The organism is Pseudoalteromonas sp. Ps84H-4, from assembly GCF_024124645.1.
GTDB classification, from domain to species: Bacteria; Pseudomonadota; Gammaproteobacteria; order Enterobacterales; family Alteromonadaceae; genus Pseudoalteromonas; species Pseudoalteromonas lipolytica_C.
Map to the genome: position 1 here is coordinate 1 of NZ_JAMXSK010000009.1, position 57671 is coordinate 57671.

At 40.3% G+C, this 57671-nt stretch carries 54 protein-coding genes (1 of these 54 running past the window's edge); 21 read left to right on the forward strand and 33 right to left on the reverse strand.

Features of this window, described 5'->3' with window-relative positions; all coding sequences use genetic code 11:
• Window positions 1-285: 285 nt before the first annotated feature.
• Window positions 286-1887, reverse strand: a complete 1602-nt coding sequence (locus tag NH454_RS09670; protein WP_199526123.1) for an isocitrate lyase — start codon at window positions 1885-1887, stop codon at window positions 286-288.
• A 226-nt stretch (window positions 1888-2113) separates the two neighbouring features.
• On the opposite strand from NH454_RS09670, the gene NH454_RS09675 reads away from it, so the two are divergent.
• The gene (locus NH454_RS09675; protein WP_253038990.1) at window positions 2114-4291 is read left to right on the forward strand and encodes a malate synthase G; all 2178 of its coding nucleotides are present in this window, start codon (window positions 2114-2116) and stop codon (window positions 4289-4291) included.
• A gap of 359 nt (window positions 4292-4650) precedes the next feature.
• Here NH454_RS09675 and NH454_RS09680 read toward each other — a convergent pair whose 3' ends face one another.
• The 4 genes from NH454_RS09680 to NH454_RS09695 form a co-directional block, all read right to left on the reverse strand.
• The gene (locus NH454_RS09680) at window positions 4651-5376 is read right to left on the reverse strand and encodes a YebC/PmpR family DNA-binding transcriptional regulator (protein ID WP_105180590.1); all 726 of its coding nucleotides are present in this window, start codon (window positions 5374-5376) and stop codon (window positions 4651-4653) included.
• A gap of 132 nt (window positions 5377-5508) precedes the next feature.
• Window positions 5509-6126, reverse strand: coding sequence for an HAD family hydrolase (locus NH454_RS09685; protein WP_135926674.1), 618 nt, complete (start codon window positions 6124-6126; stop codon window positions 5509-5511).
• A gap of 126 nt (window positions 6127-6252) precedes the next feature.
• Complete coding sequence (locus tag NH454_RS09690) at window positions 6253-6753, reverse strand: DUF6702 family protein (protein WP_199526124.1); 501 nt, start codon at window positions 6751-6753, stop codon at window positions 6253-6255.
• Window positions 6753-9191: a M1 family metallopeptidase gene (locus NH454_RS09695; RefSeq protein WP_253038880.1), complete on the reverse strand. Its 2439-nt coding sequence runs from the start codon at window positions 9189-9191 to the stop codon at window positions 6753-6755. The genes NH454_RS09690 and NH454_RS09695 overlap by 1 nt, the downstream gene beginning before the upstream one ends.
• Before the next feature lie 363 nt (window positions 9192-9554).
• Between NH454_RS09695 and NH454_RS09700 the strand changes: the two genes are divergently transcribed.
• The 5 genes from NH454_RS09700 (at window position 9555) to NH454_RS09720 (ending at window position 15786) form a co-directional block, all read left to right on the forward strand.
• Complete coding sequence (locus tag NH454_RS09700; RefSeq protein ID WP_135926671.1) at window positions 9555-9791, forward strand: hypothetical protein; 237 nt, start codon at window positions 9555-9557, stop codon at window positions 9789-9791.
• Window positions 9792-9925: 134 nt separating this feature from the next.
• Window positions 9926-10162, forward strand: a complete 237-nt coding sequence (locus NH454_RS09705) for a hypothetical protein (RefSeq protein ID WP_135926670.1) — start codon at window positions 9926-9928, stop codon at window positions 10160-10162.
• A gap of 69 nt (window positions 10163-10231) precedes the next feature.
• Window positions 10232-11464 carry an exonuclease SbcCD subunit D C-terminal domain-containing protein gene (locus NH454_RS09710; protein ID WP_253038881.1) on the forward strand — a complete coding sequence of 411 codons (1233 nt, stop codon included), beginning with the start codon at window positions 10232-10234 and terminating at the stop codon, window positions 11462-11464.
• On the forward strand, window positions 11461-15114 hold the full coding sequence (locus NH454_RS09715) for an SbcC/MukB-like Walker B domain-containing protein (protein ID WP_253038883.1): 3654 nt from the start codon (window positions 11461-11463) through the stop codon (window positions 15112-15114). Before NH454_RS09710 ends, NH454_RS09715 begins: the two co-directional genes overlap by 4 nt.
• A 9-nt stretch (window positions 15115-15123) precedes the next feature.
• On the forward strand, window positions 15124-15786 hold the full coding sequence (locus NH454_RS09720) for a class I SAM-dependent methyltransferase (RefSeq protein ID WP_253038885.1): 663 nt from the start codon (window positions 15124-15126) through the stop codon (window positions 15784-15786).
• 300 nt (window positions 15787-16086) lie between these two features.
• Here NH454_RS09720 and NH454_RS09725 read toward each other — a convergent pair whose 3' ends face one another.
• The 7 genes from NH454_RS09725 to NH454_RS09755 form a co-directional block, all read right to left on the reverse strand.
• Window positions 16087-16836: an NYN domain-containing protein gene (locus NH454_RS09725; protein ID WP_253038887.1), complete on the reverse strand. Its 750-nt coding sequence runs from the start codon at window positions 16834-16836 to the stop codon at window positions 16087-16089.
• Between the two features lie 752 nt (window positions 16837-17588).
• Complete coding sequence (locus NH454_RS09730; RefSeq protein WP_253038889.1) at window positions 17589-18431, reverse strand: AbiJ-NTD4 domain-containing protein; 843 nt, start codon at window positions 18429-18431, stop codon at window positions 17589-17591.
• 352 nt (window positions 18432-18783) lie between these two features.
• Complete coding sequence (ggt, locus tag NH454_RS09735; RefSeq protein ID WP_253038891.1) at window positions 18784-20481, reverse strand: gamma-glutamyltransferase; 1698 nt, start codon at window positions 20479-20481, stop codon at window positions 18784-18786.
• Between the two features lie 136 nt (window positions 20482-20617).
• The gene (locus NH454_RS09740) at window positions 20618-21430 is read right to left on the reverse strand and encodes a transporter substrate-binding domain-containing protein (RefSeq protein WP_253038892.1); all 813 of its coding nucleotides are present in this window, start codon (window positions 21428-21430) and stop codon (window positions 20618-20620) included.
• A gap of 13 nt (window positions 21431-21443) precedes the next feature.
• Window positions 21444-21812 carry a response regulator gene (locus NH454_RS09745; protein WP_135926663.1) on the reverse strand — a complete coding sequence of 123 codons (369 nt, stop codon included), beginning with the start codon at window positions 21810-21812 and terminating at the stop codon, window positions 21444-21446.
• A gap of 69 nt (window positions 21813-21881) precedes the next feature.
• Window positions 21882-22424, reverse strand: a complete 543-nt coding sequence (locus NH454_RS09750) for a hypothetical protein (protein WP_253038893.1) — start codon at window positions 22422-22424, stop codon at window positions 21882-21884.
• Window positions 22421-22870 (reverse strand): YaiI/YqxD family protein, encoded by a 450-nt coding sequence (locus NH454_RS09755; protein WP_253038895.1) that lies wholly within the window; start codon window positions 22868-22870, stop codon window positions 22421-22423. The genes NH454_RS09750 and NH454_RS09755 overlap by 4 nt, the downstream gene beginning before the upstream one ends.
• A 102-nt stretch (window positions 22871-22972) precedes the next feature.
• Here NH454_RS09755 and NH454_RS09760 point away from each other — a divergent pair, with 102 nt between their 5' ends.
• On the forward strand, window positions 22973-23506 hold the full coding sequence (locus tag NH454_RS09760) for a lipocalin family protein (RefSeq protein WP_135926660.1): 534 nt from the start codon (window positions 22973-22975) through the stop codon (window positions 23504-23506).
• Between the two features lie 213 nt (window positions 23507-23719).
• Here the strand turns inward: NH454_RS09760 and NH454_RS09765 are convergent, their stop codons facing one another.
• The 3 genes from NH454_RS09765 to NH454_RS09775 are packed head-to-tail and all read right to left on the reverse strand — an operon-like array spanning window position 23720 to window position 25994.
• The gene (locus NH454_RS09765) at window positions 23720-24055 is read right to left on the reverse strand and encodes a DUF3325 domain-containing protein (RefSeq protein WP_135926659.1); all 336 of its coding nucleotides are present in this window, start codon (window positions 24053-24055) and stop codon (window positions 23720-23722) included.
• Window positions 24052-25653 carry a PepSY-associated TM helix domain-containing protein gene (locus NH454_RS09770; RefSeq protein ID WP_253038897.1) on the reverse strand — a complete coding sequence of 534 codons (1602 nt, stop codon included), beginning with the start codon at window positions 25651-25653 and terminating at the stop codon, window positions 24052-24054. Before NH454_RS09770 ends, NH454_RS09765 begins: the two co-directional genes overlap by 4 nt.
• Window positions 25650-25994, reverse strand: a complete 345-nt coding sequence (locus tag NH454_RS09775; RefSeq protein ID WP_235382006.1) for a hypothetical protein — start codon at window positions 25992-25994, stop codon at window positions 25650-25652. Before NH454_RS09775 ends, NH454_RS09770 begins: the two co-directional genes overlap by 4 nt.
• Before the next feature lie 201 nt (window positions 25995-26195).
• On the opposite strand from NH454_RS09775, the gene NH454_RS09780 reads away from it, so the two are divergent.
• Genes NH454_RS09780 through NH454_RS09800 form a run of 5 tightly spaced genes read left to right on the forward strand, consistent with a single transcriptional unit; the run spans window position 26196 to window position 28599 of the window.
• Window positions 26196-26888, forward strand: coding sequence for an aspartate/glutamate racemase family protein (locus NH454_RS09780; protein WP_253038899.1), 693 nt, complete (start codon window positions 26196-26198; stop codon window positions 26886-26888).
• Window positions 26889-26897: 9 nt separating this feature from the next.
• Window positions 26898-27260 (forward strand): VOC family protein, encoded by a 363-nt coding sequence (locus NH454_RS09785; RefSeq protein ID WP_138556515.1) that lies wholly within the window; start codon window positions 26898-26900, stop codon window positions 27258-27260.
• Window positions 27261-27279: 19 nt separating this feature from the next.
• Window positions 27280-27861 carry a uracil-DNA glycosylase family protein gene (locus NH454_RS09790; RefSeq protein ID WP_138556516.1) on the forward strand — a complete coding sequence of 194 codons (582 nt, stop codon included), beginning with the start codon at window positions 27280-27282 and terminating at the stop codon, window positions 27859-27861.
• A 3-nt stretch (window positions 27862-27864) separates the two neighbouring features.
• On the forward strand, window positions 27865-28101 hold the full coding sequence (locus NH454_RS09795) for a hypothetical protein (protein WP_253038901.1): 237 nt from the start codon (window positions 27865-27867) through the stop codon (window positions 28099-28101).
• A 36-nt stretch (window positions 28102-28137) separates the two neighbouring features.
• The gene (locus NH454_RS09800) at window positions 28138-28599 is read left to right on the forward strand and encodes a phytanoyl-CoA dioxygenase family protein (RefSeq protein WP_253038903.1); all 462 of its coding nucleotides are present in this window, start codon (window positions 28138-28140) and stop codon (window positions 28597-28599) included.
• Between the two features lie 47 nt (window positions 28600-28646).
• Here NH454_RS09800 and NH454_RS09805 read toward each other — a convergent pair whose 3' ends face one another.
• Window positions 28647-29195 carry a short-chain dehydrogenase gene (locus NH454_RS09805; RefSeq protein WP_253038905.1) on the reverse strand — a complete coding sequence of 183 codons (549 nt, stop codon included), beginning with the start codon at window positions 29193-29195 and terminating at the stop codon, window positions 28647-28649.
• Between the two features lie 111 nt (window positions 29196-29306).
• On the opposite strand from NH454_RS09805, the gene arfB reads away from it, so the two are divergent.
• Both arfB and NH454_RS09815 read left to right on the forward strand, forming a co-directional pair.
• Window positions 29307-29720: an alternative ribosome rescue aminoacyl-tRNA hydrolase ArfB gene (arfB, locus tag NH454_RS09810; protein ID WP_135926652.1), complete on the forward strand. Its 414-nt coding sequence runs from the start codon at window positions 29307-29309 to the stop codon at window positions 29718-29720.
• Between the two features lie 135 nt (window positions 29721-29855).
• Window positions 29856-30173, forward strand: coding sequence for a hypothetical protein (locus NH454_RS09815; protein ID WP_135926651.1), 318 nt, complete (start codon window positions 29856-29858; stop codon window positions 30171-30173).
• Between the two features lie 20 nt (window positions 30174-30193).
• Here the strand turns inward: NH454_RS09815 and NH454_RS09820 are convergent, their stop codons facing one another.
• The 6 genes from NH454_RS09820 to NH454_RS09845 all read right to left on the reverse strand — a co-directional run bounded on the left by NH454_RS09820 (window position 30194) and on the right by NH454_RS09845 (window position 34894).
• Entirely contained in the window at window positions 30194-31228 is a 1035-nt protein-coding gene (locus NH454_RS09820) for a DUF2955 domain-containing protein (protein WP_253038907.1), read from the reverse strand.
• A gap of 13 nt (window positions 31229-31241) precedes the next feature.
• Window positions 31242-32303, reverse strand: coding sequence for an HlyD family secretion protein (locus NH454_RS09825; protein WP_135926649.1), 1062 nt, complete (start codon window positions 32301-32303; stop codon window positions 31242-31244).
• A 4-nt stretch (window positions 32304-32307) separates the two neighbouring features.
• Window positions 32308-32784: a MarR family transcriptional regulator gene (locus NH454_RS09830; RefSeq protein ID WP_135926648.1), complete on the reverse strand. Its 477-nt coding sequence runs from the start codon at window positions 32782-32784 to the stop codon at window positions 32308-32310.
• A 135-nt stretch (window positions 32785-32919) separates the two neighbouring features.
• Window positions 32920-33396 carry a TlpA disulfide reductase family protein gene (locus NH454_RS09835; protein WP_199526137.1) on the reverse strand — a complete coding sequence of 159 codons (477 nt, stop codon included), beginning with the start codon at window positions 33394-33396 and terminating at the stop codon, window positions 32920-32922.
• Window positions 33393-34283 (reverse strand): fused MFS/spermidine synthase, encoded by an 891-nt coding sequence (locus NH454_RS09840; RefSeq protein WP_253038909.1) that lies wholly within the window; start codon window positions 34281-34283, stop codon window positions 33393-33395. Before NH454_RS09840 ends, NH454_RS09835 begins: the two co-directional genes overlap by 4 nt.
• The gene (locus NH454_RS09845) at window positions 34268-34894 is read right to left on the reverse strand and encodes a fused MFS/spermidine synthase (RefSeq protein WP_135926645.1); all 627 of its coding nucleotides are present in this window, start codon (window positions 34892-34894) and stop codon (window positions 34268-34270) included. Before NH454_RS09845 ends, NH454_RS09840 begins: the two co-directional genes overlap by 16 nt.
• A gap of 190 nt (window positions 34895-35084) precedes the next feature.
• On the opposite strand from NH454_RS09845, the gene NH454_RS09850 reads away from it, so the two are divergent.
• On the forward strand, window positions 35085-35543 hold the full coding sequence (locus tag NH454_RS09850) for a GyrI-like domain-containing protein (protein WP_135926644.1): 459 nt from the start codon (window positions 35085-35087) through the stop codon (window positions 35541-35543).
• Window positions 35544-35613: 70 nt separating this feature from the next.
• Here the strand turns inward: NH454_RS09850 and NH454_RS09855 are convergent, their stop codons facing one another.
• Window positions 35614-36276 carry an NAD(P)H-dependent oxidoreductase gene (locus NH454_RS09855; protein ID WP_253038915.1) on the reverse strand — a complete coding sequence of 221 codons (663 nt, stop codon included), beginning with the start codon at window positions 36274-36276 and terminating at the stop codon, window positions 35614-35616.
• Window positions 36277-36395: 119 nt separating this feature from the next.
• On the opposite strand from NH454_RS09855, the gene NH454_RS09860 reads away from it, so the two are divergent.
• On the forward strand, window positions 36396-37244 hold the full coding sequence (locus NH454_RS09860; RefSeq protein WP_253038916.1) for a LysR family transcriptional regulator: 849 nt from the start codon (window positions 36396-36398) through the stop codon (window positions 37242-37244).
• Between the two features lie 70 nt (window positions 37245-37314).
• On the forward strand, window positions 37315-38325 hold the full coding sequence (locus NH454_RS09865; RefSeq protein ID WP_253038917.1) for a prolyl oligopeptidase family serine peptidase: 1011 nt from the start codon (window positions 37315-37317) through the stop codon (window positions 38323-38325).
• A 46-nt stretch (window positions 38326-38371) separates the two neighbouring features.
• Here the strand turns inward: NH454_RS09865 and NH454_RS09870 are convergent, their stop codons facing one another.
• The 4 genes from NH454_RS09870 to tmpT all read right to left on the reverse strand — a co-directional run bounded on the left by NH454_RS09870 (window position 38372) and on the right by tmpT (window position 43522).
• On the reverse strand, window positions 38372-39253 hold the full coding sequence (locus tag NH454_RS09870; protein WP_138556523.1) for an alpha/beta hydrolase-fold protein: 882 nt from the start codon (window positions 39251-39253) through the stop codon (window positions 38372-38374).
• A 298-nt stretch (window positions 39254-39551) separates the two neighbouring features.
• On the reverse strand, window positions 39552-41882 hold the full coding sequence (locus tag NH454_RS09875; protein ID WP_253038918.1) for a DPP IV N-terminal domain-containing protein: 2331 nt from the start codon (window positions 41880-41882) through the stop codon (window positions 39552-39554).
• 94 nt (window positions 41883-41976) lie between these two features.
• Window positions 41977-42777, reverse strand: coding sequence for a class III extradiol ring-cleavage dioxygenase (locus tag NH454_RS09880; RefSeq protein WP_253038920.1), 801 nt, complete (start codon window positions 42775-42777; stop codon window positions 41977-41979).
• 112 nt (window positions 42778-42889) lie between these two features.
• Window positions 42890-43522, reverse strand: coding sequence for a thiopurine S-methyltransferase (gene tmpT, locus NH454_RS09885; protein WP_135926638.1), 633 nt, complete (start codon window positions 43520-43522; stop codon window positions 42890-42892).
• Between the two features lie 97 nt (window positions 43523-43619).
• On the opposite strand from tmpT, the gene NH454_RS09890 reads away from it, so the two are divergent.
• Window positions 43620-44501, forward strand: coding sequence for a LysR family transcriptional regulator (locus NH454_RS09890; RefSeq protein ID WP_135926637.1), 882 nt, complete (start codon window positions 43620-43622; stop codon window positions 44499-44501).
• Here the strand turns inward: NH454_RS09890 and NH454_RS09895 are convergent.
• On the reverse strand, window positions 44496-45071 hold the full coding sequence (locus NH454_RS09895) for a DJ-1/PfpI family protein (RefSeq protein WP_253038922.1): 576 nt from the start codon (window positions 45069-45071) through the stop codon (window positions 44496-44498). The genes NH454_RS09890 and NH454_RS09895 overlap by 6 nt on opposite strands.
• 126 nt (window positions 45072-45197) lie before the next feature.
• On the opposite strand from NH454_RS09895, the gene NH454_RS09900 reads away from it, so the two are divergent.
• Complete coding sequence (locus NH454_RS09900) at window positions 45198-45902, forward strand: hypothetical protein (RefSeq protein ID WP_135926635.1); 705 nt, start codon at window positions 45198-45200, stop codon at window positions 45900-45902.
• A 72-nt stretch (window positions 45903-45974) separates the two neighbouring features.
• Here the strand turns inward: NH454_RS09900 and rmuC are convergent, their stop codons facing one another.
• From rmuC to NH454_RS09920, 4 genes are all read right to left on the reverse strand, one after another.
• A complete protein-coding gene (gene rmuC / locus NH454_RS09905) occupies window positions 45975-47441 on the reverse strand; it encodes a DNA recombination protein RmuC (protein WP_135926634.1) in 1467 nt (488 codons plus the stop codon).
• A 228-nt stretch (window positions 47442-47669) separates the two neighbouring features.
• On the reverse strand, window positions 47670-50813 hold the full coding sequence (locus NH454_RS09910; protein ID WP_253038924.1) for a DEAD/DEAH box helicase: 3144 nt from the start codon (window positions 50811-50813) through the stop codon (window positions 47670-47672).
• Between the two features lie 415 nt (window positions 50814-51228).
• Complete coding sequence (locus tag NH454_RS09915; RefSeq protein ID WP_199526148.1) at window positions 51229-52191, reverse strand: transcriptional regulator; 963 nt, start codon at window positions 52189-52191, stop codon at window positions 51229-51231.
• 14 nt (window positions 52192-52205) lie between these two features.
• A complete protein-coding gene (locus NH454_RS09920; protein ID WP_135926631.1) occupies window positions 52206-53444 on the reverse strand; it encodes an AAA family ATPase in 1239 nt (412 codons plus the stop codon).
• Between the two features lie 770 nt (window positions 53445-54214).
• Between NH454_RS09920 and NH454_RS09925 the strand changes: the two genes are divergently transcribed.
• Window positions 54215-55429 carry a hypothetical protein gene (locus tag NH454_RS09925; RefSeq protein ID WP_063703764.1) on the forward strand — a complete coding sequence of 405 codons (1215 nt, stop codon included), beginning with the start codon at window positions 54215-54217 and terminating at the stop codon, window positions 55427-55429.
• Window positions 55430-55487: 58 nt separating this feature from the next.
• Here the strand turns inward: NH454_RS09925 and NH454_RS09930 are convergent, their stop codons facing one another.
• On the reverse strand, window positions 55488-56363 hold the full coding sequence (locus NH454_RS09930) for a DNA replication terminus site-binding protein (RefSeq protein WP_253038926.1): 876 nt from the start codon (window positions 56361-56363) through the stop codon (window positions 55488-55490).
• Window positions 56364-56799: 436 nt separating this feature from the next.
• Here NH454_RS09930 and NH454_RS09935 point away from each other — a divergent pair, with 436 nt between their 5' ends.
• Window positions 56800-57671: the 5' portion of a class II 3-deoxy-7-phosphoheptulonate synthase gene (locus NH454_RS09935; protein WP_135926629.1), read on the forward strand. Its footprint extends 478 nt past the window's final position; the window shows 872 of its 1350 coding nt (coding positions 1-872); the start codon lies at window positions 56800-56802; the stop codon falls past the right edge of the window.

Here is a 57671-nt window from a genome sequence, read left to right on the forward strand (position 1 = left end):
TAAGAAGAAGAAATTTATAACATCAGTTACTGGAAAAAGCAGGAGTATTGAATTATTGATTGAAAAAGATCAGTTACCTGAATTTAAGTAGGGGCAACTGATCAAAATATATGTGAAAGAGTACTAGAACCTAGGGCCTAGCGCCTGATGACGCGGGGTAAACCCGCTGCTACAAATAGGTGTGAAACGAGTCTGACGGCTGAAAGCTGACGGCTAAAATGTGAAAAAGGGCCCGAAGGCCCCTAACAACATTATTGAATAGCTATAAAGGAAATTACAACTTGGTTAGAACTGGTTCATAGTATTTGCTTCACCACCGGCTTTAAGCGCATTTTCACCAGAGAAGTACTCTTTATGAGTATCACCAATGTTAGAACCTGCTAGGTCTTGGTGTTTCACTGATGCTTGCTCACGGCGAATTTCTTGACGTTGTACGTCGCGAACATACGCTAGCATGCCTAGGTCGCCGAAATAGCCTTCTGATAGAATATCAGTGCTTAGCGCCGCTGTATGGTAAGTTGGTAGCGTGATTAAGTGGTGGAAGATACCCGCTTCACGTGCACCATCTTTTTGGAAGTTTTGCACAAGTACGTCTGCTGCCGCCGCAAGCTCTGTGTCATCCATTTCTGGTGCCATTAATGCCTTATTGTCATCGATGCTTGGGTAAGCTGATAAGTCTTTACCTTGCTCTTGCCACTCAGCATATACTTGCTCACGGAATTTAAGTGTCCAGTTGAACGACGGAGAGTTGTTGTATACCAGCTTAGCATTAGGTACTTGCTCTTTAACGCGGTTAACAAGCTCAGCGATTTGTTTAACGTTTGGTTTTTCTGTTTCAATCCACAGTAAGTCAGCGCCTGATTGTAAGCTAGTTACACAGTCTAGAACTACGCGGTCTTTCTCTGTGCCTTCACGGAACTGGTATAAACCATTATCTAAACGTGTTGGTTTGCAAAGCTGGCCATTAAGCTTCATTGCTGTGTCGCCCTCGTTTAAGTCATCAACACTGTTTACTGGTGTTGTTTCAAGGAACGACGTGTATTGGCTAGCAAGGTCGCCAGGTGTTTTAGATACTGGCACTTTTTGAGTAAGGCTTGCACCTAATGAGTCTGTACGAGCAACGATAATGCCGTTATCAATACCCAGCTCTAAGAATGCGTAACGCACTGCGTTAATTTTTGCTAAGAAATCTTCATGCGGTACAGTTACTTTACCTGCTTGGTGACCACATTGTTTTGCGTCAGATACTTGGTTCTCGATTTGGATAGCACATGCACCCGCTTCAATCATCTTTTTAGCCAGTAGGTAAGTTGCTTCTTCGTTACCGAAACCCGCATCGATATCAGCAATAATTGGCACAACATGGCTTTCGAAGTTATCAATTTTATCTAGCACAGCTTGAACGTCACCGCCGTTTGCTTTCGCTTGGTCTAGGTCTTTGTAAAGGTGGTCAAGCTCACGTGCATCTGCTTGCTTTAAGAAGGTATAGATTTCTTCGATTAGCGCTGGAACAGACGTTTTTTCATGCATACTTTGGTCAGGTAATGGACCAAACTCAGAGCGAAGTGCCGCAACCATCCAGCCACTTAGGTATACATAGCTACGTTTAGTTGTTTTGTTATGACGTTTAATTGCCATCATCATTTGCTGTGCAGTGAAACCATGCCAACAACCTAATGATTGTGTGTATTGGCTGTGGTCAGCATCGTAGGCTGCCATGTCTGCACGCATAATGTCTGCAGTGTATTGAGCAATGTCTAGACCCGTACGAAAACGGTTTTGTAAGCGCATACGGCTTGCGTATTCAGGGTTGATTGACTGCCACGTTTTGCCTTGTGTTTGACATAAAGTAGCTAGGTTATCGGTTTCGCGTTGATATGTTGTCATAATAAAAGTCCTTCGAACGGGTTATCTATTTTTTGTTAGTGAGAGTGGCTACTGGCGTTTGCTTCGTAGCGCTTAATTCAACATTAGGCGGATTTTTTGGATTTAGTAAATTTATAGTTGTTATTGCCACTATATTTTTAGTGAATGGTAAATAGCCTGCTTATTAGCCTTTTTTACGATATGGTTGAACCATGAATGATCAAATTACGCTCGTTTAAAGGACATTATTATGACCACTCTCTCACTTAACGGTTTAAGCGTTGATCAACAACTTGCACAGTTTGTTGAACAGCAACTTCTACCAGGAACAGGCATTAGCACAGATACTTTTTGGCAAGGTTTTGCTGATATCGTCAATGAATTAACGCCAATCAATCGCGCGCTTTTAGAAAAACGCGAACAACTACAAGCCAAGATTGATGACTATCACAAGCAGCAACCGGTATGGGATGCAGCTAACTATCAAGCATTTCTTGAAGATATTGGCTATCTCGTTCCTGAGCCAGCTAGTTTCAGCATCGAAACCGAGCAGGTTGAGCCTGAAATCGCCAGCACCGCGGGGCCGCAGCTTGTTGTGCCAGTAAGCAATGCACGCTTTGCTCTAAACGCAGCGAATGCTCGCTGGGGCTCGTTGTATGATGCGCTGTACGGCACTGATGTTTTAAGTGAAGATGACGGCGCCGAAAAAGGCTCTACATACAACCCAGTACGCGGTTTTAAAGTAATGGCTTATGCCCGCCAGTTCCTCGATAAAGCATTGCCTTTAGCAAATGGCTCACACATCGAAAGTACCAGCTATGCAGTGGTAAATAATGAGCTTTTAATCACATTACGTGACAGCAGTCAGGTTCGCCTAGCTAACCCTGAACAACTTATTGGTTACCAAGGTGAAGCGCAAAATCCAAGCGCTATCTTATTGAAAAATAATGGCTTACATATAGAGCTGCAAATCGACCATCATCATCCAATAGGCCAAGCAGATAAAGCAGGCCTTAAAGATGTACTACTAGAAGCAGCCCTTACAACGATTATGGACTGTGAAGATTCCGTTGCTGCCGTTGATGCTGAAGACAAAGTAAACGTATATCAAAACTGGCTTGGTTTAATGCAAGGAAATCTTGTAGAAGCATTTAACAAAGGCGGTGAAACCATTGAGCGCCGTTTAGCACAAGACCGCCAATATCAAGGTGTAAATGGGGAAACAATCACGCTAAAAGGCCGTAGCATGATGTTTGTGCGTAATGTTGGCCACTTAATGACTAACCCTGCAATCCAAGATAGTGAAGGCAATGACGTGTTTGAAGGCATTATGGATGCCATTATCACCAGCACTGCAGCGCTTCATGATTTAAAAGGCACAAGCACCCTCAAAAATTCAACGGCTAATAGCATTAACATTGTCAAACCAAAAATGCATGGCCCAGAAGAAGTGGCATTCACTAATACCCTATTTACCCGCGTTGAGCAGCTGCTAGGCTTACCAGCAAACACCATTAAAATGGGTATTATGGATGAAGAACGTCGTACTTCAGCTAACTTAAAAGCCTGTATTTTCGAGGCTAAAAACCGTGTTGTATTCATCAATACCGGTTTCTTAGACCGTACTGGTGACGAAATTCATACTTCAATGCAAGCAGGTGTAGTATTGCCAAAAGGCGCTATTAAACTTGAGCCTTGGATCAGCGCATACGAAGACCGCAACGTTGATATTGGCTTAGCTACAGGTCTCAGTGGTAAAGCACAAATTGGTAAAGGTATGTGGCCAATGCCAGATAAAATGGCGTTAATGATGGAACAAAAAAGTGGTCATCCGAAAAGTGGTGCAAATACCGCGTGGGTGCCCTCTCCTACCGCTGCAACTCTGCATGCAATGCATTATCACGATATTGATGTATTTGCTTGCCAAAAAGCGCTTATGGACCGTAAAGAAGCAAGCCTTACCAGCTTACTCACTCCACCGCTTATGAAAGATGCCAGCAGCTTAAGCAAAGAAGATATTCAAGCCGAACTTGATAACAATGCACAGGGTATTTTAGGTTATGTTGTGCGTTGGATTGACCAAGGTATTGGCTGCTCAAAAGTACCAGACATCAACCATGTTGGCTTAATGGAAGACCGTGCCACACTGCGTATTTCAAGCCAACACATGGCCAACTGGCTGTATCATGGTGTTTGTTCTGAAGAGCAAATTAGAAAAACCATGGCACGCATGGCGAAAGTCGTTGATGGCCAAAATGAAGGTGATCCTGCTTACAAAAATATGGCTGATTCAGCCGAAACCTTAGCGCAAAGCGTTGCTTATCAAGCAGCGTTAGCCCTTGTTTTAGAGGGAGTTAAACAACCTAGTGGTTATACTGAACCATTATTGCATGCGTTCCGTATAAAATATAAGTCGTTAAATTAGCCACTACACAACTCTCCTTCGAGTTTCATGTGTCGTTCATAGCAGCCTAAGGGCTGCTTTTTTTTGACTAATATCAATTGATACCAATCCGCAATAATACTTAATTATTTTGAGGGATTAAACCTGTCGCTACCTGCGTTAAAAATTTCTGATTTAGAACAACTAAATAACGAAATTTTTGCCTTGTTATCAACGAGGTTTTATTGCCTCAAAATAGACCACTAAATTAAGCGTATTGGTATAAACTCATAACGACAGTGAATACTCATCATTCATGGCATAATAAAAATCTATTAAAAAAGGGGCATTTGTTACCAAATGCCCCTTTTCACGTACTAATACGTACTAATTTTTTAAAATTAGTTTTTGACAATCGCATTGTGATAAACGTTTTGCACGTCATCACAGTCATCTAGCATAGAAATAAACTTTTCAAAGTTTGCGATATCATCTGGATCTGTGATGTCTGTATGAACTTGTGGAACAAACGTGATTTCGTCTACTTCAAAGTTAATACCTTCAAATGCTTCTTCAAGGGCTGTTTTTGCTTTGTAGTACTCTGTGTGAGGAGCGAATACTGACACTTTGCCATCTTCTACTTCTACATCTGTTACGTCTACATCAGCCATCATTAGCGCTTCTAGTACCACTTCGTCGTCATCACCGGCAAAGCCTAAAACAGCTAAGTGGTCGAACATATGCGCTACACAACCCGGTGTACCAATTTTTGAATCTGTTTTTGTAAACGGTAAACGTACATCTTTGATAGTACGGTTAGGGTTATCAGTTAAACAGTCAACAATAACCATACAGTTACCAGGGCCGTAGCCTTCATAACGTGCTGGAGAATAGTCTTCCCCTGCCCCACCGGCCGCTTTTTTAATTGCGTTATCGATTACGTGTGCTGGTACTTGGTCTCGTTTCGCACGCTCAATAATACGCTTTAGCGCTTGGTTAACTTCTGGATCAGGTTCGCCATTTTTAGCAACAACGTAGATTTCTTTACCGTACTTAGAATTTACTTTAGTTTTTGCATTGGCTGTTTTAGCCATGGCGTTTTTGCGGACTTCAAATGCTCTGCCCATCTTATGCCTCTATGAATACATTTGATAATTGCCGATATTTTAGCAACTCATGAACGCTTGGGCTAGTACTAGGGCATTTTGAAAAATAAAAAACTAACAATAAATCTCAGGAAAAATAAAAAACAAGTCTATTTAACATAACATCTTATTTTCTTGAAATGAGCCAACCAATTTAGGTAAGTCTGAAAAATGATGCAGTACGTAGTCAGCCTGATTTGCGTATTCAGGAATTTCATCCGGAGCGTACAAACAAGCGCGCATATTTGCATTATGGGCAGCTTGAATATCAAATAAGTAATCACCAACATAAAGTAGCTCAGACTGATCAAGCTCCCATAATGTCGCAATAGCATTCAAGGCGCTTGGATCGGGCTTAGCAGGCGCATCAGAGCGAGTTAACACTGTTTCTATAGGTAAAGGGTTATTCTTTAATTTAATGGCAGCAGCACGGTCATAGTTTCGAGTAACAATTGCCATTGGGATATTGTTTTCTTTTAACCGTGTGATGGCATCTGCAACACCAGGAAGTAAATGTGAGTGCTGGGCATCTAACAATTCATGCTGATGTACTATGTTCATCGCTTCTTCACGCATATAAGGTGAAGGTAAAGAAGCGATATAAGCGAGTAAGTCTTTTTCTACAGGACAGCCAACCTGCGCTTTGATTAATGAAAAGTCAAGTTCAGAAGAGACCAAGGTACCATCTAAGTCGAAGATTACACCGCGTATATTGTTGTCATGGATAGTCATATAAATCCCTGTATATGAGAATTGGGAAAGTTTTGGTGCCCATTAATAAGATAGTTTACGAAATCAGTTAATTAAAGGATCAAAGGATTAAAAAAGTAACTTTTTTAATCCTTTAGTATAAGAAAATTATGGTTCAACAGGCTCAAACCTTGCCTCAAGCCAAGTGTCATCTTGACTAAACGTAAGAGTTTTAACTTTACCTTTGCCTTCAATGTTTACCATATTAACTTGTGCTGGCCACAGGTCACGTAATGCTCCGTTGCTCATTCGAATACCATGAATTCCCTCAGGGATCGTTACTTCTTGATAAACCCAAAAGAATTTACCATCAACTTGCGCACCCACATCTTTAAGCTCAAGCGGCTTACCATCTAAAGTTTGTAGGGCAATATGTGACTCAACATAATCAGCAAAACGCTTTTGGTCGTCTTTATTACTTAAAATATCAGCATGACCGTCAAATAAGTGCTCTACCGCATGCTCAGTATCGTGTAAATAAAAGCGATGCATTAGCTCAATATTATTAGTGCGTTTATTAAAAAGTACCGTTGTTACAGATGCTTTTAACTGGTGCGCCATAGTTGGCGCACTCAGTAATAAAGCAAAAATAATGGCTGCAAAGCGCATTATTGTTGCTCCTCAGCATCTTTTTCGTCGTCTTTTTTCAGCTCAGTTTTAATATCTTGCATGATATCGCGGCTAACTTTCGCTTTACTCTTCTCACGTTTGTACACTTCAATACGTGATGGAATAATACGACGCGGATAGTTATTGTTTTCTACATCAACATCCGCAGTTTCCCAACGCGGGTCAACTGTAACAGACACTAGATTTTTACCCTTGTCTGTGACAATGAGCTTTTGAACATGCTTGTGATTACGACGCCAGATTTCAGCAGGAATGTACTGCTCTTCTTTCGTACCATCTTCATAAGTAAGCTCTAATAAGATAGGCATTACTAAACCACCTAAGTTTGAGAACTCAAGTACGTAGTAGTTTTTATCTTCTTTGATTGCACGCTCAAACGTTTTACGTTCCCAAGGTTCTAAGCCTTTTAGGAATTTGTTATACGCGTTGCGCTCTTTATTAGTTACCGTGAAGCGGTCATTTTCGTCATAGAAGTCAGTTACATCTGGGTTTTCTTCAACCCACAGTTTTTTACCTTCTTCTTTATTACGTTTTACGAATAACGGCATTGGCTTATCAGCTTCGATATCGCGTAAACGATTAAAGTCGATATCAGGGTTTTTCGTATCTAGACGTAGTTGGTAAACTTTATCTAGCGAGATATCAACGTGATCTGTGGTGTAGAACCAGCCACGCCAGAACCAATCTAAATCAACACCAGACGCTTCTTCCATAGTACGGAAAAAATCAGCCGGAGTAGGGCGTTTGTACTTCCAACGCTGTGCATATTCTTTAAATGCAAAGTCGAATAACTCACGGCCAAGGATCACTTCACGTAAAATGTTAAGTGCCGCCGCAGGCTTAGTGTAAGCATTTGGGCCTAAACGCAATACGCTGTCTGACTGAGTCATCACCGGTACTTGGTTTTCTGACTTCATATACTCAACGATATCGCGAGGTTCAACTCCCCACGGAATTGTGTGGTCCCATTCACGACCTGCAACTCCATCTAAGAAACTATTTAAACCTTCATCCATCCACGTCCACTGACGTTCATCAGAGTTAACGACCATAGGGAAGTAAATATGACCAACTTCGTGGATTACAACGCCAATTAAGAAGCGCTTTTCAGCTTGTGAGTATGTACGAGTACCATCGTCTTGTAGGTCAGTTCGCGGTCCATTAAAGGTGATCATTGGGTACTCCATACCACCTACAGGGCCATTTACAGACTGAGCAACAGGGTAAGGGTAATCAAATGAGAAGCGCGAATACACTTCCATTGTATGAACGACAGCTTCAGTAGAGTACTTTTTCCAAAGGTCGCCGCCTTCTTTCGGGTAGAAAGACATCGCCATCACTAACGGCTGATCGTTACCACCTTGATGATAGCCTTTAGCATCCCACATAAATTTACGTGAAGAAGCCCATGCAAAGTCACGAACATTTTCAGCTTTGAAATGCCATGTTTTCGTTTTATCAGTGCCTTCTTTTTCGTTTTCTAGCGCTTCTTCTTCAGTCACGATGAAAACAGGTCGTTTAGCGTTTTCAGCTTCTTCTAAACGTTTACGCTGCGTGCTAGTCAGTACATTACGAGCATTATCAAGTTTACCGGTTGCAGATACAATGTGATCAGCTGGCACGGTGATCTCTACATCGTAGTTACCAAATTCAAGCGTAAACTCACCACTTCCTAAGAATGCTTTGTTTGTCCATGCTTCGTAGTCTGTGTATGCAGCAAGTCGCGGGAACCACTGTGCTAGCAAAAAGATATCGTTACCATCTTCTTCAAAGTGCTCATAACCCGAACGAGCACCCACGGCATCTTCTTCAACAATGTTAAAGGCGAAGTCCATGCTGAACTCAACGTCTTTACCCGGTTTAAGCGGCTCGTTTAAGTCGATACGCATTAAGGTATCTACTACAGTAACTTTAAGCTCTTTTCCGTCTTCGTCTTTAACATTGGCGATTTGATAACCCAGCTCGTTGTCGGCCATGAATTGCTGACGACGTAACTGACCTAAGCTCAATTTAGTTGATTTTGGCTGAGGGTCACCTTGCAGTGTTTTACCATTGAAGGTTGATGTCATTTCTGCAATTGAGTCAGATTTAAAGATATTTTGGTCTAACTGTAACCAAAGATACTTTAATGTATGAGGTGAATTATTTTTGTACTCAATTTTCTGACTTGCCGTTAAACGACGTTTTTTCTCATCAAGCTTTACGTCGATGTCGTAGTTAACTTGTTGCTGCCAGTAATTTTCTGCAGGTGCTCCAGCGGCACTACGATAAACATTGGGAGTTGGGAGTGCTTCATCCAGTTGACGAAACTTGTCAACAAATGAACCTTTTGTTTGCTCAACTGATGATGCCATAACCGTAGACGATACAGCTAAAGGCAACACCAAAGCACTCAGCGTTAGAATTGCTTTTTTCATTGTTAATCCTGTAAATTTTGCGTGAGCGTACCTTCTCAAACTGCTAACAAAGTTGCAATAAAATAACGATAAAGTGCGGTATTTTTCAGGTAGTATTCATACTTTTAAAACTATTTATTTTTGTCCTGCCAAATAGCCTTTTAAGTACAAGTGTAAAGGGGGTTTACATTACACTTGCTCAATTTTAGTTCAGCACAAATTCATGCCAAAGTATTAATGTTAAATATAAAGGTTTTTGTTTAACTAGTTTAACTATCTAAAGAAAGATTAAATGGTCTGTTAAATGCATAAAATAATGTGACTGAAGTGTAATAAAGATACCGTCAAATTTTGCACATAAGCTTAAAAATGAAGGGTGATTAGATGAAGTTTTATATTGTAAAGAAAGACTCTCGTTTAGCAGCCATTCCAGCTCAAGAAGCAATTCTTAACGAGTACGAAAATCGTGGTTTTGAATTTGTAGAAGTGATTGCCGCCTGTGATGAGTCAGATGCATTATCGCGCACAAACCCGGTGATAAAAAGGCCAAAAAAATGGCTGATTTACCCAACTGCCTTCATAATTTTATCCTTTGTTATATTTATTTTCGCAATAAATTAAATTTTATGGCATTTTCTATTGAAATTTACTGCCATTTATATTTAAAATCGCCCACTTTTTTGATTTTGGGGTCTGCGTAGTTCGTAATTGCGCCTCAAAATGTTTTGGTAATCAGCATAGAATTCGGTGAGCGTATGGATTTTTATATCCTAAAAAAACAACAAGAACTAATTGCAATTCCAGCGGACGAACAAAATTGTAAACAGTACCTAGATTCAGGGTATTTTTATATTGATAAAGTAGCAGCTTGTAATGAAAGTAATGCACTTAAAATATTACAAGCAAAGCAAACTAAAGCGCTTAAAGTACCATTAATTATGGCTCTACTGGCGTTACCTATGGTTGTATTTGCCTGGTATAGCTTAAGTTAGCAAGCCAGGCTGGGCATCTTGGCTCAGCTTAGGTATATTGACGCTCTTAATAAATAATAAGAGCGTTAAATGAAAGTCCTTCATACATCTGATTGGCATTTAGGCCAACAATTCTACGAGCACTCCCGATTCGATGAACATCAAGCGTTTTTAGCTTGGTTAACCGATACGCTTGTTTCAGAACAGATCGACTTACTGCTAGTTGCGGGTGACATTTATCATACGGCAACACCACCTGCCAGCGCAGAAAACCAACTCTACCAATTTATTAAAACCACCAAGCAGCATTGCCCTGACTTACACATAGTCATTATTGCTGGTAACCACGACTCTGCAAATCGGATAATGGCTGCAAAACCTTTATTAGCTCAATTTGATACGCATGTTGTTGGCCGCTTTGATAGTAACGCCCCTCATGAAGTAGTACTGCCAATCAGCACAAAAAACGGCGATGCGAATGTTGTTGCCATGCCATTTTTACGTAGCAGTGATTTAAGCAGCTATAACCGCCAACAAGAGCAACAGTTAAGTTATAACCAAGCCGTTGCCCTTGCTTATAAAGATGCATTACAAGCCGCAAGTGAATTACCAAATGCGCCATTAATTGCGATGGGCCACTTACATGCAAAAGGCGGAGACATCTCATCAGATTCTGAACGCAATTTAGTTATTGGTGGCGAAGATGCAATATCGGCTAGCATATTTACAGATCAACCTGATTATGTCGCGCTAGGGCACCTTCATAAAGCACAAACCGTCGCCAAAAAAGACACCATTCGCTACAGTGGCACGCCAATGCCGATGTCATTTTCTGAAAGACGCTATCAGCATCAAGTTGTGATAGTTGAGCTTAGTGACTCAGGTACTACTGTAAACCCCCTTTACATTCCTAGCTTTTGTAAAGTCATGTTGCTGCCAGAAAAAGACTGTGTGCCACTAAACGAATTATGTGAGCTTATAAAACAACTCGATTTAACAGATGAAGATTTAGCGCCATACCTGCGGGTTAAATTGAGCGCCCATGACACTGACACCACTTTCAGAGAACAAATAGAACAAGCCCTTGAAGGTAAGCAGGTTAAGTTTTGTGGTATTGAAAGGGTGCGTCAGCAGAGCAGCCAGCAAGACGATGAACAAACCCTATTTGAAGATGTCTCGCAAATTGAAGCGCTAAACCCACACTCACTTTTAGAGCAAGCATTTGCAAACAATAAAGATATGGCAGGGCAGGCTGTACCAAAAGAGCTAGAAAGCTTATTAAGCCAAGTAATCGATGAATTGAATGCGGAGGATCTACTATGAAAATTTTAGCGATTCGTGTTCATCAACTAGCCTCTATCTTAGACGCCGAAGTCGACTTTAGCGCTTCGCCTTTAAAAGAAGCGGGGTTGTTTGCCATCACGGGTGATACCGGGGCGGGTAAAAGTACTTTACTCGATGCTATTTGCTTAGCGCTTTATAACAAAACAGCAAGATTACGTGGTGATACAGGCAATAAAATTGACTTTAACGGCGACAATATCAAACTCAATGACTCGCGAAACTTATTACGCCGCGGGGCAGGGCAGGGCTTTGCCGAAGTCGACTTTATTGGCCAAGACAAACAATCATATCGCGCAAGATTAAGCTTTAGCCGAGCGCGTAATAAAGCCGATGGCAAATTACAACCCGCACAACATAGCCTGTACTCATTACCTGATGAAACTCTAATTGCTGATAGGAGTGCTGCTGGTAAAGAAATCGAGCGTATTATCGGCTTGAGCTTTGAGCAGTTCTCACGAGCAGTACTGCTTGCACAGCATGAATTTGCCGCCTTTTTAAAAGCAACTGGGGATGAGCGTGCGCAACTACTTGAATGCTTAACAGGCACCGATAAATTCAGCCGTATTGGCCAGCGAATTTTTGAACGCCATCGTGAACAGCTGCAAGCTTTAGAGCAGTTAAAGCTAAGTTTAAGCAACTATCAGGTTTTAAGCCCTGAACAGGTCAAAACGAAACAAGCAGAACAAAAAGCGCTTGAGGCTAAACTTGCTGAGTTGCAAAAACAAATAAAACAATTTGAACAGTACCAAGCGTGGTACAAACAAGCATCTCAGCAGCAGCAACAACTAAACCAAGCTGAGCAAGCCAAGCAAGAGTTACAGCAACAAATGCACGCGCTTGCTGAAAAAGCCACTGAAGCGAAACAAGCTCAGCAATGCCTAGAAATAAAAGATAACCGCGAACGTGTGGCGACTCTTAGCGTTCAACATGAGCAACTAATTAAAAACCGTAAGCAGCTTTTAAACGTTGATCATAAAACGCTGATCAAAGACGCTGAGCAAACCCTTGAAAAGCAAACCGCACAACTAAACCAAGCTAAGCAAGCACAAAAAGACGCGCAACCTATTATTAGCCTGGCCCGTGAACTAGATAAGCAACTTGCTGTATTAAACCAGCAAACAGCGGCGCAAAAATTACAAGCAGAGAAAGCAAAGCACCATCATCAAGAGCTGAGTAATACACTAAATAGCCATAAAGCAGAGCAGCAAAAACAGCTAGAGCAACAAGCACAAATAAATAGCTATTTAGAAACACATGCACAATGGCAACCATTAGCAAAAGACTGGTCATTCTATAAAAGTGAGTTAAGCCGCTTTAGCCAGCAACTGCACACAATTAGCCAATCACAGCAAAATGTAAAAGCTCTTCAGCCTAAAATTGAAGAGCAGCAAGCAGCCGCGCAGCACTGTAAAACTAAATACCAAGCCCTTGAGCAAGAAATTAAGCGCTTAAACGAGCAAGATGCCGCCTTTAAATCGAGTTTAAACACCCAATCAATGGCGGATATTGATGCGGGGCTTGAGGCAATTAAGCACCTGATTGAAAAGCGCCAAGTGTGGCAAACTAATCAGCAGCAGTTAAAAAATTGGCAAACCCAGCTAAATACATTAAGCCAAACTGAGCAGCAACTACAAACGGCATTGAAAGATGCGCAGCAAGGTGCAGAGCAAGCACAGCAGCAGGTTTCGTTTTGTGAGCAAAACTTACAGCAAGTGCAGTTAAGAGCCAGTGAAGGGGTCAGCCAGTTACGTGCCACCTTAAAAGCTGGGGAGCCGTGTGCAGTATGTGGCTCAAAAGAGCACCCCTTTATGCATGAAGAAATGGTAAACGAGCAATTTAGTCAACTTATTAACGACTTTACCAACCAGTTAACTAACGCCAAACAGCACTTAAAAGCTCAGCAAGCATTACAGCAAGCTAAAAGTAATGAGCTGGCGGCATGCAGCCAACAGATAAGCTCGTTAACAGGGCAGATCTCAGAGCTGAGCGCTCAACAACAGAGCCTCAAAGAAACCATGGCGGCTAATCGAACTGAGCTAAATGATTTAACCGAAGATCAGTTAAACGAGCGTCAGCAACAGCTAAGCTTGCAAAAACAGCAGTACTACAAAACCCTTGAACAACAACAACAGCTGCAAAACACGCTTTCGGCTAAGCAAGCTGAGTATAATCAACAAGGGCAAGCGCTACATAGCAAAGAGCAGCAATTAAATGAATTGCAGCAACAGCTAAATAATCTGCAAACTCGTTTAAATGAGCTCAATGATGAGCATGAGCAGCTCTATACCGCACTAAATCAACAGTTCACCAGTGCACCTTGGTGGCAGGCACTCAATACACAAAGCATTTCTTTAGAGGTCATTGCAGAGCACGCTGAGGCTTATCAAGCTTCGCTGCAAACGGCGGATGAGCTTAAAACTAGCTTAAAAGCCATTGAGCAGCACCTTGCACATGTAACGCCGCAGCTTAACGAAGCACATACCTCTTTAACTCAGTACAACGAGCAACTAAGCCAAACTCAAAACGAACTTACGCAGATACAATCAAAGCGCGAGGGGTTATTTAGTAACGCAGCGATATCGGTAGATGAGTTTATAGCAGAGCTTGAAAAGGCGATAGATTCAGCGCAGCAGGCACTACAACTTGCCCAAGCAACCCATAGTAATGCGGTGAAGGCGCGTGACGAACAAGCCATTCAAATCGCCAATTTTGACGAGCGTGAAAAAGAACTCGCCGCTGAGCAAGGGGCACTTAATAAGCGCTTTAGTCTGTGGTTTAACGATTTTAAAACGCAGCACCCAAGCTTAGATGAGCAAGCCGTTAGTCAGTTATTAACAATAAGCCCCGCTGAAATCAAACAAACTCTGGCAGATTACCACACCAGCGAAAGTAGCTTAAAAGACGCAGAGGCGCTTTTAAAACAACGACAACAGGCATTGGCTCAGCATCAAAAAGATAAGCCAGCTCTCGGTGAAGATGAGCTGCAAACACAGCTTAATCAAGCCACAGAGCAACAAGTGCAAACAAATAACGCATTATTGCAAGTTGCAACGGAGCTTAAAACCCATCAACAAAATAGCCAAGCGCTTGAAGATAAACAAAAGCAATTGGTTGATCAGCAAAAAAGCTATGAGCACTGGCATCTACTCAATAAGGTGCTAGGGGATGCCAGCGGTAAAACCATGCGTAATTTAGCGCAAACGCAAACTTTAAAAATACTGCTACATTATGCGAATAGTCACTTACAGACACTAAATAAACGCTACAAATTAACAGCCATAGGGCAAACGCTCGATATCGCTATTATCGATAAAGACATGGCCGATGAGCAGCGCTCTGTTAATACATTATCGGGGGGTGAGTCATTTTTAGTATCGTTAGCACTGGCGCTAGGGCTTGCTTCGTTGTCGTCGAATAAAGTACAGATAAACTCTTTGTTTATCGACGAAGGGTTTGGTACGTTGGACAGTGAAACGTTAAGCATCGCGATGGATGCTCTTGATTCTCTGCAAGCACAAGGCCGCAAAGTCGGGGTTATTTCTCACGTATCTGAAATGACCGAACGCGTTGCCACGCAAGTGCATGTAGCGAAAAAACCAGGTGGTTATTCGACCATCTCTGTTATTTAAAGGATTAGCATGCCAACTTTTAATCACGAAGAAGCAAGTCACTACGACGAACGTATTTTGCGCCTAGTTCCAGGTTATGAGCTATTACATCAAGCAACCGCCGCCCAACTGGCAACCACGCTGAGCGATGATGCGCGCATTTTAGTGGTTGGTGCCGGAACAGGTAAAGAAATCATCGAATTAGCGGCGCTAAAACCAAGCTGGCAATTTATTGCTCAAGATATTTCACAAGACATGCTCGATATTGCCGAGCAACAGTTTGGCCAGCATAACATCAGCGATCGCGTATCAGTACACTGCGGTGATATCAACGACATCGACACTCAATGTGACGCCGCACTGTGTTTACTGGTCATGCATTTTGTTGAAGATAACGGCGATAAAAAAGCGCTATTAAAAGCGATTCACAGCAAGCTTAAGAAATCGAGCAACTTATACATTGCCGATTTAATGCGCCCAGAAACCACTTTTGAGCGCGAATCTCAACTACAGCTGTGTACACAGTTAGGTTTAACAGAAGTCGGCGTAGAACGCATGCGCCACAACCTAGAGCACGAGTTTTACCCATTAGACCGCATTCGTTTTTCAGAGTTAATGAATGAAACCCGCTTCAGCACCCCAAAACAATATTTTAAAGTGCTTGGTTTTGCTGGGTATGTGGTTGGGAGTTAGCTACGTTCTAGAGCAGTCAACTCGTAGGTTGGGTAGAGCGCAGCGAAACCCAACAAACTTAGGTAAAGTTAGCGAGTTACAAGGGGAAAGAGTAAAACGACATCACGTAGGCGCGAAATTTATTTCGCGCGATGGTTCTAACTTTACTCTTTGAACTTGATAACTTCACTTAATAGTTGAGCTTAATCTTGCCTTGAATATCAGCTTTGTGCCTTGAGTCAACAACATATCTGAACTTTAGGTCATCGACTGTATTAGGTGAATTTAGTATATAAATTTCTATTGGCTAAAACCTCAAGCCTAGGCGCAACTTTGCTGCGTCCCTTGCCTTGACTTGTTAAGTTGCTTTGCTTTCTTTTTATCTCGAATCCATAAAACAGAGCCATTAGTTTTCTTCATTTCAAAGAGGTCTATAGCTTGAAACAAATCGCTTAACTTCTTATATCCATAATTTCGCTGATCAAAAGATGCATGATTAGAAATGTGAGTGCCAATTGGCCCCAACATAGCCCAACCGTCGTCTTCTTCTACTGCCTCAATTGCCTGTCTCAGCAAATTGATTAGCTTGGTGTCACTTTTTATATTCTTTCCTTGCTTTTGGATAGGCAACTCTTTGCCTGTGTCTTCGTCTAAATATAGGAAGCGAGAGCAACTATTAACGAAAGCTAATGGTGCTTTACGTTCACCAAATCCAATCACGAACTTGCCATCTGCTAATGAACGAGTTACCAGCGGAGTAAAGTCACAATCAGATGATACTAGACAAATAATATCAATATCTTTTGTGTATAAAACATCCATGACGTCAATGACTAATGCCATATCAGTAGCATTCTTGCCCTTAGTAAGGTCAAACTGTTGAATGGGTTGGATTGCGAACTCGTGGAGTACATCCTCCCACGGTTTCAGATTCTGATTTTTCCAGTTTCCATACGCCTTTCGAATATTGACTACACCATAACGAGCCAACTCGGAAAGTACCTTTTCTATCTTCTGGGCAGGCGCATTATCAGCATCAATGAATACTGCAATTTTTTCTTTATCCTTCATGGTGCTTCCTTGCAACTTAACAGCGTATTACCGAGAATTCCCGTTAACACTCAATGTGTCAATTTCCAGAATTATCAATATACGGTTATTAATAATCTAATTTTTAATAACTTACACATAGCCAAAAGGAATTACAATTGTTTAGGCTACTCTATAACCATAAATTTAATTACTCGAGAATAGATAGAATTGCATTACGAGAAATGATTATTTATACATTTACACTTTGAATACCAGCTTCTCTCAGAGCTGATTTTTTGAACAATCACGTTAACTAATCTTGGGGCAAAACGTTTTAGGTCGTCTGTATTAGGTGAATTTCGCATAAGAATTTCAATGGAGCAACGCCGTGCTAAACCACACAAAACGCTTGGCTAAAATTAGCGATGAACTAACGTAAACCTAGCTTTAGACGACCCTCGCTTAAACGGCTTGTTATATGGCTACTTACTCTTTCTCTTTATTAAATAGGCGATATATCGATAACTGAAAAGCAGACCAAATACTATTAAACCAAATTTAAATGGAAACCACTCCAAGCCTGTCTCCGCAAGACCGACTAAAATACATAGCCTATAAAGAGGCTCCCAAACGATACAAATTAAAGAGTAAGCCAAAGCATCTGGCGCAAGTAAAATAGCAAATTTTAGCTTCTCTTTTAGCAAATTAAACATCAACTCTCAAAGTAACATAATGCCCAAATATTGGGCACACTTGCGTTCCAGCCAAGCTCAGCGAGCGATATAATTTTGTTAGTCACTCACTTCAACTTTGCTAAGTACATAATTTGAGAAAGCTGAGCATACCACTAAGAAGAATTTTGCATCGTCGAATGTAATTCTACTTTGTTCAAGTAGTGCATGACGAATTCCATTTTCATCTGAAGTAAACCCATATAAGCTGGAAAATGCAGTTTTCAATGCAGAATGGAGAGCTATTTGCTCATCGAGTTTTTTTATCAATTGACCAAGAGTTCCCTTTTTTCCTGTGATAATAGAAACCAAGCTCTCTATAGCACTGATGGATTCTTTAATTGAGTTGCGATAATCAGGGTTATTTCTATCTGATAAAAGTTGTAGAGATCTTTCTAAATGCAACTTTACTGCTTCTTCACTATTTAATATAGCTTTATCTATTTCTTCTAATTGCTCCCTTTCTGTTATTTGAGCGATCTGACCACCGACAAATCGATAGGCCGACATTTCCCGTTCTAATATCTGATTGCAGGCTACTTGAAAGTGGTCACGAAACTGATATTTCTCGTAATTTTGCGAGCAAAACTCAATAAAGTCATAAACTTCATACCAGCTACATCCGAAAAAATAACCTCTAAGTTGGCTATGAACCTCGACCCAGCGGGGGCTTAAAGTATCTAATGGATATTTGAAATAATTAAGCCAAAGTTTTTCACATAGGCTGTAAATTTGAGGATTACTATCTCTACTGATAAAGTATCCATTAAATGAAGAAGATATATCATCCCAAATTGATACTTTTAACAAACTCCAGAGTGAATTTAAGAGTGCTTCGTCAACTGACTCTAATTGAATACTATCCCTAGCTTGTTTGTATCCAAATCTTTCTGAAAACCTCACCTATACCTCCTTGAGTGGAAAAAATTTTATCGTGCACGCTTCGAGCATCTTTCTTCCGATGTCACGCTCATATATTTAATAAATCTACTATTAACAAATAACGGAATGCATTGCTAACTGTAAATTTTTTTTGATGTTATAGATATTCATAAAGAAAAATGGCTCAGCGCTGATTTTTATCATATTTGCAGGGTATATGGTTGGGAGTTAGCGAGTAATGAACCATCGCGCGAAATAAATTTCACGCCTACGCGATGTAACTTTACTCTTTACTCTTGAAACTCATTAGCTAATGGTTTTGAGTCTGAGAGCTGACGGCTGATAGCTGACAGCTCTTTTTAATTCCGAGAACCTAATACCCCGCGGCCTGACCGTCTTTGCGAGTTTCAGATGCGCCGTAATAAACGCCGGTTTTTGGGTCTTTCAATATAGCTTGATAACCACCGTATGGGCCAACCGCGTCTTGTAAGGTATGGCCTTTTTTCATTAACTCGCGGCGGGTTTCCATCGAAAAACCTGACTCTAAGCTAACAAAACCGCCGTCTTCCATGATTTCACCGGTTGGTTGCGATGAACCTGTGTGCAGAATACGCGGTGCATCACCGGCTTCTTGCAGGTTCATACCAAAATCAATCATGTTGATCAGTATTTGAGCATGCATTTGTGGCTGTGTGGCACCGCCCATTACACCATAACTCATATATGGCTTGCCATCTTTGGTGACAAACGCAGGAATGATTGTATGAAATGGTCGTTTGCCTGGCTCATATTGGTTCATGTGGCCTTTTTTAAGCGCGAACATTTCGCCACGGTTTTGCAATACAAAACCTAATTTTGCCGGTGTCATACCTGAGCCCATGCCACGGTAATTACTTTGAATAAGTGAAACCATGTTGCCGTCTTTATCGGCGGTCGTCATATAAATGGTATCGCCTTCTACTGGGCCTGCATGGTCGCGTTTTGCGGCTTTATTAGGGTCTATCAGTTTGCGTCTTTCATCAGCATATTGCTGCGAAATGAGTGTTTGTACGGGAATGGTGTTAAATGCTGGATCGGCGTAGTACTTAGCACGATCTGCAAACGCGAGCTTTTTCGCTTCAACAAAGGTATGTACGTATTCTGGGCTATCAAAGCCCATTGCTTTGATATCGTAACCTTCAAGAATATTGAGAATTTGCTGTGCAGCAATACCTTGGCCATTTGGTGGTAATTCCCAAAGGGTATACCCTCTATAATCGGCGCTCACAGGTTTAACCCATTCACTATGGTGGGCAGCTAAATCTTCATAGGATAAGTAGCCGCCGTTTTCCTTCATGTAACGACCAATTTCTTTAGCAATATCGCCTTTGTAAAAGGCATCTCGGCCGCCTTTGGCAATTTTACGATAGGTGTTTGCAAGGGCTGGGTTCTTAAATATTTCCCCTTTTTCTGGCATTGCCCCATCAGGCATATATACATCTTTGAAGCCTGGGTATTTACCACGAGCAGCCACACTTTTTTGCATGTAATAGGCAATCAGTTCAGACACAGGGAAACCATTTTCAGCGTAGTCGATAGCAGGTTGGAGTAAGGCTTTCATTGGTGTTTTGCCAAACTTTTTATGTAACTCAAACCAACCATCTACCGCACCAGGTACCGACACAGGCAATGGCCCATAAGCAGGAATGTAGTCACCTTGTGCTTTTAAAGTATCAAAAGACAAGCTTAGTGGTGAACGGCCAGAGGCATTTAAACCGTAAAGTTGCTTGCTTTTGTTATCCCAAACAATGGCAAATAAATCGCCACCAATTCCACACCCGGTCGGTTCAACCAGACCAAGCACTGCATTTGCCGCAATAGCTGCATCAATGGCATTACCACCGTCTTTTAATACTTGTAAGCCCACTTGCGTAGCTAACGGCTGTGATGTTGCAACCATACCTGATTGTGCGATGACTTCAGAACGACTAGCAAAGTTATGGCCAGTGATGCGATCGTAAGCTTGAGTAGCGCCTGTTGTGCCTAAGCATACTGCTAGCACTAAGCTTTTAATGAGTGGAGTTGGTTTCATAGTTCTTGCCCTTTTTATTTATCACTATAAAAAGCAATTAAAGATCAGGCAATGGCTTTGCGATCGAGCGCGAGAAAACACGATTGACTTCAAAAAATACCAAAACCGCAGCTAATTTACCTTAAACAAAGCCAAATTAGTAAATAGCAGAACCATTCAGACACTGCTCTGCAACTGGTGAAGTTTCACCACTTGAGTTTATGTTCCCAGCGACAAACTGATCAATAATCGCCGCAATTTGGTTTTCTTGCTTCATGCTATCAAGCGCCTTTTGCAGCGCGGTAACTACCTCTGGCGATGTGTTTTTGTTAAGCGCTAAATAATTCCCCACTAAAGCAGGGTGCTTTAGCTCAAATACCGGAGTCACTTGCTGAGGACTCATACCTACATTCATCAGTTGCGATGTTAGGGTGAGTGACGAGCCAATCAGCAAGTCATGCTTACCTTGCTTAAACATCTTTAGCTCTTCAAACTTTTTTGAATAGGTTAAAAACTGCTGGCCCTCAGTAAGATTAAAATCAGCAAGAACTGTTTGATAAACATCACCACGCGATACGCCAATAGTATAGTTTTGCAACGACTTTGTACTACTTACTTTAATGTCGTTACGCTCATTTAAACGATATAAACATGAGTGCCCTGAGACCAATGGCCCAACCCAATAAAATTGTTTCTCTCGTTTTGCGGTACGCGATGTTGAATATATTCCTGTATGCGGTTGGCTCATTGTCAGTGACATGCCTCGCTTCCAAGGCAATACATTGAACGTACAATTTAGCTTGGCTTTTTCGCACAAAGATTCCATGATTTTGGTGTTAATACCAGTGAGTTGGTTGTGCTGCATAAAGTTATAAGGAGGAAACACTTCGGTATATAAAGTCAGTTGTTCCGTGCTAGCCACTGCAGTGCTGACTGTGAATAAACTAAATAGTGTTAAATGCTTATACATCGCTCTTAACTCATTAATCAGGTTTAACAATTCGGCTCAGCTGCTTTTGCAATGTATTTAAACAAAAAGGTTTAATAATAAAGCCGTTAACTCTTGCGGTAATCATCTCATTGACGGTTTGCTTACTGTCTTCGCATGTCACCATTAGTACTGGCAAGTTAGCAAGCGTGGGCGTTTCTCTGATATGGTTCAGCAAACATCTGCCATCCATTTTAGGCATATGCAAATCAGTGATTACTAGATCAAAGGTTTGCTTCTCTAGTAAGTCAAATGCTTGTGCACCATCCGTTGCCTCAGTTATGTCATTATAATCAAGCCTACGTAACATGTTTATCAACACGTGACGCATAAGGGGCATATCATCTACAACCAATATTTTCATTAAGCGCACTATTAAAGTTTTGGTTTTTTAAGCTTAGTTTGCTAACCCAATAACGCAATAAAGTAGCAGCTAAGAGACAACATCAGCGACCAATTGACTTAAGCGCGCAATTTTAATGTTGCTCAATTGACGATAGTCAAAATAAGGGCAAACGATCACTTTACTAGACTTGCTAATTGCAAACTCATCATCAAGCCAAGTTAATTGGCAATGCAAAAGTCCGTTATTAATAAGCTGCTTAGCATAAGTTCGACCAGCAATGATGTGTAATTGCTTTGATTTGTGTAATATCGGCGGGCTGAACAGTAACGTGGTTTGGCTATGTGCTTGCAGCAGTTGTTCATCACGAAAAGTTTGCCAATCAGGCGCCCTTTTAGCGAAATCATAAAACTCGCTTGGTAGGGCAAACAGCACTTTGCTGTATACATTAAAAACTTTACGCCAACCATTACCACAAGCTTGGTTTATTTCGTTTATCTGGCCGGGTTGCATTGCATGCAAATGGTCAAGCTGTTGCCAAGCAGGCATCGGCGGGCGCTTTTCAATATAAACAGCGACTTTAAACGCCTCATCACCAAACCCCTGTAGTGATGCACTATTAACTTCACTCATGGCTTTTTAGCTAGGATCCGATCTAGGTTATTTGCAAAGTTTTGACGGTCAGCTTGGCTTAATGGCGGCGGGCCACCGGCCATTTCAACACCGCTCGAACGCATTGTTTCCATAAAGTCGCGAACATTCAAACGGGAGCGAATATTTTCGGTTGTATATAATTCACCGCGAGGATTGAGCGCTTGTGCGCCTTTTTCAATAACTTCAGCAGCTAGAGGAATATCACCAGTAATTACCAAATCATTCGGCTCGATACGTTTAACGATTTCGTTGTCAGCAATATCAAAACCCGAAGAAACTTGTAAACGGCTAATAAACTTAGAAGGAGGTACTCGCATCGTGTGATTCGCAACCAATGTGGTAAACGTTTGCGTACGCTCAGCAGCACGAAAAAGTATCTCTTTGATAACAACGGGACAGGCATCTGCATCAACCCAAATCTTCATGGTATTCTCAATATAACTATTCTAGACTGGCATAGTTTACCTCACTTGAACTTAATTACCGCTATTAACGTATTAATTTGTTTATTTAAAAGGAGTATAAGCGTGCAAAAATCATTAAAACTTTTAGGGGTTATATTTATTACTGCGATTATTTCGGCCTGTACTGGCGTGCCGGATGACATCAAACCCGTCGATAATTTTGAACTAGAAAAATACACAGGAACTTGGTACGAAATTGCACGTCTGGATCACTCATTTGAAAGAGGCTTAGAAGGTATTACTGCTCAATACTCGATTAATCCTGATGGCACTGTAAAAGTCATCAATAAAGGCTACAGCGTTGAAGATAAAGCATGGCAGCAAGCAGAAGGAAAGGCGAAGTTTGCAGAGCAGCAAGACATAGGCCACCTAGAAGTATCATTTTTTGGGCCATTTTACAGCTCTTACGTGGTGTTTGAATTAGACAAACAGGACTATCAATACGCTTATATCACAGGCTACAACAAAGACTATTTATGGTTTTTGTCGCGTACACCTACTGTCACAGAACAGCAAATGCAGGATTTTATAAATACAGCTAAACAGTATGGCTTCAAAACAGATGAACTTATCTATGTTGACCATAAAAACCTGTAAAGGGGCTTTACAACTGTCTTGGAAATATCACGAATGTGCAACACAACTGTAATGGACATTATGCAAACTATGCATCGTTAAATTGAAGCAACATGTGATCCCCCAATTTAATCCCCTGCTTGGGTAGGCAATGCCTACCCATTTTTTTTATATCATTTCGATTAATTAAATATTATTGCCGGTTGATATCAGATCAGCATTTTACTAACTAGACTACAAAATCATCACTGAAAAGCCACTTAACAGCAAAACAGACATAGTTAATACACTGACATACTTCACCCAAGAAACGGTAAAACTGTATAAAATCATAAGCATAACTACACTTAATGCCATATAACCACAAAACAGCAGAGCACCATAACCACCATCATTAAGCACACTAAGCAGCAAACTTAGTAAAATAGTGATCCAGCCACTCATCAAAAAGCTATGCCGCTGTTTTTCGGTTAATTTCTTTTTAAACACATCACGAAAATGATTGAACTTTGCAAGTGCAAAACAATTAAACCCCAAAAAGCAGAGACTAAATTGCAGTAACTCCATCATCCTTGTTGCTCCTTTAACAGCCTGTTTTTATTTGATTTAGCCTTATTTATCACGGTTTTATGGCTAGGTATTTTTTTGCTTTGTAGTAAAAACAGCAGCCCAGCACAAATAAACGCACTATCGATACCGAATAAAGCCCACTGTTTAGTTAGTAAATACGTGATCCAATTACCATCAGTCGTCAGTGCATTTACCACCGGCACTAAAAAGCAGGCTATGGCATTAAGCCATGCACTATAGCGCCAATGATGTTTTTCTCGGCCGCTCACAGCGATAATTAGCATCGCCAGCCAAGCTAAGAAAAACACGAGTATTTCTTTATCGGCACGCTCAGCTAACTCTAAAGGCAATAAACGGTTAGCAATAAAGAAAGCTGCTGTAGCAAAAGGTAAGCCCATCAGTGTGGCCAAATTTAGTGTCTCAACCAGCTTCAAGCCAAAGCTTGGTTTTTGGTCTGCTTTGAGTCTCTCGCGTAATCGCTTAGCCCACATAATGCAGCCTGTAGCAATCATGGCACAACCCGCTACGCCACAGAAAAAATACAACCAACGCAGTAAAGGCTCCGCTAAGCGACCACTATGCAATGCGGTCATTGAGTCATAAAACTGCGCTGAAGCGCTCCAATCCTCACCAGAACTTGCTTCTAGTTCGCCGGTAACGCCATTAAATAAATAACGTGGTCCGTTATCTACAACGTCTTTACCGGTTGCTAAATAAACCACTATTTGCGAGGTCGCTGTATTGGCATTTCTAACAAACACATAGCTAATGTCGGCATTTGGTGACTTAGTATAAATCTGATCTAACACGTCGTTAATTGCAATCAAGGGGCGCTGCTCTTCACTAGGCTTTGCACGTTTGTTGATGGGTAACGCTTCTTCAAACATTTGCTTCAAGCCATCTTCATATACAGTTTCAGCAGGGTAGGGGAACAACATAAATATGAGAGTGATAATCCCCGTATAAGTGATCATAATATGAAATGGCAGTGCCAGTACTGACGAAACATTATGCGCATCAAGCCAACTACGACTACCTTTATTTGCTCTAAAGCTAAACATATCTTTAAAGATACGCTTATGGATCACGATGCCAGTAACCAGTGCTACCAGCATAAATAATGAGGCTAAACAAACAATTATACGTGCAGTAAATACATCGATGTAATGTAAATCAAAATGCAAGCGATAAAAAAAGTTACCTCCTTTTGTATCGCGAGGCGCTGGCAATTGCTCTAAGGTATTTGGGTCTAAATGCGTATAGTTAAAAGGCGCTCGGCGCTGGCCTGGCTGTTTAGGCTCAGCATACCCATAGCTTAAAATAGGATTACGCGGCTCAGGTAAGTTTATTCGCCAAGATAATGAATTAGGTGCCTGATGTTGTAATTGTGCAAACACATAATTAATTTGCTCGGCTTGAGACTGAACACGTTGCACTTGCTGCTTTACATGATGCGTTTCGGGCTCAGCCCAAATAGTGACTTCATCTTTGAAAAAGCTGATAGTGCCTGCAAAAAATATCAAGAATAATAACCAGCATACCAATAAGCCCACCCAGGTATGAAGCCATGCCATGGAGCGGAAAAAACTCTCTTTCATAGCCATCCCTTAATAAATGAAAGGGCCAGCAATTGCCCACTAGTAGTTAGTAAAATAGTGATCCAAACAGTCTTCAAAGACTTAACGGCAAACACCCAAATAAACACGCAACAGTAAAAAAATACCGAAAGAGTCGTGGTCAAGAGCACGCTGTCGAGTTTATTAAGAGGTAGTAACACAGCTAATAATGAAATAAGTACACTGGTAAAAGCGTAACCCCCCATGATGGCTGCAACAAAACGCAAAAACACAGCGACACGATAAGAGAGGCTCACAGAGCGCTTTTTAGCTGTATTTTTAGGGCGATTGCCTGCCATTGCATCTAATGATTGAGAATGCATGATAATCCCTTAGAAAATAACACAAGAAGAAAAACCCGTATTATATCGCCGGCAAACAGAAAAGATAGTAGTTATCATTTGCATACACGTATTAAATAATGAAACAGAACCAACTAAGTCGTTATGTTAGTAAAATAATGATCTGCTAGCTTTGTTCTGTGCAATATCATATGGTGTTAAGTAAATAAAAAGGGAGTTGCAATGAAAACGATAGGCTTAATCGGAGGCATGAGTTGGGAGTCTACACAAAGTTACTACCAGCTTTTAAATCAAGGCATTAAAAATAAACTGGGGGGGCTGCACAGTGCCAAGATAGTGCTTGTCAGTCTCGATTTTGCCAGCATAGCAGCGCTACAACAGCAACAAGATTGGCCACAAATGGCCGAGATACTCATTAAAGCAGCCAAACAAGTTGAAGCTGCGGGCGCGGATTATTTATTAATTTGTACCAATACAATGCATAAACTAGCAGAGCAAGTACAAGCAGCCGTTGCAATTCCTTTGTTACACATCGCCGATGCAGTTGGTGAAAACCTGATCCAACATAACTTCAAAAAAGTGGCTTTGTTGGGTACCCAGTTCACTATGGAACAAGACTTTTACAAACAGCGTTTAGCAGATAAATTCGCAATAGACGTGTTAATTCCTGATGTTCAGGGGCGTGAAACAGTGCACCGCATCATTTATGATGAACTATGTAAAGGCATAATCAAGCCAGAATCCAAAGCTGAGTATTTAACTATTATTGATAAGCTAACTCAGCAAGGTGCAGAAGCGGTTATTCTTGGCTGCACAGAAATAGGATTACTAGTACAACAATTCGATACCTCAATACCATTACTTGATAGTACAGCAGTTCATTGCGCTATGGCGCTTGAGAATAGTTTAAAATAGGAGCAGATTATGTCGAATCACCATAGCTTAAATTATGTTGAATTTGCCGCCAAAGATTTAGCTGCAACAAAAGCATTTTTTCATCAGGTTTTTAAATGGCAATTTACCGATTATGGCCCTGAGTACACGGCTTTTAGCGCTGAATCTGCGGGTCTTGATGGCGGTTTTTATCAAGCGCCATTAACTAGCTTAACCAGTAATGGTGGCGCGCTACTAGTGCTTTATTCAAATAATATTAAAGACACTCAAGCGCAGGTAGAAAAACACGGCGGCACAATTATTAAGCCCTTGTTTGATTTTCCTGGAGGCTGTCGTTTTCACTTCATAGAGCCAAGTGGTAATGAGTTAGCTGTTTGGTCAAAACAAGCATAGATCATATTTTTACTAACTGATGAGTACTCAATCGTTATTACAACAAGTTAGTAAATGCGTGATCTGTGAACCGCATTTACCACTTGGGGCACGCCCTGTTATTCAATTTAACCCACAAGCTCGCATTTTAATTGCCGGTCAAGCCCCGGGGATTAAAGTACATGAAAGTGGCAAACCATTCGATGATGCAAGTGGCCAAAGGCTTCGCTCTTGGCTTGGTGTAACGAGCGATGAGTTTTACGATGACTGCAATTTTGCTATTTTACCGATGGGCTTTTGCTACCCAGGCAAAGGCAAGTCTGGCGATTTACCGCCAAGAAAAGAGTGCGCTGTAGCATGGCGCGAAAAACTTTTAGCGCAGCTCAATAATATTGAGCTCACCATTATCTTAGGTAAATACGCGCAGGCATATCATTTGCCTCACACTAAGCAGCTCCCCTTAACTGAGTTAGTAAAATCGTGGCGTGAATATTGGCCAAGTTACTTGCCACTGCCCCACCCAAGCCCTCGCAATAATATCTGGCTGAAGAAAAATCCGTGGTTTGAGCAACAAGTATTGCCTGAGCTTGGTAATAAAATACGTACAATTTTAGCAAGGTAAAAAATGAAAAATACCTTTTTTGCTGAACACGGCTATTACCATGTAAAGGCCCTTTACACAGAGAGTGAGCTTAGCAAAGTAAGGCCTATTCTCGATAAATTTCATCATCATTGGTTGCAAGAAAACCAAGGCTTTTATCAATCCAAAGGGATTAATAGCTCAGGATTGACTGGCGCTGCATGTTTAAGTACTGAGGAAAAGTTTACTCTTTTTGAATTTATCTGTGCCGATACATTATAAGAACAGGTTAAAGGCATTGTTGCTGTTCCTCAGTTTATGAATACTCAATTATTCTTTAATCCTTACAACCCCAAACAAGCAAACTATTGGCATCGCGATATGCAATATCACTTAGAGCTTGAAGCGCAAAAGGCAGCACTTTGCGGCCCTGAAGTATTGCATTGCCGCGTTGCTTTTGAAGATGAACTGGGCATAGAGCTAATACCGGCTAGTCATAAAAATTGGGATTCAGATGAAGAGTTAGCAGTTAGATTAGAGCAGCAGGGTGCTCGCAATAGTGACTCATTGACTCGCGGTAAACGTGTAGAACTCAAAAAAGGTGACTTACTTATATTTTCGGCAAATATGATCCATCGTGGCTTATATGGCATGAATCGTTTTGCCCTTGATATTCTTTACTTTGAGCGGCACCCAAGCCTTAATGAGTTTGTACAAACTGGATTTTTACCAACTGCAGAACAAAAGCAGCAATTAAAAAACACGATGGTATTTGAGTAAGCAAAAAAAAGCGGCTACTTAGCCGCTTTCATTATTTTATTGTGCTGTTACTGCAACATTGCAAACAATTCTTTTAACTGCGGCATGTATTGCTTAACTAAGTTAACGTTACTTTCGCTTACATCCACTGTTTCAGTACTTGCTTTAACACCTTCTAAAGCACCCACCATTGAGCGAGTTCCCGCATCTGATGATGATGCCGTTAAGCTCTGTAAACCACTCATTGCTTGATTTACACGTTGCTTGTTCTCTTCTGACATTCCCGCTTTAAGGTTTTCTAAATACGCCATTGATACCTCTGAGCCAACAGTAACTAACTGTTCTGGCGTAAACCCATATTGCTTGGTTAACGCTTCAAACTCAGTATAAAGCTCATGCTCTTTAATGTGACCTAACGCATTCATAACGGACGAGCTATCTGCACTTCCTAGCATACCACTTAGGTCAACAGTATTCAGTTCTGGCTGGTTTTGTGACCAGTTAACTACAGCAGGTAATGCTTTAATGTAACGCTGTAATTGGTTCTCAGTTATATCTTCAGCGAGACTTGAAAAACTCATTGCAAGTAAACTGATTGAAAAAAGTAGGGCTTTCATGTGGATCTCCTTTCGTTCATATTTGTCGCAACTAGCATGAATCAAAGGGCAATTATACTCAGCTAATTACAAATGTTACACTTGCATTTTTATCACAGCTAACTGAACCTGATGTTAATTATTTCTAATACTGTCACTATCGATGAATGGGAGCTCGACTTTAGCGCAATTCGCTCACAGGGTGCGGGCGGACAAAATGTCAATAAAGTTGCCAGTGCTATTCATTTACGGTTTGATATAAAACGCTCTAAGCTACCTGACTTTTATAAACAACGTTTACTTAATTTAAATGACTCTCGAATCACCAAAGAAGGCGTTATAGTCATTAAGTCGCAAACACATCGAACTCAAGAATTAAATAAAGAAGATGCACTTAATCGATTAAAAGAATTGATCATCAGTGCTACTCAAGTACAAAAAAAGCGAAGGGCTACAAAACCCACCAAAAGTTCTCAGCGAAAACGCATGGATAGCAAAACAAAAAGGGGACAAACAAAAGCATTAAGGAAAAACATCGATATATAACTTTATTGTTAACAGACCGCTCAAAAAGCAAACAAAACTGTAAAGAAGTGTAACGTGTTAACAAAGTTAATTGATGGTTAACTCCACTAATACTATAATATTCATACTATCTCACTTATTTGCAAGGAGCCGCTGATGGGTCTCAAAACACACATTGTTGCGTCGTTAATGATAACGCTGTCAGCGCTGCCAATCACCAGCCACGCTGTTGATTCTTGGCAAGCCGGAAGCGCTTACCCGCAAGGAAGTGAAACTTGCTACAATGAAATTCTTTACAAAGCTAGATGGTGGGCAACGCCAGGTGAAGAGCCAGGTAGTTCACAATGGGGGGCATGGGTCGCTGATGTCGCTTCAAAAACATGTGTAGAGAGCGTCGTTAACAAACAAGAAAACCTACTAAAATCGTTACCGACTATTATTGAAAATAATCAGAAAAAAGAGAGCTCCAATTAGCTCTCTTTTTTAATGATATACTAGTCAAATGTATGGTGGCGAGTTACCTCAAAACGATTAAGTAAGTGATGCATTACATAGACCGCACAAAGACTTACTAAAATTGCCACTGACACCGACGAAAATCGATATAACGCGCTGTATACCAGATCTTGGCCCGGCCCTAATGATTGACCAAACAAAATGCCAAATGTGGTGATAATACCAAAACCAACACCCGGAATACCGCCACCAATTATGTGATAACGACTAAAAATAAAAGTCAAAATCCATAAAATTAACGCCGGAAATATCAAAATATCGGTATGGTTATACAAAAATAACTGTGCCACTAACGCTAAGTTACATCCAATCAATGTACCTATCGCACGTTGCCATGCAGCCATACCTGCCGCTTTCCAGCATAACGAAAACAAAATCAGTACCGACGCTGCTTGAGCTGAGATTGAATCTTGTAAGTCAAATACCTGAAATACAACAAATGACAAGGTTGCTACGGTTGAACAAAGTAATACTTCATGACGCACACTTTCTTTTGCTTTTTCTGGCATAACCCGACCTTGGCGTGGTGCAACATCAGGAAATAAACCATGCATTAGCATCGAGAACACCACAGTAACCACAACAGCAACGGCATTGCTAATGATCAACGGATAAATACTTACCCCACCACCGGTGTAAGTCGAAAAATGCAATTGAATAGACAAACTCACCACCGTTGTGGCACCAAATAAAAAGTTAGCGCCACGGCTCATTTGATAAAACAAAAAAGCAAATGCGATAAAGCTCATCATCGTCATAACAACAGGCAGGTGTGCAAATAGACCTTGCACAACTAGTACAAACAGTGCACTAAACACCGCGCCTGCGTAAAACTGACGAATAATATGCATGTTAAGCACGGGTACTAAACCGAGCAATAACATAGGGTAAACTGTAAAAAAGATGCCATTAGGCCAGTTCATCAATTTTGCCAGTGCAAACCCTAATGCTGAGCCCGTGGCAATGCGAAGCGCTTGGCGCAAACCATTACCATCGAGTTGCAATACTGACATAACTTACCCTGCCTTAGTAAATAAAGTGCAGAACACTGATGAAGCGAATTTGCATGCTCGCAAACCAGCTGCCTATGCTTGAGTCAGGCAAAAGCTGAACAGTTGCACGCGCACCACTTGGAAATTTAGCTAACATCTGGTGTTCATCTAGTTGGATATGAATACGTTGGCGCTGTGCATCACGTACCCAACGATTACTACTTTCAGTAGCACTGAGCAAACCGTTTGCATTAAGCTGACCATCACTTACACCTGCTTCAAAGCTAATAATTTTGCCCGTAAACACTTTGCCCGGTAGCGCATCAAAGCTTACTTTTGCAGTGCTACCAATTTCTACATGAACCAAAGACTTTTCACGAAAATCTGCCACTAAATCAGCTTTATTAGCAACAATCGCCATTAGCGGCTGGCCCTTATTTGCATAGGTACCCGGTGTTACTTGTAGGTTGGCTGTTTTACCGTCGGTATCGGCTGTCACTGTGGTATACGACAGGTTTAGTTTCGCTTGCTCAAGCTGGTTTTGGGCATGGCGAAGCGCTAAATTATCATCACCTATTTTACCGCGTGCTAATTTGGCCTCGCTAAGCTGGGCTTCAATCGCAGCCACATTTGCCTTGCTTGATTGGTAGTTCGCATTGATTGTTTCGTACTCTTGCTCCGAAATAGAGCGCTTTTTCAATAACGACTCACCGCGCTCAAATAAAAGCGTTTGTTCATGCAGTTTTGCCTGTGCAGCCGCAAGCTGAGCTTCTATTGCCTTAACACTGCTATCTAAACGTTGGTTTTGTAGTTTCGCATCATCATAAGCGAGTTCTGCCTGCTGAACGGCAAGCTTAAAAGGCTCGTCGTTAATCTTAAACAAGGCTTGCTGCTTTTCGACAGCTTGATTGTTGGTGACTAATACGTCAGTCACGCGCCCACTTACTTGCGGGGTCACTTGCACAACAGGGTGATAAACACGGGCCTGCGGTGTGACAGGCATGTACAGATCGGCAATCACAAAATATAAAAATAAAACAATAAAACCCGCTAAAGAGATTTTTACGTAACGGGCAAACTTTTGATCTGGTGTCATAAGGTTACTTATCTCCTGAATAATGACGGATACACTGACGGGCATTTTGCTCCATCTGAATTAAACCATGCGCCATCGTATCGAGTTGCTCTGTGGTTAAGTCAGCATAAAGGTGCTCTTTCACATCAGCGATAATCACCTGTAATGTGTCTAACAATTGTAGACCTTGCTGTGTGAAGTACAGACGTTTACTGCGTTTATCGTCTGCATCAGCTTTGCGAGCAATAATCTCTTGTTGCTCAAGCTGCTTAATAGTGCGAGTTAACGATGGCATTTCAATGCCCAAGCTATTTGCCAACTCTTGTTGGGTGCAACCTTGGTTTAGATGAAACAGATGCATCATCGCGGTCCAACGAGATTGAGTAAGACCCAAAGGCTCGACCGCCAAGGTTACAGCATCGCGACATAAACGATGCACACGGCCCATACTGCCGCACAGTGTTAAATCAAGAGTTTCGTGAAAAGGGGGAGTGGAAGACATAATGCGCTCCATTTACTTAGCATGCTAACTATTTTAATGTAGTTAGCATGCTAAGTAAATGTTGATGCAATTAATAAAACAGATAGCTATGTTCGATAAAAGCGAACAACCGCAAAAGTTATGCGAAGAACAATACTATTTTGCAATTAACTCTTTGATATGACTTTCATAGAGGTCTAATTTATCAGCAACAAATCCTGTATGTTGGAACCGTACTAAGCCCTCTTTATCGATTAAAAAACTACTAGGCATTCCTTTAAGTTGGTATTGCCTGCCAATAACAGCATCAGGGTCGTAAATAATAGTAAAGTTCACTGCAAACTCAGCTAAAAACGCATCGGCATCACTGCGCTCAACATCAATATTTACAGCTATCACTTCAAGCCCTTGCTGTTGATACTTGTTCTGCATCGCTATAAACCAAGGAAACGACCGTCGACATGGACTACACCAAGATGCCCAAAAATCGAGTAACACAACTTTCCCTTTATATTGGCTCAGTAGTTTAGACAATTGCTGCTGACTTGCAGTTAAAGGAGCAGTAGAAGATTGCTCTGCCATAGCTGCAGAGCCCGTTAATAAAAGAAGTGCAATTAAGATGTGTTTGATCATTGATAATTTAACAAGTTCGCAGGTGAATATTGGTCAGTGAGTACCTTGGTATCCGCGGGCCAATCTTGATTACCCTTAGTATAAAACAAATGTTCACGCAGTAACTGCAAATCAACATCGTAAGGGGTTAACTTATTTGCGAGTTTATTGGCGCGCTCGGCTAATTGTTGCTGGCTAGGCATAGTCTCGAAGCCTGCCAAAATAATGCGATTAGAGTTTTCATCGGTCACAACATTAACAAAGTCACCAAACACATCAAAGTAAGTTGCCGACTCATGCTGGTACAATTTACTCGATGAAAAAGTATTTGCTGCAACAATGCCGCCATCAGCCAGTATACTTTTTACTTCTGCAAAAAATTCCTTAGTGAGAAGGTGCTCAGGGATATAATCGCCATTAAAGGCATCAAGAATTATCCAATCGTACTTTTGCTTTTTAAGTGCAGCGCGTTTGATAAAAATACGCCCATCTTGCACTTTAGATGTCACATTGTCGGTTTCTACAAAACTAAAATAATCACGGGCGACTTTTATTACTGCAGGGTCAATTTCGACATTTTCGATACTCGCTTCAGGATAAAGCTCATGTATAGTATTAGAGAGTGAGCCACCTCCCAAACCAATGATCAATACATTCTGCGGGTTATCAATAAATAGTAGGCTTGCAAAGGTCATTTTGGTGTAATTAAACACCAGCTTTTTAGGCTTACTTTTATACATACAACTTTGCGTACTTTTACGAGTTTTTTCGTTGAATTTTAAACACAGTAAGTCGCCAGACTTCTCAACTAAGATATTGCGATAAAGCGAGCGCTCTTTATGGATTACTTCAGCCAACCCGCTAAAGGGCGGCGCTATGAGCAAACAAAGTATTAAGACTCTAAACATACAGTACGCTCCTTTGTTTTTATTTGACTAACAGCAATTGCAAGCAAACCAAGCGCGCCTAGTACCGCTGCAAAGGTTTTAATAATGTCGTTAACATCAAAAGCTAGCACCATATAAAAAGAGGTAATAATCGTGCCAAGAGCGCTTCCTAGGGTGCTTACAAAATACAAACCACCGGCAACCTGACCACTTTTTTCATGATCGGTAACCAATAATCGCACTGAATAAGGAGAGATCATGCCCAGTATTGTTGTAGGGATAAAAAACAACGCCGTTGATGCCAGTAACGAGCCATAACGGCTGTCTTCAACATGAGTGAAAATAAAGGTCATAATTGGCTCGGCAAATAGTACAATCGGCACCACCATAATGCTCGCAACAAAGAAAATAAGACCGTATTTAGTTAACGAAGGATTGCGAGTAGAGAGCTTGCCGCCAAGCAAATAACCGATTGATAAGCTCAGCATAAATACAGTGATAATACTGCCCCATATATGCACACTACTACCAAAGTAAGGCGCTAAAATTCGCCCGCCTAAAAGCTCAATTCCCATAATACAAAAGCCGCTACTAAAGGCTAGAAAGTAGATAAGCGCATTGATTTTATTCATTAAACACCCGCTGATTTTGTTGTTATTTTACCCATCTTAACCTGATGCAGTTAAGGATGCCATGACTGTTTTTTAAGCTGTAAAGGCCGTTTACAAAATGATAGCTAATGAATTAAATAGTAAAAAAGGCTAGGTTAAAGCACATATGCTCTGGTATTTTAACGGGAACAAATAAGCAAGGATAAATGCAATGGATCAGCAAGTAACACACATCAATATCGACAACCCTACGACCTTATTTGGCCTCAAAGTTCGCACCAGCAATATAAACGAATTGAGCGGTGAAGGTGCCAAAATTGCAGGCTTATGGCAGCAGTTTTACACAGACATAGCGCCCAAATTAGCGCCATCTAGCCAAGTTTATGGCGTGTACACTCATTATGAATCAGATGTCACAGGGGAGTTTGATGTATTTGCTTGTACTGACCTGCAAGTCACTTTGCCAGAGATAGAACAAACGACACTCGCCACAGGTAACTACCTTCGCTTTAGCGGCAAAGGTGCAATGCCACAAACCGTTATCGATGTTTGGGGTCAAGTTTGGCAGTACTTTAGTAATGAACAGTGCCCGCATATTCGAGCATATAAAACTGACTTTGAGTTTTATAAAAGCAGTGAAGAAGTTGAAGTATTCATTTCGGTTGAATAACACTAAACCCTATTTTTAGTGTAAAGCCCCATTACAAAATAAAGCCGCTTATTGCGGCTTTGTTGTTTGCTTAATTGGCGTATCTCAGCGCTAATTGTTCTGCTTTAGCATAAGCATTAGTCAAAGAGCGTTGGTGTCTTTGGTCGTTAAATTCTTGATACTCACAGGCTATTTCATCAATATGCTGAACACCTAAATACTTACTCAAGGTTTTAATGTGCGGCACTAAATGGCTCATACTCTCGCGTATACCACCGGCCTCAAAGCCAAACTCACCCGTTGAGGTAATAACCAGCAAACGTTTACCAGTTAACAAGGGTTGCAAAGGGAAATCCCCCCGCTGCAAGTCAAAATCAAACGTTTTATTGATCCTAACGATTTGATCAAACCATGCTTTTAATTGCGCAGGCATGCCATAGTTATACATAGGCGTTGATATCACTATGGTATCAGCCTTAATCAACTCATTTATCAATTCATCAGATTCGGCCAGTACTTCTTTTTGCTCTAGCGTTAACTTGTTGGCTGGCGTAAACACAGCAGCAATCCAAGATTGGTTAATAAATGAAGGTGGATTCATCCCAACATCACGGTAAATATACTCAGCTATAGCGTTGTATTTCTGTAAATGATTTACAAATTGTTTAGCAATATTTTTAGAGATTGAGTCGTGGTTAGGGTTTGCATTTTTAGCTGAACGCACACTAGCATCAATGTGTAGCAGAGTAGTCATAGTAAATACCTCATTAGTTAATGTGTTGGTATCATCATTAAATGAGGGCCATTTAACAAACGAGTTATAATTCACCATAAGTAAGTTATACTCATCTATAAATTTAGACGGGTTCAACTATGCATATATCATTACAAGCTTTAAAAGCCTTTGAGTCAGCTGCACGATTAGGTAGCTTTAAAGCAGCCGCCGCTGAACTTGCGATTACGCCTACAGCGGTATCGCACCACATTGCGAACCTAGAAAGCCGCTTAAATACTGACTTATTTCATCGCGAAGTGAGAAAGATTACCTTAACTCCATCAGGCGAGTACCTAAGCCAAAACACAACTAGCGGCTTTAAGCTTATTTTTGCGGCAATTGAACAATTGAGCCAAGCACATAACCAAGTACGCATCACCACAACATCATCTCTAGCAGCCCTAAGATTAATACCCGCTTTAGAAGAGCTAAATAACGAAAAACCGCATTTACAGCTTGATATATCAACCAGTGAAACTTTAGATAAGCAACTGCATACCTTGCCTGTTAGGCTAGGAAATAGTGAGGAAGTAAACAAAGCAGATATCATCAAATATGAGCGCTTTGATATGTTTGCGGCAAACGCGCAACAAAGCGCCCCTTGGCTTGATAAACAGGTTACTTTATACACCAGCCAATGGAAAAATAATGCCCTACCAGCCCCACCATTAACGCAGTGGCTCAAAGTAAATAACCTAAGTGATTCATGTTTCAAGGTAAAAACATTCGATCAAGAACTGTTTGGTATAAATCAGGTGCTAGCCAATAAAGGTGTGGTGTTTTGCTCAAAAACCTTAGTGCAACCTTACCTAGATGCAGGGTTACTAACATCGTTTAATAGCCAAGATGTTGAATCAAAACTGTGTTACTACATTCCCGAAAAATCTCGCTTCGAAACAGCAACACATAACGTTGTGATTGAATGGCTTGAGCGCTTACTGAATTAATGATGTACAAATAACCATCATTTAAGTTACTGTGGTTTTGTTACTTTTAGTCACCAATAAGGATGTTGTTGTGTATAAATTACTACTCTTTGCCAGCTTATCTCTCGCTGTTTTTTCTACTAGCGCAGCGAAAATTATCGACAATGAACGCGTCACAAAAGAAACAGACTGCTTCACAGGCATCTTTGCTGACTATGATTCGTGGCACCAATTTATAGCGCAAAAGAATAAACGCAAAGCTAAAAACGAAGAAGCATACTTAAAGCGCATAAAAGCCTTTGAAGAAATCTTTCCACAAAGTATGTTCGATAACTTTAAAGCGAATTTAACCTGCCATATTTTTAAATATCAGGTCGATAATGTTGAGGTGCTTGGATATATCATCAAACCTAAAGTCACCAAGAATAAGCTCCCAGTATTAATTTATAACCGCGGCGGTAACGGTAATTTTGGCAATGTTTATTTTGCTGCAATGATGCGCAATTTATTTCCTTTAGCGGAGCAAGGCTTTGTGGTTATCGGCAGCCAATACCGCGGTACATTAACTAAAAATGATGATTTAGATGAGTTTGGTGGCAAAGATGTTAATGACGTACTTGCGCTTATTGATTTTATTCCGCACATAGCAAGTGCAGATAAAAACCGCATTGGCATGTTAGGAGTAAGTAGAGGCGGCATGCAAACCCACCTTGCGATGCAACACACAAACAAGATTAAAGCCATTGCAACCATTGCGGGGCCGACCGATTTAGTCAAAGAGCTTACGTTTAGACCTAACATGGAAAAAAACGTGTATGTGCGCCGTATCCCCAATTATAAAGAAAACAAACAAGCAGAGCTTGAAGCACGCTCTGTTATGAACTGGGTTGATAAGCTATCGCCTAAAGTGCCCATATTACTTATTCATGGCAGTGACGATAAACGAGTATCGGTCGAGAACTCAATTCAATTTGCCAAAGCGCTAGAAGCGCATCATATACCCCATAAACTCGTGGTGTATGACGGTGACAACCACTTTTTAATGGACCATAAAGAACAACTGGAAACAGAGCTAGTTGATTGGTTTAACAGCTATTTGTAACTTTGTTTTGAAACTAAAAAGGGCCAAACAAGGCCCTGTTTAATCATTACTTAGCCATATCAAAATGATTAAACGCCCCATCTAGCGCACTGCGAACGGATTGCTCTGCGTTTTGTTCATGGTCAGCTCCTTTGTTGATGTGGTGCTGCCAGGTAAGGTCGTTTGGTGCATGCTTTTGAAGAGCATTCACTAAGCCATTAAATGCACCGGTTATGATTGGATTCTCATCACCACCTAATGTGACATAAAAATAGTGAGTGCTGCCTGCTGTATTAGGTAAGCTTTTACTGAACTGTTTTACGACAACATTATCGTCATACCAAGCCGCAGGGCTAAAAGCAAAGTATGCATTAAATAACTCTGGTTTAGTAACCATGGTATATAACACAAAGCTACCTCCCGCCGAAAAACCTGTTAATGTGCGCTCCCCGCTAATACGGTACTCTCCCTCTAAATAGGGTATTAGCTCTGTTTCAATAAACTTTAAAAACACATCAGCTTTACCAAATATTTCTCGTTGATTTTGATTAATTGGGCGACCTTCTATCGCCACATCCTTACGGGCGTAAGGTGGCACTAAATCACGATTTCGTGTGTCATGCCAAAACAGGTTCGGGATGGCCACGAGAATAACCTCATGCTTGTCATCAGTGCTTTCAAGAAAACTTAAAGCGTCATCCCAAGTATCAAGGTTAAAATTGCCGTCAGTTTTAATTATGAGCGGATAAGCTTTGTTAGGGTTGTAGTTTTTGGGCAAGCGAATGAAAACTCGGCGCATTTCTGAAAGCGCATTCGACTTGATATCTATATCAATAAAGCGTGAACTATAGTGCTGTTGGTATTTCATCGCGATATACAAGCCTGTAGCTAACAAAACAAATGTAATAAGCCAAGCTAGATACTGAAATCTAAATTTTAGTAATGCCATTTTGTATCCTTAATCAATAACTTAATGACACTACTTCAATTATAAATATTAGTTAATAAGACAATTGTAACAGGGTATTAGTTAGCCTCTTTCACCGACTTAACTGTGATACAAGATATTCATTACACACTTCGCTCGATAATCCAATAGCTCGCAGCCGCCATTGCCAGCACTGATAATTTGCTTCAAACATTTGATAGTTTTCATCTAATCGCTTTCTTTGTGTAACGGGGGTTTACAGTTTGCATAAAAAAACCGCAGCTTAACGTCTAAGCTGCGGTTTTTAACTAAAGCATATTTACTTATTGAGTAGATGCTTTTCGAAGAAGTTAGCCATCATAGTGTGATAGTGCAGGGTAGTGCCATCACCTTCACGTAGACTGTGAGAACGGTTCGGGTAAGAGAAAAACTCGAACTGTTTATTGTGCTTAACTAATTCGTTAATTAAACGCTCTGAACCTTGGTAGTGTACGTTATCATCTCCGGTACCGTGGATGAGTAGCAACTTACCTTGCAGGTCTTTTGCAAAGGTGAGCGGAGAGGTGTTGTCGTAACTTTCAGGATCGGTATTTGGGTTCCCCGCATAGCGCTCTTGATAGATGGTATCGTACAAGCGAATATCAGGCACTGGTGCTGAGGCAATACCCACTTTATATTTTTCACCATGGCGGAATAACAAATTAAGTGTTGAACTACCGCCACCTGAGTGACCCCATACACCAACACGGTCGGTATCAATGACATCCCAACGTTTTGCCATTGCATCAAGGGCGTCAACTTGGTCACGCACGGTAATAGAGCCTATTTTTTTGTAGATAGACTTACGCCAATCTCTGCCTTTTGGTGCGCGCGTGCCGCGGTTATCAACAGAGGCAACAATAAAGCCTTGCTGAGTTAAATACGACTTGTATAAGTAACTGTCGCCTTCCCAGCGGTCTTGAACTGTTGAGCCCCATGGCTCACCGTAAACATAAAAGACGATTGGGTATTTTTTGCTTTTATCCATATTAGCTGGGAACATGATGTAGCCATCAAGCTCAACACCATCACGGGCATTAACTTTAAAGAACTCGTGAGTCGGTAATTGTTCAGTCGCTAATTTCTCTTTTAATGCTTTGTTCTCAACTAAGGTTTTCACATTACTGTGATCGCTTACTTTGATGATCTCTTTCATTGGTGGGGTGCCAAACTTAGAGAAGGTATGCATCGCCCAAGAGGTGTCTTTAGACATGTAATAGCTGTTTGAACCATCAAATGACTCAGGCGTTACGCGCACCGGTTTAGAGCTGCCATCAAGCGAGGTACGGAATAAATAACGTTGGCCTGGATCATCCGGTGATGCAGTAAAGTACATAACGTTTTTATCTTCGTTGAGCGCTAGCATATCAATGATGTCGTACTCGCCCGGTGTTAAATCAACAACCGTTTTACCATCGCGAGATACACGGTATAGATGACGCCAACCATCACGCTCACTGTGCCAAATAAAGAACTTACCGTCTTTTGACCAGTTTGCTTTATAAAACCACTCAATAAAGGCATCGTCTTTATCTTCAAGAATTTTAGTCAGCTGTTGTTTTTGCCAGTCGAATAACCAAACCTTGTTGTGGCTTTGCGGGCGGTTAAGATCTTGGATCATCAAAGATTCACCAGTACCTGCCCAGCTAATACGTGGGATATAACGATCGCGATTATCGCCACCTAGTTCAGCCCAACGGGTTTTCTTGTCGCTAAGACTAACCACACCCACTTTAACCGCAGAGTTCATCTCGCCGGCTTTTGGATACGGAAATTCTTTAAGGGTAGGGTAGAGATCATCAGTGTTATTGATCATGGTGAAGTATTTCACGCCACTAGTATCAAGCTGCCAATAGGCAATTGATTTGTTGTCTGGACTCCAGCGGAAACCATCACGAATGGTAAATTCTTCTTCGTAAACCCAGTCAAAATTACCATTAACAATGGTGTCGTTACCGTCAGTGGTTAAAGCAGTCACAGCCTTGCTGCCGACTTTTTCCATGTAGATGTTGTTATCACGCACGTAAGCTACTTTCGAGCTATCAGGTGAGAACTTAGCAAACATCAGCTTTTTCGCTTCGATGTTTTCACCACCTAACTGATATAGCGAATCAGTTTCGAGGTTTAAAAGCCAAAAATCACCACGGCTACGTGAGCGCCACACTTGCTCGCCATTGGTAAAAACCATCAGCCATTTACCATCTTTAGACCATTGGTAGCTTTCAACGGTGAGTGGCTCTTTATCACCTTTGGGAATTAATTTTTCGTAGCTAACAAGTACCTTACGACCCGTGCCATCGGCGTTATAAAACACAATATCATTGCCTTTTACGCCGTGCTCATCGTCTTTAGCTTTGTCGTCTTGGTTGTTTTTATCGCTTTCGCGCTCTTCAAGTACCGTATAACCAGTACCATCATCGAGCCACGTAAAATAGGTGCTACGCTCAGCTTTAAAGTCTTTTTCTTTATAAATTTGTTCAAGCGAGAGCGGATTAGCCGTTGCGTTCACTGTTGCTGATGGCGTGCTCGCTTGCTCAGTACTTGAGCATGCTTGCAAACCTAAACCCGCAACCACAGCAAACGCAAGGGTTGATGTTTTTATTAAGTTCATTTTGTTGTTCCTAGGTTTTAACTTACCTAGCGTACCAAATTAGACGAATAAAATCTGAGCTTTTATCGTGTTATCAGGGGGGTTGAACTTAAACTCAATCGTCCCACAAGAACATACTGGCTTGCTTGTTGGCAATACGTAGTTCGTAGATATCACTACAAGGGCGCATCGCCGCACCATAGCAAACATGTAACGGCAATAAGTGCTCTTCACGAGGGTGACTAAAACGCGCCGCAGGGGCCATTTGCCACTCTAATAACTTAGCTTGTCGCTGCTGCTCACTCAGCTCAGTATTGCCACAGACATCGACTAACCATTGCTCAAAAGCCATATTTTGCGCTTTAATTTCAGCTGTTTCAGGCGTAAAAAATGCGCGCATATTATGAAAAGTAAAGCCAGAACCAATGATCAATAAATTATCGTAATCAAGCTGTTGTAAAGCCTCACCTATCGCTAGGTGTAAGCTTGGCTCAAGGCTTGGATGTAACGACAATTGCACACAAGGTATATCTGCTTCTGGATACATAATCTTCAAAGGCACATACATACCGTGATCAAAGCCACGAGATGGGTTTAAAGTGCTATCGATATTAGCCTTTGCCAATGCTTGATGTACTTTTTCGGCAAGGGCTGGTTCGCCAGGGCTTGGGTACTCAATACTGTAAGCAGGCTCAGGAAAACCATAGTAATCATAAATTAGCTCTGGAGCAGCGCTCGAAGTGATGCTAATAGGGTTTGCTTCCCAATGCGCACTCACCATCAAAATAGCTGACGGCTTTTGAATTTTTGCAGCAATAGACTGCAAACAAGTAACCATATCAGCATGACTTGGATCGCCAAGTAAAGGCATAGGACCGCCGCCATGAGAAACAAAGAAAACGCGTGGCTTTTGCATAAATGTGCTCCTTAAATACGCTTATCACTATAGTGCACGCACAGAGATACAATAACCAGCCACAAAAACGCACAATTAGGGTGTGAATTTACACATCATTAGTTTGTAAGCACTAACTTAGACTCCAAGCTACGTTCATGGCAGGGACTTGCCCTCTTAAGCCACCTTCGAGAGGCTCTTTACACAGTAATGTTAGTTGATAAAAAGCATCGTAGTGCTGATGTAGCTCATCGGCTACCACACTAAACGGCGGGCCCGAAAACTCACTTTGCTGATACTCAAATACCACCACTAACTGCTTTGCCCTATTGGTCAACTCTAGTAAATGTTGGGTATATCGAATACGCATCGGCTTTGGCAGCGCAACTAAAGCGGCACGGTCATAAACCGCGTTGATAGTGCCAAGTTCATTCGCGGTAAGCGCAAAAATATCACCTACCCAAACGGTTAGATTTGCACCTTGGTAACGTAATAGTTCGCCATGTTGGCTAATTTCGGGTTCTAGCTTTAACTCATCAAATAACTGCTTAATGGCAATTTCACTAAGCTCAGCCCCTACAACACGCATACCTTGCGCTAGCAAATAATGAATGTCGTGAGTTTTTCCGCACAGTGGTACAAAAACAGTATCGCCTTGTTGTAAATTTAAGTTAGTAAAATACTGATCTAGATAACGGTTAACGTCTCCCTCGTGAAAACCTATTTCGTTATTTTCCCAACGTTGATGCCAATGCGTTGCGTCCATTAGTTGCTCCTAAAATGTTTCAATAAAAACATGATAACTAATTACAAAAGTGATAAAAATAGCAAGATAAACAAACTATGATTGCATAAATGAGAACATGATTGACGATATCGCTCTATTCATACAGATTGTTAAACAAGGAGGCCTGAGTAGCGCAGCTGAAAGTTTGTCGCTACCTACCGCGACAGTATCAAGACGCTTACAACGACTTGAGCAACGCCTAGGGGAGCAGCTATTAAACCGCTCAGCAAGGCAATGCACGTTAACGCAAGCAGGGGAGGTGTATTTTCAAAGTTATGTTGAATTAATTGAGCAATTTGAACAAACCCATCGCCAGCTTAATGAGCAAAAAGCACAATTGTCAGGAAAGCTTAAAGTTTTAGCACCTCTGAATATTAGTCATGGTTTCTTAAAGCCAATGTGGCTCGCATTTACTAAACAGTACCCCGATATTCAACTTGAGCTGCTACTTAATAATCAACTTGAGGATCTGAGTAAAAGCCAAGCTGATATAGCGATAAGAGTAGGGCCACAGGCCGATTCTATGCTTCATCAAAAAAAGTTAGGCAGTGTTGATACTTTATTTGTAAGCACTAAAGCATACCTTGATTCGGCACCTGCCTTAGAAGAGCCAGCTGATTTAAAACAGCATAGGTTAATTGGCACCACACTAAGAAGTAAATGGCAGTTGACCAATACACAAACGAATGCAACTTATAACCATATGTGCCGATTTGCGAGCACTTTTAACGACACTGGATTTGTAAAATACTTAGTTTGTGATGAGCAAGGTATCGCTTTGTTACCTCGGTTTGAGGTAATAGATGAATTAAAATCTCAGCAACTAGTTCAAGTATTGCCACACTGGCGAGGCGAAAACCGCGACATTTATGCGATTTGGCCAAGCGCACGTTTACTGAGTAAAAAGGCTGCCTGTTTAAAACAGTTTATAACCGACTACATTGCTGAAAAATTATAAAGTCTGCCATTGATATTCCATCTGTTTGGCAGTCAACAAGGCGTGTTCGTAGCTAATAAACTCAGCGACTAAAGCCAAGCTCATATCAATGCCAGCAGAAATACCACCTGAGCAGGTAAACTTACCATCAGTGACCCAACGAGTATCTGCAATCACGTTTAGATCAGAAAACATAGCAGCCAGCTCAGGTTGATCTTGCCAATGTGTCGTGACATTTTTACCACTTAAAAGCCCCGTTTTAGCAAGCAAAAACGCCCCCGTACAAACACTCGCAACACGCTTGGTGTTAGTGGCTGTATTTTTTAACCAAGCAATAACCTCTGCTTTTTCTAGCTCTCGTGTATGATCACCTCCAACCACAACAAGTAGATCAAGCAAAGGGCAGTCAGCAAAGCTGTAATGGGGGTTTACACTATAACCACCGCGGGCAAGTACAGGCCTATCATTTTCAGCAATTAAACTCACTTGCCAGTCATTATCCGCTAGACGCCTGGCAGTACTAAACACCTCAAATGGGCCTGAGAAATCGAGTACTTCAGCATCATCATAAATGTAAATTCCAATATTCATACAATTGTTCCTAATAACTGGATTTATTTCTCAAGCAAAAAATCGTACTATGCGATTTTCGCAGTCCGTTAATAACATATTATTAAACTGAGCGCGGTATAGAAACAAAACTTTAAGGCATTGTTAATGCGTTTATTATTATTACTGACAGTATTGCTTGTTGGCTGTAAAACAACAGAGCATGCAGTGAATGAAATCAGTGAGATATCGCCGGGCACAATTTACTACAAAGGCGAAACTTCCAAAAAAAGTGTCGAAGAGTTTGAAAAACTATTAGTTAGTAGCCGTAACCAAATAGATACCTTAGTGATCAATAGTGAAGGCGGCGACGTTATGGCCGGCCTACATTTAGGTGGCTTAGTGCATGAGTATCAACTCAATGTTGTGGTACGCGAGCTTTGTGCATCGTCTTGCGCTAATTATGTACTTACCGCAAGTCCACATGTGCTTGTTGAAGAGCAAGCCGTTATAGGCTGGCATGGCGGCTCATTACAGCCACTATACGTGCCTATGGAACAGCCTCCTGAAGTTGCTAGCTATATTGCAAAATGGCAAACCGCAGAGCGACAATTTTTCGATATCATCAATGTTGAACAAGCCGTTACTATCATAGGGATGATGCCAGGCATTACCGAGAAACGTGATTCAGCTATGTATAGTTACGATGCCCAAACTCTAAAACGTTTGGGGTTACATATAGAGTTTGCAGGTGCGCAAACGGGGATGTCAGCAAGTGGCGAAAAAGTAGCGCAAGTATTCGAACTTGAGGAGTCTGTTCTTAACCACTTTTTAATGCTCAACGATATTGTTTCAGCAGAACTAATTAACTAATACCAATCCGCTTAATTAAGCTAATTGGTATAACAAAAAAGCCAACATCATGTTGGCTTTTTTGTATCCTATTTAATCTAACTCTAATTGGGCTTTTTCAACACTTTCCGCGGGTAATTCTTTTTGAACAGAAACCCCTAATTCTTTGAACTCAGAGGCTTGCTTAATTAAGTTTCCTTTACCACGGTACAGCTGAGAAAACGCTTTATCGTAGCTTTCTTTGGCGCGGTCTAATTGCTTACCAACCCCTTCCATACTGGTTAGAAAACCATTGAGCTTGTTGTAAAAACGCTCTGCTCGGGCGGCTAGCTCTTTTGAGTATTTAGTTTGCTCTTCAAAACGCCACAGTTGTTTTACGATGTTCAAACTGGTTAATAACGTCGTTGGTGTTGCAACTAAGATATTTTTTTCGATAGCCTGCTGATATATATCACTTTGGTATTTAAGTGCTTCAACAAAAGCCGACTCTATCGGTACAAACATGATCACCACTTCAGGTGAGTTAATACCGGGTAGCCTATCGTAGGCTTTGCTTGCTAACTCGTTAATACGTGATTGCACCGCCGCTACATGCTCTTTAATCGCTTGCTGTGCTTCAAGCTCGGTATCGGCGTTTACATAGCGTGTATACGCGTTTAAAGAGGTTTTAGCATCAATAACTAAATGGCGTTGCTGGGGTAAATACACCACAACATCTGGGCGTAGACGACCATCTTCAGTGTTAAACGACACTTCACGTTGATAGTCTACCCCAGCACGCAGTCCGGCGCTGTCGAGTACATTTTCAAGCATTAACTCTCCCCAATTACCTTGGGTTTTCTTTTGTCCTTGTAGTGCTGTACTCAGCCTATCTGCTTGCTCAGTAATAGCTTGGCTTTTAGCCTGTAAATGCAATAACTCTGTTTTTAGCGCAGCACGTTGTTTAAGATCTTCAACGTGGATCAATTCCATCTTATCGCGAAAGCCTTTTAGCTCACCTTGAACCGGTTTTAATAGTTGTTCGATGCTTTCTTGGTTTAGAGTTTTAAAACGCTGAGACTTCTCTTCAAGGATTTGGTTAGCGAGGTTTTCAAACTCTTTTTTGAGTTGCTCTTTGCTCTCTTTGATATGACTAAGCTGCTCTTTAAAGTGCAGCTCTTTTTGCTCTATCGTGCTGCGTAAGGTACTTAATTCAACATCTCGCTGATTAAGAGCCGCTTTAGTCTCAGTGAGTTCGGCTTCAACTCTACGCCAAAATTGGTTGTATTGTTGCGCTTGTTTTTCTTGTTCTACAAAACGGGTTTTAAAATGTTGCGATTCATCACGCTGTTCAGCGTAATCTTGCTGTAACTGTGAAAGCGAAAGTTGGCTTTCTTGCAGTTGCAGCTGCTTTTGCTCTAGATTGCTTTGCTGAATTTGATAGCTATTTTGCAGCTCGGTTAACTGATTTTTTAAGCGACTTTTTTGCAAGGCAAAAATAACACCACTTGCAACTGCACCTACAGCACCACCAAGTACCACACTTTGCCAATTAATCTGTGCAATTAGCTCTGTAATCATAACGAAAACTCAATAACTTGAAGACACATCATCATAACGAATTAGTACTCGGCAGAGTAGGGGAGCAAGCATAAAAAAAGCCAGCTCAAGGTGAGCTGGCTCTAACATTACTAAAATTTAGTAACCAAATGGGAAATCAACATAATGCTTATGTAAACTGCAATTTAACAACAAGCATAATAATAGACGCCCTAAAATTTGATTAGTTCAAAAAAACTTTCAAAAAATTTAATTTTTTATCAGAGCAAGCATTTGATCTTCATCAAACTGAGTGAAACTCATTGATTTTTCAGTGAATAATGCATCAACAAGTGCTTGCTTATGCTGCTGCATTTTAAATACTTTTTGTTCAATTGAGTTGGCCATAATTAATTTATAAACAAACACAGGGTTAGTTTGGCCAATTCGATAGGCTCTATCTGTTGCTTGTTTTTCTACGGCAGGGTTCCACCAAGGATCAAAGTGAATCACTGTATCGGCCTGAGTTAAGTTCAAACCGGTTCCTCCGGCCTTTAAACTAATTAAGAATACAGAGGTATCACCCTGGGTAAACTCTGCAATTACTTTATCGCGATGGCGCGTTTGACCTGTGAGCATACTAAAGCTGATACCCAATTCATTTAATCGTTCAGCAATGACATCAAGCGCCATGGTAAATTGACTAAATATAATCACCTTACGACCTTCACTGAGCATAATTGGTAAATGCTTAGACAACCAATCAAGCTTGGCGCTGCCAGCTTGAGAGCTTGGATCAATCAGTTTTGGATGACAACAAATCTGGCGTAATTTTAATAACGCATCTAAAAACGCAAGTTTACTCTTTTGCACACCTTGCTGAGCAAATAAATCGACAAGCTTTTGCTCAAGAGATTCTGTAATTCCTGTATAGAGTTCTTTTTGTTTTGCCTCAAACTCAAACTCTTTAATTAGCTCAGTTTTTTCTGGTAGCTCTTGAGTAACCTGTGCTTTAGTGCGGCGTAAGATGAATGGCATGATCAAAGACTTCAATTCTTCAGCACGCTGTACATCGTTATCACGCTCAATCGGCGTCTGGAAATAATCTTTGTAATGAGCTTGTGAGCCAAGTAAAGAAGGCATGGCAAAATCAAGTAAGGACTTAAGCTCAAAGAGGTTGTTTTCGATAGGTGTGCCACTTAAACATAACTTAAAGTCAGCATTAAGTCGTTTAACTAAGCGCGAAACCTGCGCAGCATCATTTTTAATGTATTGCGCTTCATCAAGAATAATATTTTCAAAATACAGCGGTGAATAAAAAGCGATATCACGTTTAAGTAAAGGGTAGGTCGTTAAAATACAATCTGCCTGTGATAACTGCTGCAATTGCTCGCTGCGAGCAGCACCAAACACGGTAGTAATTTTAAGATGGCTGGCAAACTTATTAATTTCACTTTGCCAGTTTCCAACCAAACTGGTAGGGCAAATAATTAAAGTTGGCCCTGCCTGAGGTAATTGCTTTGCGTTTGCCAAAAAGGCAATAACTTGAAGGGTTTTTCCTAGCCCCATGTCATCAGCTAAAATACCACCTAGTTGGTGTCGTTTTAAAAAGTTAAGCCAATCAACACCATGTTGTTGATACTCACGCAATTGCACCCCCTGGTTTAAGCCTTGAATATCGGACTTTTTAATTAACTGTTGCGAATGACTTAATTCCGCTAAATAGGCATCAAGCGTATCATCAACAATATTCACTTTAATGGCTGTCTGCTCTATTAATTGTGGTAAAAATGACAGCGGCATTAAAATTTCATCACGTGTTTTTATGTGTTCAAAACGTTCACGGTATTCATTTAGTTGCGCTATGGCAGCTTTATTAATAACAGCGAAACGCTTGCCTACATTAAAATAGAAGAACTGCTCACTTTGCCTGTTAAGCGATTGAAAGTTTTTATCATCAGTAGTGAAAAGCTGCTGCGTCTTAACACCAGAGATCACTATTTTACTAACTATTTGGTGACCTTTGCCGCGTTGTACTTGAAGTGAAAGTTGCTTTAAAGCTTTACCTACATTTAGATCGTCGTTAATTTTCCAACCGCGTTTTGACAAGTTTGGAATAATTTCAAACTTTAACCAGTGTTCATGTATAACTGATTGTTTATTAAATATAAAATCAGTTTGTAAAGCCCCTTTACAAAGCTCAAAACCAAGGTTAATTAATTCATTTACAACGGTATTCTCGAATGATTGATTAATAATCTCTGCAGGAGCTTGGCTTAAATCATACAAAGAACGTTGGTAATTAAACTTAAGTGATAACCGAATAGTTCCTTCATCATTATTTAAGCTAATGACAGGAAAAACACTACGCGCATTACAAATTTTATTCTCTTTGTACGCATGAGGGATTACCCCTTCACCAAAATTATCACTGAGCTGCTGATAGACTCGATCAAAGTTTTCACTATGTATTGCAGGCATATTTGTTAGTAAGGCAATTTCATCAGCAGTTAAAGGTGTTCTGATGCGACCAACTTTTAGCTTGTCAGGGTCAAGGTAAGTAGGCGGTGTTGTTTTTAATAATAACCAATTATCTTGACCTGCGAGTGTCATGCTCAATGAGGTTAGATCTTTATTTTGTTTCCAATCAAACTCTAGAGCTTGCATGGTATCTGCTTTAATAGCTTGGCGAGAACGACCTAAGAATAGACGCTGTGTGGCAATAAGTTGTTGCAGGGCCGCAAACCCCCATTGACCTTTAAGCTCTAACTTACCAAGGGCATTTTGCGAGCGGATCCAACTATAAAGTCGAAAGTCAGACTCTAGTAAATCTGTTGGTGTAACAAAGCTATTTAATTGTTGTTCAGTAAGATTGCGGCCAAGGGTATAGTTATGCTCGGGATCGAAATTAGCTATTTTAGGCGTTAATGTTACAACCGATTTTTCAACATCTAAAACAAAAAGTAGAACTTGTTTGGCTGTATCATTCGATGCTTGCTTTAATGTTTTAAGCTCACTAAACCAATCATTAATAATATAATCTTCGCCATAATTGCCTGAATGTTCAATTTTTAACTTAAGTAAAACTGCAGCGATGTGGCGACATTTGGTTTTTGAACCACATGTACAGTGTGAATCGACCGAAAAACCAGTTGGTAATTTACTGATCTCAATATGCTGGGTAAATGTATTTCCTTCATTACCAAACATAGATGCATCTATAACACTAAAATCACTATTGTGTTCTAACCAGTTGATTTGACCGTTCTGGTGATACTCTTTAGCTTTACTTAACACATGCGGCTTAAATAGCTGTTTGATGAATCGTTCAGAAAGAGGAAACTGGGTTTCTTGCTCTTGTTTGATTTCCTCAAAGATAGCTAATAAGTCATTTTTGGATAAGTTAGCAGACATAAAGTTTTTGGCAGTAAAAACAAAAAATAATTCTGCCAGTATATGATCTATCGGCGATGAGCTAAAGCACTAATAAGCCATTTTGGACTGGTTGGAGCTGATAAGTTGGTAAAAAAGTGTTTTATAAAACAGCAAATCGACTTAAAACACAAAAAGCTGATTTAACAAACAGCAATCGCACAAGTTATGAACAACTTATAAACAACGAAGGGGCTTTACAGATCACTTTTTTACTAAGATATGAAAGGAAAACCAAAAAAGAGCTGTAAAGGGGTTATAAGTTAGTAAAATAGTGATCTGAGAGGGTGGGATCTTATGATTATTGCCAAATGAGATCATTATTTTACTAACTAGATAGGAGAACAGATCACGCTTTTACTAACATAAAAAGCGTGATAGATCGTTATTTTACTAACTAATTAAAGCTATTTAATAGCTTTGTCAATTGCTCTAAGCGTTTGTCAGTCATAACTTTATTATCTATTTTCACAGATAGATCACCGCTTTTAATGTTGCGCTGTACAACAACAAATTCACTATCAAGTATTGCTTCACGGCGACTAGTCGACACTGGCTCTGCAGTTAAGCGTTTAGTGATAGCTAAAGCGCGTTTGTCATCACTGCTAATAGCCGCAAGCTCAGCATCAGAACTGATTTCGTCAACAAGCTGAGTAAACGCTTGCTCATCTCGCTCTTTAGCTGCTATGAGCTTTTTAGCGACCTCACGACCTACGTGATTTGCAGTAGGGTAAAGGCTTAAAACCGTTGCTGGAAGATTCTCATAAGCTTTGATTGCATCAGCAATTGCAGTGTGAGACACGCCTTCAATAGCAGCAATTTCACGATAAGAGCCTTTTTTACCTTCAGCAATAAGCTCATCACGGGTCTGTTGATATGCTTGACCAAGCTCCCATAAACTCGGGGCAATGTATTGATCTGAAGAAACGGCAAGAATTTTTGCGTCTTGATCTGTAAAGTCTGCAGAGCTTAATACTAAGTAATCAGAATTACTTAAAATACAGGCTTTACGACGACGTGAGCCTGCTAATACAAGCATTTCGTCACCTTTATCCCAACATAGGGCAGGGTGCTGGTTACGACCGTCTTCAGCAATTGCAGGTAGAATATCGGCAACTGACTTTTCGTTTAGAAGTGATTGTACTCGGCGGTTTTTACCGTATACCTTTGTTTTAGCTTCAATTTCAGAGCTAGGGATCACTTTACATACCAACGTGATTTGACGGGTAGGATCACTTGGAGCAGGCATACTGATAACATCACCGGCAGATGCTTTTTCAAGCAATGCATCTAAACTGCTACTTTCAATAGAGGTTGAAAAAGGATCTAAGCTGGTATCATTTTTACGTTTTTTAGCCATCTTTATTATTAACCTTACTTAGCTGTATTTAGTGTTGATTGAGTTGATTGCCAGTTAGATCTGATCAACATTTCAAGTTCATCAACCACATCTTTGATATTTTCTTGAGCACGTAATAGTGACTCGCGACTTGCTAAGCTGTCAGAAGTCTTTTGATCAAAAATGGTATTAAATGATGATGAGCTGGCTGTTATAGCAGAACTATGATTTATAGGGTAACTCATTACTTGACGACCAAACGCACTACGTACATCTTTTACGATATCACGCTGTGAGTGATTGCCTTTCACATAGTTAGTAACTAAGAACTGCATAAAATCCCATCCCTCGTGACCAAGGGCTGCAACAGTATGGTATATCTCACCTAATCGTTTTAAATATTTATTGTTGGCATCAAAGTCAACTGCTTCTGGATGGACAGGAATAAGCATTGATGTAGAAGCCATTAATGCATTATAAAACATAAAGTTAAGAGAAGGAGCGGTGTCAATTAGAATGATATCAAATTGATCTTTTACTGGCTCAATAACTTTCTCTAATAACTTGTGGTAATGACGCGTTTTATCGTAGCTTGAGCTGTCTTTTAGTAAAGTAGCTGTTTCATGCTCAAAATAAAAATCATCCATACCTGAAGGTAAGATACGGATATTAGGAATATGAGTAGGTAGAAATGCACTTGTAACTAATTCATCCCACGTTTCATTATCTTCAAGTTCAATACAATCACGCATTAAGTCACCTACAGTGATTGGATCAGGTTCACTTGGTGGGAAAAAGCTTGAAGATGAACCTTGTGGGTCAAGGTCAATGATACCAATGCGATAACGTTTAATATTGGTGGTAGCCAGAGCTGCGGCTATATTAACCATACTAGTTGTTTTACCACATCCACCTTTTAGTGAATTAATAACAATAACTTGTAATTTATCATCTAGAGTTCGGTGATCTGGCTTGATATCCATGATATCTGCCATAGCAAAAATATTAACTAACGTATAAGCATAGTGACCATTTGCGCCACGTTTGATATTCAATTCATCAAAGTCACCATTGTCATGGCGTCTTTTAAGGGTGCGATTATTACAACCTAGTAGATCAGCAGCGGCTTTTTGAGTGTAAGTGCGAAGTTCTTTTTCTTCAGACTTAAGATGGGCACGGTAATGTTGAATACGTCCTTCTAGCGATTTTTCAGCAACTTCTGCTGTCGCTTTTAGTAACCTATAAGTGGCTAGCGCATTATTATTGATAGACATACTTTCTTCCTCAAAGTTATGCTTTAAGTATAATGTCCATTCAAATTGCTGTAAACAAGTATTTAAGACGACATGCCTTTTATTAATAAGACATTTAATAAAAATTTGTAACTTTACTTATGCTAAGTATAAATAAGTAAGTTTAATATCGGTTAAATATATAGGTATATAAGGTTAAGATGCTAAAATAGTGTAATATCTAGCTGATTTGATTGAATATTTAATTAAATAGCAGATCATAGTTTTACTTGGTTAAGATCAGATCTCTTATTACTCACAGATCAGCTTATTACTAAGTAAAAAATGGGCTTTTTAGTTATGCACAGCTTAATCACTAAATTACTCACAATTATGTCTGTGTAGATCAAAATTTTACTAACTAAATTAGAAAGTTATACACTGGTACCCAGGTAAAATTAAGCATTTAGTTAGTATGGATCTGATCTATAGTTGGTACAGATCAGATCTATGCTAACTTAAACTTGGTTTATCCACATGCGATTTTAAAAATAGAGATTTATGTCGTGTAAATAAGCCTTAAAAAGTAGATTCACCGGACATAAATTGAACTGAGTTAGTAAAATCGCCACCTATGAACTATAACTTAGTAAAAATCTGATCTGAAAATTAGCAATTACGAGAGAGTTAGTATAAATCTGATCCTAAGAAATTAATTGAGATCGGATCAAGTTTTTACTAACTTAAACATTTAACTTTTTAAGTTTTATGTGTTGTTATTAACTGTCGAAGAAAAATTGGAAATAAGAACAATGAGCCGAAAGGTCAACATCTCGGTAGATAACTTACCCGACACATTACGCGGGCAGATCCACGGGGTGGAAAGTGCAATAGATAATGAAAGTCTAGCACTATTTACAGACAACAAAGATGTGCGCGTTTCAATTGAAAATGCTGCTCATGGTTTGAGAGCTTACTCAAATACATTTAATCATTATGATTTATGGGGACGTTTTGTCCGTTCTGGTCATAAAAAGCTTCCGGTTGAAGAAGCACCAAAGAAAACAATCGTCACACGCAGAATCTCTGAAAAAGTAGACGGCATTCTTTATGATGGCGAAATAAAAATTACACCTGCGGTAGTAAGCACTCGTAAAGATGGTGAAGATGTTGAATATCTTGTTTGGCCATCTGACCGAGAAGAAAAAGTCGAGCGAGCTCTGATCCGTTTAGCTTCTAAAGGTAAAATTGTAAAAATTAATTTTAAATCGGGTATTCAATACGCGGTTGTTTTTTCAATGAATGAATTGGCGCAAGAGCTGAAAGCTGTTGGCCAGTCGATGCCATATCCTCAAATTAAAGAATCTTTAGAAGCATTACAAGGTTCTAAACTTTCATTTAGATACTCAGCAACCGACACCCGCAATTCTGATATTGATGATTCATTTTACGAATCGAATATGAACTTTTTATCGTCACTGCACTTTAGTGGCAAGAAAGGTCAAGGTGGTAACGTAAAATGTGTTGCATGTTTAAATGCGTTCGTACATAACATGATCGATAATCTTGAATATAAAGGTTATTACTTTAATAGTGCACAAGAATTAAAGCGTGGTTTATCACGTTGGATGATGCTGCGTTTGTATCATTTATGGCGTTATGCTGCACCGGGTAAAACCTACCATTTTCGACTTTTATCAATTATGGAAAAGTACGGCTCAATCTATTCGACAGATGAAATAACAGAAAACAAATTGAAAGCATTGCGTCGTGATATGACGACAACAATGAAAGATTTGATCGAGAAAGGTGCAATTTCAGAATATAACATTACCAACGTTAAAGATGATAAAACAGGTAATATTATTGATTACACTTACGAGATGCATCCGTCTGACCAATTTTGTGATGAGATTCTTACACTAAATAAGCATAATAAACGAATCGAAATACAAGGTGGCAAACGCATTGTTGAGAATGCAGTTTTAATTGATGAAGATAAAATTGAAGAAATAGTAGAAGACTAATTTTTTTAATACTACTAACTACAAACAAAAGGCCACATAACTGGCCTTTTTAACATAATCAATCTGTTACTTGTTCTAAGTAAAGTCTATCAACTAAGAAATCATATTCTCTTTTACGAGGGTGGCTTTGTGGTTTTTGATAATCAGATAATGTACCAAGCTTTACATCGGGTTCAGGGTTTATCAATATAAATGGTAAAGCAGCACTAACATGATATCTGTTCTGAGCCGTGTATCTCACATTAACTTGTGGGCTTACCCTTGTTGGTCTACGAATTCGTAATTTCTCTTTATCACCTAAACTTGCAACACGACTTTGTTCTTGTGCAACAAGTGCTTGCCAAGAATGTTGATCGATCATTCTTGGATTTGAATAACTTGCAGACTTTTCTAACATAGCGAGTGCCATTTTTTTCGTTAGTGTTTTAGTTGCATGTTTGTGCATCCAAGTAAAACGGACAGAGTAGGGTGACTCTGTTTCATAGTGAATTTTACGATAGGCAGCTAAAGTAATTAAGTTTGGCACAGCATTATGAACAGCTTCAAAGCGTGCATCGTTATTATCGATAGCCAACACACAATTTTTAAAATCAGCTTTGGCTTTGTTTATTTGATTGATTCTGGCAGAAATATTTTGCTTATCAACATCTTTAAGAACTAATAAGCCAGGATGCCTTTTAAGTACTCGACTACTTAATCCCGTCTTTTTATAAAAATCACCAAACGAATTAATGATTTGTTTTTGTGCATCAGCACCTTCAACTTTTATGACAGGTATTGCCGAAGGGACTTTTTTCTCATCGTTTATATCAATATCAGGTAATTGATAATATGACGCTTTATGAAAATCAAGCTGTTTTAATTCATCACAAAATAGGTGGGTTAACTCATTAACTAAATCAAACTGACTGCGAATTTCAAGTTTAGTACTCATAGGAACACATCTTACATAAACATTCCTTAAGTTTAACCTTATCACTTTTTTTTTAAAATATTTATTTCACTTAGTTGCTGACCTCATATTTTATTTTGAGTAAGTATGATGTGTTCCTTATTGGTAGTGCTTAGCATGTATTTTTATTATTTCAACTTAGTGATAAAAAAGTGTTTTTAACTAGCGTAAAGCTGAGGTTACACTAGTGCTATCTAATAGTAAGATGTGTTCTTATATATTCTGTAATAGAAGTTCGCTATACACAGCAGGTAACTTACTGTTCTATAATGTTTAAATCGTTAATTTTTAATAATTCATAGCTAAAGTATTTGTCAAATAACTAAATAATTACAAATAGCTGAATATAGTCCTTGAACTTAGTACCTGCAATAAGTTAGTTTTCGTTAACGGTCTATGTTAGGAATGAGGAAAGAACATGCAATCGTGGAACCCAGACAGCTGGAGAAAACTGCCGATACTTCAGCAGCCAGAGTACCCAGATCAAGAAGCCCTAAAATCAGTTGAGGGGCAATTAAAAAGTGCACCACCTTTAGTTTTTGCTGAAGAGACGCGTAGCTTATATAAGCAACTAGAAGCTGTATGTGAGGGCAGAGCCTTCTTATTACAAGGTGGTGATTGTGCAGAGTCATTCAGTGACTTTAACGCTGCGAATATCCGCGACACCTTTAAAACACTTTTACAAATGGCCGTCGTTTTAACTTATGGTGGTAAATGCCCTGTTGTTAAAATTGCACGTATGGCAGGTCAGTATGCTAAGCCACGCTCATCAGATTACGAAACGATTGACGGTGTTTCATTGCCTTCATACCGTGGTGATATCATCAATAACTTTGAATTTACAGAGCAAGCGCGTATCCCAGATCCACAGCGCTTAATGACGGCGTACCATCACAGTGCAGCAACGTTGAATTTATTACGCGCATTTGCTCAAGGTGGTTTAGCAGATTTACATCAAGTAAACCGTTGGAACATGGGTTTTGTTGCTGCAAACCCACTTAAAGAGAAATACCAACAGTTAGCAGACAGAATTCAAGATGCACTTGAATTTATGGAAGTGTGCGGTATCGACTCAACAGTTGCACCAAGCTTAAAAGAAACAGACTTATTTACATCACACGAAGCATTATTATTAGGCTACGAAGAAGCATTAACACGTCGAGACCATCTATCAGGTGACTGGTACGATTGTTCTGCACACTTTGTTTGGATTGGTGAGCGTACACGCCAGTTAGATCACGCACATATCGAGTTCTTTAAAGGTATTAAAAACCCAATCGGTGTGAAAGT

What these genes read in the sequence shown, in the direction of transcription:
- NH454_RS09670 (WP_199526123.1), bottom strand. Translation starts at nt 1,887, where the DNA reads ATGACAACATATCAACGCGAAACCGATAACCTAGCTACTTTATGTCAA.
- NH454_RS09680 (WP_105180590.1), bottom strand. Translation starts at nt 5,376, where the DNA reads ATGGGCAGAGCATTTGAAGTCCGCAAAAACGCCATGGCTAAAACAGCC.
- NH454_RS09685 (WP_135926674.1), bottom strand. Translation starts at nt 6,126, where the DNA reads ATGACTATCCATGACAACAATATACGCGGTGTAATCTTCGACTTAGAT.
- NH454_RS09690 (WP_199526124.1), bottom strand. Translation starts at nt 6,753, where the DNA reads ATGCGCTTTGCAGCCATTATTTTTGCTTTATTACTGAGTGCGCCAACT.
- NH454_RS09695 (WP_253038880.1), bottom strand. Translation starts at nt 9,191, where the DNA reads ATGAAAAAAGCAATTCTAACGCTGAGTGCTTTGGTGTTGCCTTTAGCT.
- NH454_RS09700 (WP_135926671.1), top strand. Translation starts at nt 9,555, where the DNA reads ATGAAGTTTTATATTGTAAAGAAAGACTCTCGTTTAGCAGCCATTCCA.
- NH454_RS09705 (WP_135926670.1), top strand. Translation starts at nt 9,926, where the DNA reads ATGGATTTTTATATCCTAAAAAAACAACAAGAACTAATTGCAATTCCA.
- NH454_RS09710 (WP_253038881.1), top strand. Translation starts at nt 10,232, where the DNA reads ATGAAAGTCCTTCATACATCTGATTGGCATTTAGGCCAACAATTCTAC.
- NH454_RS09715 (WP_253038883.1), top strand. Translation starts at nt 11,461, where the DNA reads ATGAAAATTTTAGCGATTCGTGTTCATCAACTAGCCTCTATCTTAGAC.
- NH454_RS09720 (WP_253038885.1), top strand. Translation starts at nt 15,124, where the DNA reads ATGCCAACTTTTAATCACGAAGAAGCAAGTCACTACGACGAACGTATT.
- NH454_RS09725 (WP_253038887.1), bottom strand. Translation starts at nt 16,836, where the DNA reads ATGAAGGATAAAGAAAAAATTGCAGTATTCATTGATGCTGATAATGCG.
- ggt (WP_253038891.1), bottom strand. Translation starts at nt 20,481, where the DNA reads ATGAAACCAACTCCACTCATTAAAAGCTTAGTGCTAGCAGTATGCTTA.
- NH454_RS09740 (WP_253038892.1), bottom strand. Translation starts at nt 21,430, where the DNA reads ATGTATAAGCATTTAACACTATTTAGTTTATTCACAGTCAGCACTGCA.
- NH454_RS09745 (WP_135926663.1), bottom strand. Translation starts at nt 21,812, where the DNA reads ATGAAAATATTGGTTGTAGATGATATGCCCCTTATGCGTCACGTGTTG.
- NH454_RS09750 (WP_253038893.1), bottom strand. Translation starts at nt 22,424, where the DNA reads ATGAGTGAAGTTAATAGTGCATCACTACAGGGGTTTGGTGATGAGGCG.
- NH454_RS09755 (WP_253038895.1), bottom strand. Translation starts at nt 22,870, where the DNA reads ATGAAGATTTGGGTTGATGCAGATGCCTGTCCCGTTGTTATCAAAGAG.
- NH454_RS09765 (WP_135926659.1), bottom strand. Translation starts at nt 24,055, where the DNA reads ATGATGGAGTTACTGCAATTTAGTCTCTGCTTTTTGGGGTTTAATTGT.
- NH454_RS09770 (WP_253038897.1), bottom strand. Translation starts at nt 25,653, where the DNA reads ATGAAAGAGAGTTTTTTCCGCTCCATGGCATGGCTTCATACCTGGGTG.
- NH454_RS09775 (WP_235382006.1), bottom strand. Translation starts at nt 25,994, where the DNA reads ATGCATTCTCAATCATTAGATGCAATGGCAGGCAATCGCCCTAAAAAT.
- NH454_RS09780 (WP_253038899.1), top strand. Translation starts at nt 26,196, where the DNA reads ATGAAAACGATAGGCTTAATCGGAGGCATGAGTTGGGAGTCTACACAA.
- NH454_RS09785 (WP_138556515.1), top strand. Translation starts at nt 26,898, where the DNA reads ATGTCGAATCACCATAGCTTAAATTATGTTGAATTTGCCGCCAAAGAT.
- NH454_RS09790 (WP_138556516.1), top strand. Translation starts at nt 27,280, where the DNA reads ATGAGTACTCAATCGTTATTACAACAAGTTAGTAAATGCGTGATCTGT.
- NH454_RS09795 (WP_253038901.1), top strand. Translation starts at nt 27,865, where the DNA reads ATGAAAAATACCTTTTTTGCTGAACACGGCTATTACCATGTAAAGGCC.
- NH454_RS09800 (WP_253038903.1), top strand. Translation starts at nt 28,138, where the DNA reads ATGAATACTCAATTATTCTTTAATCCTTACAACCCCAAACAAGCAAAC.
- NH454_RS09805 (WP_253038905.1), bottom strand. Translation starts at nt 29,195, where the DNA reads ATGAAAGCCCTACTTTTTTCAATCAGTTTACTTGCAATGAGTTTTTCA.
- arfB (WP_135926652.1), top strand. Translation starts at nt 29,307, where the DNA reads ATGTTAATTATTTCTAATACTGTCACTATCGATGAATGGGAGCTCGAC.
- NH454_RS09815 (WP_135926651.1), top strand. Translation starts at nt 29,856, where the DNA reads ATGGGTCTCAAAACACACATTGTTGCGTCGTTAATGATAACGCTGTCA.
- NH454_RS09820 (WP_253038907.1), bottom strand. Translation starts at nt 31,228, where the DNA reads ATGTCAGTATTGCAACTCGATGGTAATGGTTTGCGCCAAGCGCTTCGC.
- NH454_RS09825 (WP_135926649.1), bottom strand. Translation starts at nt 32,303, where the DNA reads ATGACACCAGATCAAAAGTTTGCCCGTTACGTAAAAATCTCTTTAGCG.
- NH454_RS09830 (WP_135926648.1), bottom strand. Translation starts at nt 32,784, where the DNA reads ATGTCTTCCACTCCCCCTTTTCACGAAACTCTTGATTTAACACTGTGC.
- NH454_RS09835 (WP_199526137.1), bottom strand. Translation starts at nt 33,396, where the DNA reads ATGATCAAACACATCTTAATTGCACTTCTTTTATTAACGGGCTCTGCA.
- NH454_RS09840 (WP_253038909.1), bottom strand. Translation starts at nt 34,283, where the DNA reads ATGTTTAGAGTCTTAATACTTTGTTTGCTCATAGCGCCGCCCTTTAGC.
- NH454_RS09845 (WP_135926645.1), bottom strand. Translation starts at nt 34,894, where the DNA reads ATGAATAAAATCAATGCGCTTATCTACTTTCTAGCCTTTAGTAGCGGC.
- NH454_RS09850 (WP_135926644.1), top strand. Translation starts at nt 35,085, where the DNA reads ATGGATCAGCAAGTAACACACATCAATATCGACAACCCTACGACCTTA.
- NH454_RS09855 (WP_253038915.1), bottom strand. Translation starts at nt 36,276, where the DNA reads ATGACTACTCTGCTACACATTGATGCTAGTGTGCGTTCAGCTAAAAAT.
- NH454_RS09860 (WP_253038916.1), top strand. Translation starts at nt 36,396, where the DNA reads ATGCATATATCATTACAAGCTTTAAAAGCCTTTGAGTCAGCTGCACGA.
- NH454_RS09870 (WP_138556523.1), bottom strand. Translation starts at nt 39,253, where the DNA reads ATGGCATTACTAAAATTTAGATTTCAGTATCTAGCTTGGCTTATTACA.
- NH454_RS09875 (WP_253038918.1), bottom strand. Translation starts at nt 41,882, where the DNA reads ATGAACTTAATAAAAACATCAACCCTTGCGTTTGCTGTGGTTGCGGGT.
- NH454_RS09880 (WP_253038920.1), bottom strand. Translation starts at nt 42,777, where the DNA reads ATGCAAAAGCCACGCGTTTTCTTTGTTTCTCATGGCGGCGGTCCTATG.
- tmpT (WP_135926638.1), bottom strand. Translation starts at nt 43,522, where the DNA reads ATGGACGCAACGCATTGGCATCAACGTTGGGAAAATAACGAAATAGGT.
- NH454_RS09890 (WP_135926637.1), top strand. Translation starts at nt 43,620, where the DNA reads ATGATTGACGATATCGCTCTATTCATACAGATTGTTAAACAAGGAGGC.
- NH454_RS09895 (WP_253038922.1), bottom strand. Translation starts at nt 45,071, where the DNA reads ATGAATATTGGAATTTACATTTATGATGATGCTGAAGTACTCGATTTC.
- NH454_RS09900 (WP_135926635.1), top strand. Translation starts at nt 45,198, where the DNA reads ATGCGTTTATTATTATTACTGACAGTATTGCTTGTTGGCTGTAAAACA.
- rmuC (WP_135926634.1), bottom strand. Translation starts at nt 47,441, where the DNA reads ATGATTACAGAGCTAATTGCACAGATTAATTGGCAAAGTGTGGTACTT.
- NH454_RS09910 (WP_253038924.1), bottom strand. Translation starts at nt 50,813, where the DNA reads ATGTCTGCTAACTTATCCAAAAATGACTTATTAGCTATCTTTGAGGAA.
- NH454_RS09915 (WP_199526148.1), bottom strand. Translation starts at nt 52,191, where the DNA reads ATGGCTAAAAAACGTAAAAATGATACCAGCTTAGATCCTTTTTCAACC.
- NH454_RS09920 (WP_135926631.1), bottom strand. Translation starts at nt 53,444, where the DNA reads ATGTCTATCAATAATAATGCGCTAGCCACTTATAGGTTACTAAAAGCG.
- NH454_RS09925 (WP_063703764.1), top strand. Translation starts at nt 54,215, where the DNA reads ATGAGCCGAAAGGTCAACATCTCGGTAGATAACTTACCCGACACATTA.
- NH454_RS09930 (WP_253038926.1), bottom strand. Translation starts at nt 56,363, where the DNA reads ATGAGTACTAAACTTGAAATTCGCAGTCAGTTTGATTTAGTTAATGAG.